The 41,767-nt window shown below is 59.2% G+C and carries 36 protein-coding genes, 4 tRNA genes and 1 pseudogene; 28 read left to right on the forward strand and 13 right to left on the reverse strand.

Annotated features, from left to right (window positions below; all coding sequences use genetic code 11):
- The 4 genes and pseudogenes from AB5Y85_RS11875 to AB5Y85_RS11890 all read left to right on the forward strand — a co-directional run.
- Nucleotides 1-301: pseudogene (locus AB5Y85_RS11875) on the forward strand (tRNA (guanosine(18)-2'-O)-methyltransferase TrmH); the annotation flags it as partial.
- Nucleotides 301-960: a CatB-related O-acetyltransferase gene (locus tag AB5Y85_RS11880; RefSeq protein WP_167573993.1), complete on the forward strand. Its 660-nt coding sequence runs from the start codon at nt 301-303 to the stop codon at nt 958-960. The pseudogene AB5Y85_RS11875 and the gene AB5Y85_RS11880, both read left to right, overlap by 1 nt.
- Entirely contained in the window at nt 960-2,000 is a 1,041-nt protein-coding gene (locus AB5Y85_RS11885) for an alpha/beta fold hydrolase (RefSeq protein ID WP_257687316.1), read from the forward strand. The genes AB5Y85_RS11880 and AB5Y85_RS11885 overlap by 1 nt, the downstream gene beginning before the upstream one ends.
- Nucleotides 2,001-2,089: 89 nt before the next feature.
- Nucleotides 2,090-2,905, forward strand: coding sequence for a Cof-type HAD-IIB family hydrolase (locus AB5Y85_RS11890; protein WP_005339262.1), 816 nt, complete (start codon nt 2,090-2,092; stop codon nt 2,903-2,905).
- A 34-nt stretch (nt 2,906-2,939) separates the two neighbouring features.
- Here the strand turns inward: AB5Y85_RS11890 and AB5Y85_RS11895 are convergent, their stop codons facing one another.
- The 5 genes from AB5Y85_RS11895 to AB5Y85_RS11915 form a co-directional block, all read right to left on the reverse strand.
- Nucleotides 2,940-3,455 (reverse strand): ricin-type beta-trefoil lectin domain protein, encoded by a 516-nt coding sequence (locus AB5Y85_RS11895; protein WP_005339265.1) that lies wholly within the window; start codon nt 3,453-3,455, stop codon nt 2,940-2,942.
- Nucleotides 3,456-3,634: 179 nt separating this feature from the next.
- Nucleotides 3,635-3,711 (reverse strand) — tRNA-Pro (locus AB5Y85_RS11900).
- A 76-nt stretch (nt 3,712-3,787) separates the two neighbouring features.
- A tRNA-Leu gene (locus AB5Y85_RS11905) sits at nt 3,788-3,873 on the reverse strand.
- 20 nt (nt 3,874-3,893) lie between these two features.
- Nucleotides 3,894-3,969 (reverse strand) — tRNA-His (locus AB5Y85_RS11910).
- A 51-nt stretch (nt 3,970-4,020) separates the two neighbouring features.
- A tRNA-Arg gene (locus tag AB5Y85_RS11915) sits at nt 4,021-4,097 on the reverse strand.
- A gap of 232 nt (nt 4,098-4,329) precedes the next feature.
- Between AB5Y85_RS11915 and AB5Y85_RS11920 the strand changes: the two genes are divergently transcribed.
- The 10 genes from AB5Y85_RS11920 (at nt 4,330) to AB5Y85_RS11965 (ending at nt 20,827) form a co-directional block, all read left to right on the forward strand.
- Complete coding sequence (locus tag AB5Y85_RS11920) at nt 4,330-4,926, forward strand: TetR/AcrR family transcriptional regulator (RefSeq protein WP_005339267.1); 597 nt, start codon at nt 4,330-4,332, stop codon at nt 4,924-4,926.
- Complete coding sequence (locus tag AB5Y85_RS11925; protein ID WP_005355753.1) at nt 4,923-6,056, forward strand: efflux RND transporter periplasmic adaptor subunit; 1,134 nt, start codon at nt 4,923-4,925, stop codon at nt 6,054-6,056. Before AB5Y85_RS11920 ends, AB5Y85_RS11925 begins: the two co-directional genes overlap by 4 nt.
- Before the next feature lie 15 nt (nt 6,057-6,071).
- On the forward strand, nt 6,072-9,152 hold the full coding sequence (locus AB5Y85_RS11930) for a multidrug efflux RND transporter permease subunit (protein ID WP_005355755.1): 3,081 nt from the start codon (nt 6,072-6,074) through the stop codon (nt 9,150-9,152).
- Nucleotides 9,153-9,270: 118 nt separating this feature from the next.
- Complete coding sequence (locus AB5Y85_RS11935) at nt 9,271-11,238, forward strand: ATP-binding protein (RefSeq protein WP_076494201.1); 1,968 nt, start codon at nt 9,271-9,273, stop codon at nt 11,236-11,238.
- A 76-nt stretch (nt 11,239-11,314) separates the two neighbouring features.
- Complete coding sequence (gene gorA / locus AB5Y85_RS11940) at nt 11,315-12,664, forward strand: glutathione-disulfide reductase (protein ID WP_107683411.1); 1,350 nt, start codon at nt 11,315-11,317, stop codon at nt 12,662-12,664.
- Nucleotides 12,665-13,022: 358 nt separating this feature from the next.
- Nucleotides 13,023-14,717 (forward strand): potassium-transporting ATPase subunit KdpA, encoded by a 1,695-nt coding sequence (kdpA, locus tag AB5Y85_RS11945; RefSeq protein ID WP_058056561.1) that lies wholly within the window; start codon nt 13,023-13,025, stop codon nt 14,715-14,717.
- Nucleotides 14,718-14,784: 67 nt separating this feature from the next.
- Entirely contained in the window at nt 14,785-16,842 is a 2,058-nt protein-coding gene (kdpB, locus tag AB5Y85_RS11950; RefSeq protein WP_047439857.1) for a potassium-transporting ATPase subunit KdpB, read from the forward strand.
- A gap of 59 nt (nt 16,843-16,901) precedes the next feature.
- Nucleotides 16,902-17,429, forward strand: coding sequence for a potassium-transporting ATPase subunit C (locus AB5Y85_RS11955; protein ID WP_257687317.1), 528 nt, complete (start codon nt 16,902-16,904; stop codon nt 17,427-17,429).
- Between the two features lie 126 nt (nt 17,430-17,555).
- Nucleotides 17,556-20,144 carry a sensor histidine kinase KdpD gene (locus AB5Y85_RS11960; protein ID WP_257687318.1) on the forward strand — a complete coding sequence of 863 codons (2,589 nt, stop codon included), beginning with the start codon at nt 17,556-17,558 and terminating at the stop codon, nt 20,142-20,144.
- A complete protein-coding gene (locus AB5Y85_RS11965) occupies nt 20,144-20,827 on the forward strand; it encodes a response regulator (protein ID WP_005357169.1) in 684 nt (227 codons plus the stop codon). Before AB5Y85_RS11960 ends, AB5Y85_RS11965 begins: the two co-directional genes overlap by 1 nt.
- Before the next feature lie 4 nt (nt 20,828-20,831).
- On the opposite strand, the gene AB5Y85_RS11970 is transcribed toward AB5Y85_RS11965, so the two are convergent.
- Complete coding sequence (locus AB5Y85_RS11970) at nt 20,832-21,959, reverse strand: multidrug effflux MFS transporter (protein WP_257687319.1); 1,128 nt, start codon at nt 21,957-21,959, stop codon at nt 20,832-20,834.
- 92 nt (nt 21,960-22,051) lie between these two features.
- On the opposite strand from AB5Y85_RS11970, the gene AB5Y85_RS11975 reads away from it, so the two are divergent.
- Nucleotides 22,052-22,876, forward strand: a complete 825-nt coding sequence (locus AB5Y85_RS11975) for a helix-turn-helix domain-containing protein (RefSeq protein ID WP_236399356.1) — start codon at nt 22,052-22,054, stop codon at nt 22,874-22,876.
- Here the strand turns inward: AB5Y85_RS11975 and AB5Y85_RS11980 are convergent.
- Nucleotides 22,806-23,039, reverse strand: coding sequence for a hypothetical protein (locus AB5Y85_RS11980; protein ID WP_005342304.1), 234 nt, complete (start codon nt 23,037-23,039; stop codon nt 22,806-22,808). The genes AB5Y85_RS11975 and AB5Y85_RS11980 overlap by 71 nt on opposite strands.
- Before the next feature lie 293 nt (nt 23,040-23,332).
- Here AB5Y85_RS11980 and AB5Y85_RS11985 point away from each other — a divergent pair, with 293 nt between their 5' ends.
- Entirely contained in the window at nt 23,333-24,583 is a 1,251-nt protein-coding gene (locus tag AB5Y85_RS11985; RefSeq protein WP_257687320.1) for a valine--pyruvate transaminase, read from the forward strand.
- Between the two features lie 75 nt (nt 24,584-24,658).
- Here AB5Y85_RS11985 and AB5Y85_RS11990 read toward each other — a convergent pair whose 3' ends face one another.
- Nucleotides 24,659-25,099, reverse strand: coding sequence for an Hsp20 family protein (locus AB5Y85_RS11990; protein WP_005339297.1), 441 nt, complete (start codon nt 25,097-25,099; stop codon nt 24,659-24,661).
- Between the two features lie 92 nt (nt 25,100-25,191).
- On the reverse strand, nt 25,192-25,605 hold the full coding sequence (locus tag AB5Y85_RS11995; protein WP_005339298.1) for an Hsp20 family protein: 414 nt from the start codon (nt 25,603-25,605) through the stop codon (nt 25,192-25,194).
- 280 nt (nt 25,606-25,885) lie between these two features.
- On the opposite strand from AB5Y85_RS11995, the gene AB5Y85_RS12000 reads away from it, so the two are divergent.
- From AB5Y85_RS12000 to AB5Y85_RS12015, 4 genes are all read left to right on the forward strand, one after another.
- Complete coding sequence (locus AB5Y85_RS12000; RefSeq protein ID WP_257687321.1) at nt 25,886-26,656, forward strand: MBL fold metallo-hydrolase; 771 nt, start codon at nt 25,886-25,888, stop codon at nt 26,654-26,656.
- Between the two features lie 91 nt (nt 26,657-26,747).
- Entirely contained in the window at nt 26,748-27,707 is a 960-nt protein-coding gene (locus AB5Y85_RS12005; protein WP_257687322.1) for a helix-turn-helix domain-containing protein, read from the forward strand.
- A gap of 65 nt (nt 27,708-27,772) precedes the next feature.
- Nucleotides 27,773-28,477, forward strand: a complete 705-nt coding sequence (locus tag AB5Y85_RS12010; RefSeq protein WP_127007981.1) for a YafY family protein — start codon at nt 27,773-27,775, stop codon at nt 28,475-28,477.
- A gap of 66 nt (nt 28,478-28,543) precedes the next feature.
- A complete protein-coding gene (locus AB5Y85_RS12015; protein ID WP_257687323.1) occupies nt 28,544-28,921 on the forward strand; it encodes a VOC family protein in 378 nt (125 codons plus the stop codon).
- A gap of 119 nt (nt 28,922-29,040) precedes the next feature.
- Here AB5Y85_RS12015 and gyrB read toward each other — a convergent pair whose 3' ends face one another.
- The 4 genes from gyrB to dnaA all read right to left on the reverse strand — a co-directional run bounded on the left by gyrB (nt 29,041) and on the right by dnaA (nt 35,112).
- The gene (gene gyrB, locus AB5Y85_RS12020) at nt 29,041-31,452 is read right to left on the reverse strand and encodes a DNA topoisomerase (ATP-hydrolyzing) subunit B (RefSeq protein ID WP_005357188.1); all 2,412 of its coding nucleotides are present in this window, start codon (nt 31,450-31,452) and stop codon (nt 29,041-29,043) included.
- Nucleotides 31,449-32,552, reverse strand: a complete 1,104-nt coding sequence (gene recF / locus AB5Y85_RS12025) for a DNA replication/repair protein RecF (protein ID WP_257687324.1) — start codon at nt 32,550-32,552, stop codon at nt 31,449-31,451. Before recF ends, gyrB begins: the two co-directional genes overlap by 4 nt.
- A gap of 2 nt (nt 32,553-32,554) precedes the next feature.
- Nucleotides 32,555-33,658 (reverse strand): DNA polymerase III subunit beta, encoded by a 1,104-nt coding sequence (gene dnaN, locus AB5Y85_RS12030; RefSeq protein ID WP_005339306.1) that lies wholly within the window; start codon nt 33,656-33,658, stop codon nt 32,555-32,557.
- A gap of 83 nt (nt 33,659-33,741) precedes the next feature.
- The gene (gene dnaA, locus AB5Y85_RS12035) at nt 33,742-35,112 is read right to left on the reverse strand and encodes a chromosomal replication initiator protein DnaA (RefSeq protein WP_005339307.1); all 1,371 of its coding nucleotides are present in this window, start codon (nt 35,110-35,112) and stop codon (nt 33,742-33,744) included.
- A gap of 311 nt (nt 35,113-35,423) precedes the next feature.
- Here dnaA and AB5Y85_RS12040 point away from each other — a divergent pair, with 311 nt between their 5' ends.
- From AB5Y85_RS12040 to mnmE, 8 genes are all read left to right on the forward strand, one after another.
- Nucleotides 35,424-36,182, forward strand: coding sequence for an amino acid ABC transporter substrate-binding protein (locus tag AB5Y85_RS12040; RefSeq protein ID WP_005339308.1), 759 nt, complete (start codon nt 35,424-35,426; stop codon nt 36,180-36,182).
- A complete protein-coding gene (locus AB5Y85_RS12045; protein WP_013724235.1) occupies nt 36,183-36,851 on the forward strand; it encodes an amino acid ABC transporter permease in 669 nt (222 codons plus the stop codon).
- Nucleotides 36,852-36,863: 12 nt separating this feature from the next.
- Complete coding sequence (locus AB5Y85_RS12050) at nt 36,864-37,598, forward strand: amino acid ABC transporter ATP-binding protein (RefSeq protein WP_005339311.1); 735 nt, start codon at nt 36,864-36,866, stop codon at nt 37,596-37,598.
- Nucleotides 37,599-37,868: 270 nt separating this feature from the next.
- Nucleotides 37,869-38,003 (forward strand): 50S ribosomal protein L34, encoded by a 135-nt coding sequence (rpmH, locus tag AB5Y85_RS12055; RefSeq protein WP_005307156.1) that lies wholly within the window; start codon nt 37,869-37,871, stop codon nt 38,001-38,003.
- A complete protein-coding gene (gene rnpA / locus AB5Y85_RS12060) occupies nt 38,003-38,362 on the forward strand; it encodes a ribonuclease P protein component (protein WP_005339313.1) in 360 nt (119 codons plus the stop codon). The genes rpmH and rnpA overlap by 1 nt, the downstream gene beginning before the upstream one ends.
- Nucleotides 38,329-38,577 (forward strand): membrane protein insertion efficiency factor YidD, encoded by a 249-nt coding sequence (yidD, locus tag AB5Y85_RS12065; RefSeq protein ID WP_010672280.1) that lies wholly within the window; start codon nt 38,329-38,331, stop codon nt 38,575-38,577. The genes rnpA and yidD overlap by 34 nt, the downstream gene beginning before the upstream one ends.
- Before the next feature lie 5 nt (nt 38,578-38,582).
- A complete protein-coding gene (yidC, locus tag AB5Y85_RS12070) occupies nt 38,583-40,229 on the forward strand; it encodes a membrane protein insertase YidC (protein WP_005355794.1) in 1,647 nt (548 codons plus the stop codon).
- A 98-nt stretch (nt 40,230-40,327) separates the two neighbouring features.
- Nucleotides 40,328-41,689, forward strand: coding sequence for a tRNA uridine-5-carboxymethylaminomethyl(34) synthesis GTPase MnmE (gene mnmE, locus AB5Y85_RS12075; protein ID WP_042063286.1), 1,362 nt, complete (start codon nt 40,328-40,330; stop codon nt 41,687-41,689).
- Nucleotides 41,690-41,767: the final 78 nt, after the last annotated feature.

A 41,767-nucleotide genomic window follows, 5' to 3' on the forward strand; every position in this document is an offset into this window, starting at 1 on the left:
GGTGCAGTCCCTCAACGTCTCGGTGGCTGCCGCCGCCATCCTCTACGAGGCGCAGCGCCAGCGCGAGCTGGCCGGTTGCTATCAGCGCGGCTGCCCGCTCACGCTGGAGGAGCAGAACAGCATTCTGTTCGAGGGGGGTTATCCTATCTATGCCCAGCTCTGCAAAGAGAAAGAGATGCCCTACCCCCAGCTCGGCCCGGCCGGTGAAATTCTGGCGGACGAAGAGTGGTGGCAGCGGATGCAACTGACCCGCAAAGGGTGGGCACAGCAGAGCGAACAGGACGATCCGCAGGAGGAGTGATGGAGAACCCTTTTGGCAGCTGGCTGGAATCGCAAATCATCCGGGATCACCTGACCAACCCGAACATAGAGGCCGGCGACTACAGCTACTACTCCGGCTACTACCACGGCAAGCCGTTCGAGGATCACTGCGTCCGCTACCTGCTCGGCGATGGCTCGACCCGCGACACCTGGGAGAGCGGCCTCTGGGGCGAGGTGGATCGGCTGATCATCGGCAAATTCTGCTCCATCGGCTCGGGCGCCACCTTCATGCTGGCAGGCAATCAGGGCCACCGGCTGGATTGGGTCTCCACCTTCCCGTTCAACCCCGACACCTTTGGCGAAGGGGCCCGCAGCGGCTTTCTGCGCAAGGGGGACACCCGGATTGGTAACGATGTCTGGATCGGCTCGGAAGCGATGATCATGCCCGGCATCACCATAGGTGACGGCGCCGTCATCGCCACCCGCGCCGTGGTGACCAAAGATGTGGCCCCTTACACCATAGTCGGCGGCAACCCGGCCCAACCGATCCGCCGCCGTTTCAGCGATGAGCAGATCCTCATGCTGCAAGAGATGCAGTGGTGGGACTGGCCCCTGCCCCGCTTGCAAGCCAGCATGACGCTGCTCTGCTCGGGGGATATCGCCGCCCTTTATCACCATTGGCAACAGGAGTGTGCCTGATGAAATCCCTCTCTCTTTCCCTGTTGGCCCTGACCCTGTTTTCTGCCGGAGCCCTTGCCGTGACCAATACCTATCAGCTCACCAGAGAAGCCGATGTACCCAGCCTCTACCAGCAAACCCTGCCCGACTTCTGGCGCCAACATGCGGTTGAAGGGGAGTTCAAGGGCAAGGACGGGGTGACCATCCGCTATGCTGCGCTACGGCAAGCCAAGGTTGATCGCGCCATCCTCATCGTCAATGGCCGGGTCGAGAGCTACCTCAAGTATCAGGAGCTGGCGTGGGATCTCTGGCGTCAGGGCTACAGCCTCTATCTCATCGACCATCGTGGTCAGGGGATGTCCGACCGGATGCTGGATGACCCGCAGAAGGGATATGTCGACCAGTTCGACGATTATGTGGTCGATCTCAAGCAGTTTCACGACCAGATAATCATGGCGGACCAGCCAGCCAAGCTGTTCCTGCTGGCCCACTCCATGGGCGGCGCCATCTCGGCCCGCTATCTGGAACGCTGGCCCGATGATATCAAGGCAGCCGTACTCTCCTCCCCCATGCTGGGCATCAATCTCGGCGGTCTGCCCAAGTGGCTGGCCAAGGGATTGGCGAGCACCATAGGCACGGTCGGCGGCTGGCTTGGCGAGCCTCCCTACGGCCCAGGTCAGGGCGCCTATCAGGATCACGGCTTTGCCGATAACGAGCTGACTCACAGCCAGTCCCGCTATCAAGCGTTCCGCCAAATCTACGAGCAGCACCCGCAGATCAAGCTGGGTGGCGCGACTGCCCACTGGATTTATCAGGGGATCACCGGTGCCGATGCCGCCATCGCCGATGCGAGCGCCATCAAAACCCCGCTGCTGGTGCTGCAGGCTGGCAACGACAGCGTGGTGGACAATGCCGCGCAGGATCGCTTCTGCACCATTGCCAAGTGCGAAGGGGGCAAACCGCTGCGCATCGAGGGGGCCTGGCACGAGCTCTTCAACGAATCCGATGACAAGCGCCAGCCTGCCCTGACCGCGACAGTCGACTTTTTCGCCCGCTTCTGAGCTGGCTATTTTTTGTAACCCTAAATAAATGGGGTGACAGTGCGGGCTAAGGTAAACTGCCCCTGTTTTCAATCGATGCCGAGGTAATGATGTTCAAGGTAGTTGTATCCGATCTCGATGGCACTCTGCTCAACAAGCAGCACCAGATCTCTCCCCGTACCCGGGATACCCTGCACCGCCTGGTAGAACAAGGTGTGAAATTCGTGGTCGCCACCGGCCGTCATCACGTTGACGTTCGCAGCTTCCGCGATGCGCTGGGGATGGACATCTACCTCATTACTTCCAATGGCGCCGTGGTCCATGACAAACAGGATCAGCTGATTTTCAACCAGCCGCTGCCGACCGAGATCGCCGCCGAACTGATTGCGCTGGAGCGCGACCCCTCTATCCACCTCAATGTCTATCAGGGTGATGACTGGGTGGTGGAAGAAGAGCTCCCTTGGCTGCTGCAGTTCCACGACGAGTCAGGGTTCACCTACCGTCTGGTCGATGACCTGAAACAGGAACCGAAAGAGCAGATCAACAAGGTCTTCTACATCGGCGACCACGAGAAGCTGCTGAAGATCGAGGCGCACCTCAACCAGCGCTATGGCGATCAGCTCAACGTCACCTTCTCATTGCCGGACTGCCTCGAAGTGATGCACGCCGGGGTGCATAAGGGCAATGCTGTGCGAGCCGTGCTGGAGCAGAACGGGTTCGACATGTCGGAGGCGATCGCCTTCGGCGATGGCATGAACGACTTCGAGATGTTGACCATGGTGGGACGCGGCATCGTGATGGGCAACGCCCATGATCGCCTGAAAATGGCGCTGCCGGAGTATGAGCAGACCCTCACCTCTGACGAAGATGGCGTTGCCGTCTATCTGGAGAAACTGTTCGAGCTGGAGAGCGTCAGCGCCGCCTGATCCTCTTCATCCCGACATCCGATTCAGCAAAGCCTCACCATGTGAGGCTTTGTTTTTTCAGGGTCTCCAGCCAGGGATTGGGCCGCTGCCAGCTGAAGCTCTGGTTCGCCCCGCCGTAGCATTCAGCCAGCCGCAGCGGCGTGCCGGGGGTATGGCGTCTCCCGGCCACATCGAGGCAGCGGGAGACCTTGCTGTTGAACAGCCTGTCTTTCTGCCACTCCCACTGCGCCTGACCGTCACAGGGTGCCAGCATCACTTCGCTGTCGTTTTTGGCTTGCAAACAGAGATCCTGCAGGCGCAACTCACCCAGATCCCACTCGAACAGTTGATCGTCTTTTCCGCTGCAAGGTTGTGCCAACACCTTCTGTTGGGACACAGCAACGCAAAAATCACCGCTGGTCAGCAAGGGGGAGAGAGAACGCTCCTCCTGCGGTTGTGATGCAATGGAGCCCATCATCACATCGGTGGATGGCGGCTTGATGGTACAGCCACCCAGCAGCAAGGCAGCCAGCAGGGCGGGAGAGCAAGCAAAGGAAATTTTGTTATTCATGGAAAAATGCCTGAAATGGGCCGATGACATCCGGTTGTCAGTGACTCGAGGCTGAAGCATAACCGAAAGGCGGGGCGCGCTGCCCAAATAGAGTGTAAACAGACGTAACAGGGAGAGAGTACTGGCACGGCGGAGGCCAGAAAGCAAAAAACCCCGCCGAAGCGAGGTTTTTCTAAATGTGGTCGGTGATAAAGGATTCGAACCTTTGACCCTCTGGTCCCAAACCAGATGCGCTACCGGACTGCGCTAATCACCGAGGCTATTTCTTTCAAAATAGTTTACTTCAAAAAAACAAAGACGACCTGATGGTCATCCTCGTCATACAGCAAGTATGGTGCGAAGAGAGGGACTCGAACCCTCACACCCGGGGGGCACTAACACCTGAAGCTAGCGCGTCTACCAATTCCGCCACCTTCGCGTACCTGACAAGCTGTAAAATGGGGTGGCTGATGGGGCTCGAACCCACGACAACCGGAATCACAATCCGGGACTCTACCAACTGAGCTACAGCCACCACAGCTGTTTTCGTTCCACAACAACGCCCGTTTAACCGACGCACTTTTGATGGTGCGCCCGACAGGATTCGAACCTGTGACCTCTGCCTCCGGAGGGCAGCGCTCTATCCAGCTGAGCTACGGGCGCTACGCTGTCGAACGGGGCGCATTATTAATGATGGTTGCTGGTTTGTCTACACTTTTCTGTCACCGAAGCACTGTTCGTTGTTTTTTCAAGCACATTGAGCACTTTTCTTCCACTATTCCCCTGCTGCCAGCCGAAAAGGGGCAGATCACAGTCGCAAATCGCCTTGCTGCCTTGACTTGATTTGATGCCCATCTAGAATGAATGAACGTTCATTCAATCGAAAGTCACACTGATGATTCTGGATAAAAAAGAGAGCATCTTCAACGCGGCCCATGAGGTGCTGGGTGAACGGGGTTTTCATGGTCTGTCGATTGCAGAAGTCGCCAAGAAGGCCAATGTTGCCACCGGCACTATCTATCGTTACTTCGGCGACAAGGATGATCTGATCCGGCAACTGCACCAGCACACTATCTTGCAGTGTGTGCCCATGGTCATGGCCGATGTAGCAATCGATAAAGTTTCATTTCAACAATTTCGCCAATTATGGCTCAATATTCATGCCATTTTTGTTAACGAACCCAACGCTATCCGGTGCAAATTGCAGTACGAGAGCTCTCCGCTAGGGGCAGAATTGGAGACCAATCCTGTCATTCTGGCTGCCTGGGAGCCTCTGGACCGATTTTTTGAACAGGGCGTTGAACAAGGATTGTTTATTGATTTACCGATACGGGCACTCCAGGTGTTGAGTCTGGACAGTGTCATGCATCTGGCCCTGCAGTGCAGGGTTCACAACATCACGCTGACCGAATCGCAGTTGGAAACCGCGATCCGGGCCAGCTGGAATGCCATTTTATCCCCCAATCTTTCCACCTCAGGAGCCTGTTCATGAAAAAGTGGATGGCCATTATGTTGCTGATAGCGATCGCCTTGTTTGGCAGCGTCATCGGCTTCAATTTGTTTAAACAGAAGATGATTGCCCAATACATGGCCAACCGGCCGGAACCCGAGTTCCCCGTCACCGCCATGGTGACCAAGGCGCAGGATTGGGTACCTACCATCGAAGCGATCGGCTTCATCGAGCCGAATCAGGGGGTGACCCTCTCCACCGAACTGGCAGGTACCATTGACGCCATCACCTTCGAGTCGGGCAAACCGGTCAAGGCAGACCAGCTGCTGCTGAGCCTGGACTCCACCGTGGAGCGGGCCAATCTGCGCGCCTCCCAGGCCAAACTGCCGGCGGCAAAAGCCAAGTTCGATCGTTTCCAGAACCTCTACAAGACCAGCTCCATCTCCAAAGAGCAGCTGGATGAGGCGGAAGCGGCCTATCGCTCGCTGGAAGCGGATATCGAGAGTCTGAAGGCGACCATTGCCCGTCGTGAAGTCCGTGCGCCCTTTAGCGGAGTGGTCGGCCTGCGCAATGTGTTCCTCGGTCAGTATCTGCAGCCGGGCACAGATATCGTGCGCCTGGAAGATACCAGCGTGATGCGCCTGCGCTTCACCGTGCCCCAGACCGATATCTCCAAAATCAAGCTGGGCCAGACCATCAAGATCAATGTGGATGCCTATCCGCAAACCCAGTTTGACGGTCATATCACCGCCATCGAGCCTGCGGTCAACTTCCAGAGCGGCCTGATCCAGGTACAGGCAGACATTCCGAACAACGACGGCCAGCTCCGTTCCGGTATGTTCGCCCGCGCCAGCATCATTCTGCCGACGGTGAAAGATCAGATCGTGATCCCGCAAACCGCTATCTCCTTCACCCTTTACGGTCAGAACGTCTACGTGCTCAAAGAGGGCGAAGAGACCGACAAAGAGGGTAACAAGGTGAAAGTGCTGCGAGCCAAGCAGGTTGTGGTCAAGGCGGGTGAGCGCCGTGGCAACGATGTGCATGTGCTCTCCGGCATTCAGGCCGGTGACCAGATCGTACTGTCGGGTCAGGTTCGCCTGAGCAACGACACCAAGGTGCATGTGGTCGAGAACGATGCCCTGGCCGTTCCGGCACAAACCCCGATGCTGTAAGCGCGGAGATCTGCGATGCGATTTACTGACATATTTATAAAACGGCCTGTGCTGGCGATCTCGCTCAGCTTCCTGATCGCCTTGCTGGGCTTTCAGGCCATCTTCAAGATGCAGGTACGGGAATACCCCGAGGTGACCAACACGGTGATCACCGTCAGCACTGGCTACTATGGCGCCAGTTCTGATCTGATCCAGGGGTTCATCACCCAGCCGCTGGAACAGGCGGTCGCGCAAGCCGACAACATCGACTTCATGACCTCCTCCAGCCAGCTGGGCAGCTCCACCATCACTGCGTACATGAAGCTCAACACCGACCCCAACGCCGCGCTGTCCGACATCCTGGCGAAGGTGAACTCGGTGCGCTCCCAGTTGCCGAAAGAGGCGGAAGACCCGTCGGTCACCTCCTCCACCGGTTCAACCACGGCGGTGCTCTACCTCGGCTTTACCAGCCCGGAGCTCAACTCCAGCCAGATCACCGACTATCTGGAGCGGGTTATCAAGCCGCAGCTCTTTACTGTCGGCGGGGTCTCCAAGGTTGACCTCTACGGCGGTGTCGAGTTTGCCCTGCGGGTATGGCTGGATCCGGCCAAGATGGCGGCCTTCAACCTGACTGCCAGTGACGTGATGACGGTGCTCAACAGCAACAACTATCAGTCCGCGACAGGTCAGGCGACCGGTTACTTCACCCTGTTCAACGGCAACGCCGAGACCCAGGTCAAAGATGTCGACGAACTGAAGCGTCTGGTGGTTGCTACCCGTGACGGCAAGGTGATCCGCCTTTCCGACATTGCCAAGGTGACCCTCGAGAAGAGCCACGACATCTATCGCGCCAGCGCCAACGGCCGCGAAGCAGTGGTCATGGCGGTCAACGCTGCGCCGACAGCCAACCCCATCAACATCGCACACGATGTGCTGGCGTTGCTGCCGAGCCTTGAGCGCAATATGCCGAGCACCATGCGTCTCAACGTGATGTATGACTCCACCGTGGCGATCAACGAGTCCATCCACGAGGTTATCAAGACCATCCTGGAGGCAGCCGCCATCGTTCTGGTGGTCATCACCCTGTTCCTCGGTTCGTTCCGCGCGGTCATCATCCCGATCATCACCATTCCGCTCAGTCTTATCGGCGTAGTGATGATGATGGATATGTTCGGCTTCTCGATAAACCTGATGACCCTGCTGGCGATGGTGCTGGCGATCGGTCTGGTGGTGGATGACGCCATCGTGGTGCTGGAGAACGTCGACCGTCATATCAAGGAGGGGGAAGAACCGTTCCGGGCAGCCATTATCGGTACCCGTGAAATTGCGGTACCGGTTATCGCCATGACGGTTACTCTGGCGGCGGTATACGCGCCTATTGCCCTGATGGGTGGTATCACAGGCTCCCTGTTCAAGGAGTTTGCCCTGACCCTGGCTGGCGCCGTGTTCGTCTCGGGCATCATCGCCCTGACTCTGTCACCGATGATGTGTTCCAAGATGCTCAAGGCCAACGAGCAGCCGGGCAAATTCGAGAGCACGGTCCACCACCTGCTGGAGCGGATGACCGATCGCTACGACAGCATGCTGCACGCCGTGATGAAAAAGCGCCCCGTCATCGTGGTGTTCGCCGTCATCGTGTTCGCCAGCCTGCCGCTGCTGTTCAAGTTCATCCCGAGCGAACTGGCACCGTCAGAGGACAAGGGGGTAATGGCCGTGCTGGGTACCGCACCGTCCAACGCCAACCTGGACTACATCGAAAACACCATGGCGGATGTGAACAAGATCCTGGACGACCAGCCCGAGATCGCCTTCTCCCAGGTCTTCTCAGGGGTGTTCAACGCCAACCAGGCGTTCGGTATCGCCTCCATGGTGCCCTGGAGTCAGCGTGAAGCGAGCCAGAAAGAGGTGCTGGATCGGGTCGCCAATCTGGTGAAAGACATCCCGGGTATGGCCATCACCACCTTCCAGTTCCCGGAACTGCCGGGCGCATCGAGTGGTCTGCCGATCCAGTTCGTCATCACCACCCCCAACAGCTTCGAAAGCCTGTTCCTGGTGGCCGGTGAAATTCTGGCAGCGGCGCAGAGTAACGGTCAGTTCGTCTATTCGGATCTCGATCTGAACTACGACTCCGCCACCATGAAGATCCGCATCGACAAGGACAAGGCGGGTGCCTACGGCATCACCATGCAGGATATCGGAATCACCATGGGCACCATGATGGCGGACGGTTACGTCAACCGTATCGACCTGGATGGCCGCTCCTACGAGGTGATCCCGCAGGTCGAGCGCAAATACCGTCTCAATCCGGAGTCCATCAAGGGCTATTACGTGCGGGCCGCAGACGGCAAGTCGATCCCGCTCGGCAGCCTGATCAGCATTGAAGTGGTTGGCGAGCCCCGCGCCCTGCCCCACTTCAACCAGCTGAACTCTGCCACCATAGGCGCCGTTCCGGCTCCGGGCGTGGCCATGGGTGATGCGATCAACTGGTTCCAGACCACCGCCGACGAGAAGCTGCCGCAAGGCTATCGTTACGACTTCATGGGTGAAGCCCGTCAGTTCGTCACCGAAGGCAATGCGCTCTATGCCACCTTCGCGCTGGCACTGGCCATCATCTTCCTGGTGCTGGCAATCCAGTTCGAGTCGGTGCGTGACCCGCTGGTCATCATGGTCTCTGTACCGCTCGCCATCAGCGGGGCCTTGATTGCCCTGGCATGGGGTATGGCGACCATGAACATCTACTCCCAGGTGGGCCTCATCACCCTGGTGGGTCTGATTACCAAGCACGGTATCCTGATCTGTGAAGTAGCTAAGGAAGAGCAGCTGCTGCGCGGCATGAACCGGATGGAAGCCGTTATGCAGGCCGCCAAGGTGCGTCTGCGTCCGATCCTGATGACCACTGCCGCCATGATTGCCGGTCTGATCCCGCTGCTCTACGCCGCAGGCGCCGGTGCGGCACAGCGTTTCAGCATCGGTATCGTCATCGTGGCAGGTCTTGCCATCGGTACCCTGTTCACTCTGTTCGTGCTGCCGGTGATCTACACCTATCTGGCTTCCGAGCACAAACCCTTGCCGGTATTCGATGAAACCATTCCGCCCAAAGCAAACGGCGGACATTAATCATCAATCACATGCAAAGGCCCCGATACGGGGCCTTTTTTATGCTTCGCAGGAAAGACGACATAAGTGCATGAAGCAGTTAAACTAAAAAACACCACATCCAGACCGCAAGGACGCCATGTCAGGACTCTTCACCAAGACCGCCAGGGCCGTAGGCCGCAACGGACTCTCATATCGCCTGCTCTCCTACATTCTGGTCTGCAGTACCGTATTGGCGATGATCATTACGGCGCTGCAACTCGCCTGGGATTACCGCAAGGATGTCGCCGTTATCGAAGACAGCATCGGCCAGATCGAGGCCTCGTTCCTGCAACCCATCGCCGCCAGCTTGTGGAACCTGGATGAAGAGCAGGTCAAAGTGCAAATTGAAGGGATCATGAACCTGCCCAACATGCAGTTCGTGATGGTCAAGGAGATGCTCGGCAACTCCGAAGTCCCGCTGCTGACCCAGGGGGTCGAGCGGGAAAGCTATGATATCTCCCGCGAATTCAACCTCACCTATCAGGGTGAAATCGTCGGCAAACTGTTCGTTGCCGCCTCTCTCGAGCAGATCTACCAGCGCCTCATCGAAAAATCGGTGCTGATCATGGTCAGCCAGACCATCAAGACCCTGGTGGTCTCATTTTGCATCCTGATCATCATTTACTATCTGGTGGTCAGGCACATCAACCGCATCGCCAACTACGCCCAGAAGTTCAACCTCGATCGGCTCGACATGGCGCTGGAGCTGGAAGGCCGCCCGCAGCCACGCAAGAAACCTGATGAGCTGGATACCCTGGTCTCCACCCTCAACCAGATGCGTACCCGACTGCGTGACGAGCTGGTTGCCCGCCATCAGGCGGTCGAACAACTGCAAAAGGAACGGGACTTCTCCGCCACCCTGATCAACTCCGCCAACATGGTCATCTGCTGCATGGAACCGGATTTGACCATCGCCAGCATCAACCCGGCAGCCATACTGCTGACCGGCTACCACCAGCAGGAGCTGTTGCAGCACAACTGGCTGGATCTCTTTGTCAGCCCGGCGCAACGGGAAGAGCTGAACGATATTCTGGCGGCGGAAGGTTCACTGGCCGACAAAGAGGTCATCATGCATGACCAGCAGGCCCATGAGCTGGTACTGCAATGGACCTTCGTCCCCTTCTACGATGGTCCCAACCTCAAGTACCAGATCGGCTTCGGCTACGACATCACCCAGCTGAAAAAGGTCGAGCGGGAGATTATCCAGCTCAACGAACAGCTGGAAGGTAAGGTGGTGGAACGTACCCGCAGCCTGAGTGAAGCCAACAACCAGCTCGGCAAGGCGTACGATGACCTGAAACAGGCCCAGCAGACCCTGGTGGAGTCGGAGAAGATGGCCTCCCTCGGCTCGCTGGTAGCCGGGGTGGCACACGAGATCAACACTCCGATCGGCATCAGCGTGACCGCCTCCTCCTACCTGCAGGAGCGGGTCGCCGACTTCAAGTCCCATATCGACTCCAAGCAGCTGTCGCGCTCCTATCTCAACGAGTTCACCGTCAACCTCGACGAATCGATGCAGCTGCTGCAGAGCAACCTGCGCCGCGCCTCCGAGCTGATTGCCAGCTTCAAACAGGTGGCTGTCGACCAGTCATCGGAAGCACGCTACAACTTCAGCCTCGCCGACAACCTCCATCAGGTGGTGGTCTCGCTTGGCCACAAACTGAAGAAGAGCCAGTGCGAAGTGGATATTCAGTGCGATCCCAAGCTGTCTATCTTCTCCTTCCCGGGCAGTTTTACCCAGATCTACTCGAACCTGATCCTCAACTCCATCAACCATGGGTTCGACAACTGGGACAAACCGAAGAAGATCACCATCAAGGTGGAACAGCAGGGAGAAGAGCTGTTTATCGACTATTCGGACAACGGCCGCGGCATCCCGCCCGAAATCTTGCCGCGCATCTTCGATCCCTTCGTCACCTCCAAGCGGGGTCAGGGCGGCAGCGGTCTGGGCACACACATCATCTACAACCTGGTGGTGCAACTGCTGAAAGGCCGTATCAGCTGTGCCAGCGAACCGGGCCAGGGCGCCCAGTTCCATATTCGCCTGCCGATCCAACATAACTGAGCGCTGGCTCTTGTGAGCCAGCCGCTTTATCCCCATCATGCTGTGATTGCATTCTTAATGAGCGGAGAACCTCGCAATGGCACAGCATTTTGACTATATCGCCATCGGCGGCGGCAGCGGCGGTATTGCTTCTGCCAACCGGGCTGCCATGTACGGTAAGAAAGTTGCCCTGATTGAAGCCAAAGAGTTGGGTGGAACCTGCGTCAACGTAGGCTGCGTACCGAAGAAGGCCATGTGGTATGCAGGCCAGATCGCCGATGCCCTGAAATATGGCGCCGACTACGGCTTTGACACCACCCTAAACCACTTCAACTGGGCCAAGCTGGTCGAGTCCCGCCAGGCCTACATCGGCCGCATCCACCAGTCCTATCAGAACGTGCTGGGCAAGAACCAGATCACCGTCATCAAGGGCTTCGCCCGCTTCGTCAGCAGCAACACCATCGAGGTTAATGGCGAGCACTACACGGCTGATCACATCCTGATCGCCACCGGTGGCCGCCCGGAAATTCCGGCGATCCCGGGAGCCGAGCTGGGTATCGACTCCGACGGTTTCTTTGACCTGCAAAGCCAGCCCAAGCGGGTTGCCGTAGTTGGCGCGGGCTACATCGCAGTCGAGATCGCCGGGGTGATGCAGGCACTCGGCTCAGAGACCCATCTGGTGGTGCGCAAGCACGCGCCGCTGCGCAACTTCGACCCCATGATCCACGAGACACTGGTGGAAATCATGGCGCAGGAAGGGCCCAAGCTGCACACCCACGCCATTCCCAAAGCCGTGCTCAAGAACGCTGACAACAGCCTGACCCTGCAACTGGAAGATGGTCGCCACCTCACCGTCGACTGCCTGATCTGGGCCATCGGCCGGGTACCGGCTACCGACAACCTCAATCTGGCCGCCGCAGGCATCGCGCTGGACGAGAAGGGCTTTATCCCGACCGACAAGTTCCAGAGCACCGCCGTCGCCAACATCTATGCAGTGGGTGACAACACGGGTCGCATCCAGCTCACCCCGGTGGCCGTCGCTGCGGGCCGTCGCCTCTCCGAGCGGCTGTTCAACAACAAGCCCAACGAGCACCTCAACTACGATCTGGTGCCGACCGTGGTGTTCAGCCACCCGCCCATCGGCACCATAGGCCTGACCGAACCGGAAGCCATCGCCGAATACGGCGAGGACCAGGTGAAGGTCTACCGCAGCCAGTTCACCGCCATGTACTCGGCACTGACCCAGCATCGCCAGCCCACCCGGATGAAGCTGGTTTGTGTCGGCCCGGAAGAGAAGGTGGTCGGTCTGCATGGTATCGGCTTTGCGATGGACGAGATCCTGCAAGGCTTCGGCGTCGCCATGAAGATGGGTGCCACCAAGGCGGACTTCGACAACTGCGTGGCTATCCATCCGACCAGTGCTGAAGAGTTCGTGACAATGCGATAGGTACGTTTGAAGTTGACCTTTCACGAGGAGCTGGCTTCGACAACCATCTAACCCCTTCTCCCAAACCCGGCTCAGGCCGGGTTTTTTGATCCCTCCTCGCTATTTCTCTCGCAAATCCGTCGTTCTTTACGCCGATTTTACGCCTGCCACATGGCGCTTTATGGCGCCTTTACGCCTGTTTTACATACCCTTTCCAGCGTCAATGACACCAACAGAGTCGATATGGTCTTACATCGGCTCTCGCAGCTAATTATCTCAATGGAGTCGATATGAATTGGCTATATCTGCTGCTCGTCCTCGCCTTGATGGCCTATCTGATGCGCGCACTCACGCGCAGTCACGAGTGAGGAACTAGAACATGTGGCAAGAAATAATCTATCCGGTGGCCTTCGTGCTGCTGGTTCTGCTACCGGCACCGCTGCTGGGCAACTACATCTATCGGGTATTTGAAGGCAAAATCCGCTGGCTGGCACCGGTCGAGCGCGCCACACTGGCTTGCTGTGGCACCGATGGACGGGAGCAGGACTGGAAGTCCTACGCCCTCAGCTTGCTGGCCTTCAACGGCGCCGGTTTCGGTCTGCTGTTCCTGATCCTGATGGCGCAGGGGTTGCTGCCCCTCAACCCGCAGCAACTGCCGGGTCTGAGTTGGCAACTGGCATTCAACACCGCGGTCAGCTTTATGACCAACACCAACTGGCAAGCCTATTCCGGTGAGGCCAGCCTCTCCTACTTCAGCCAGATGGTGGGCCTGACCACCCAGAACTTTGTCTCCGCAGGGACGGGCGCCGCCGTCGCCATTGCCCTGTTCCGCGGCATCGCCCGCCAGCAGACCATCAACCTTGGCAACTTCTGGCAGGATCTGGTGCGTTTCTGCCTCTATGTGCTGCTGCCCATCGCACTGATCATGGCGCTGGTGCTGGTATGGCAAGGGGTGCCGCAAAGCCTCTCCGCCTATCTGCCGTTCCACGGTGTGGAGGGTCAGGAGCAGCTGCTGCCCCTCGGCCCGGCGGCCTCGCAGATCGCCATCAAGCAGCTTGGCTCCAACGGCGGCGGCTTCTTCGGCATCAACTCGGCACATCCGTTCGAGAACCCGACAGCCCTCTCCAACTGGCTTGAGATGGTCGCCCTGCTCACCATCGCCGCCGCCATGGTCTTTACTCTGGGCCGCTATGTGAAAGACATGGCCCACAGCCGCGCCATTCTCGGTGCCATGACCCTCATGCTGGTGCTGGGGCTCTTCGTCTCCCTCTCCCAGGAGCTGAAACCGGATCACGCCCTCGCCCAGCTCACCACTGACGCCAGCAACATGACTGGCAACTGGGAAGGCAAGGAGAGCCGCTTCGGCCCTGTGCTCTCCAGCATCTGGGAAGTGGCGACCACCGCCGCCTCCAACGGTGCCGTCAATGCCATGCACGACAGCTTTACTCCGCTCGGTGGCATGGTGGGCATGATCAACATGCTGCTGGGCGAGGTCATCTTCGGCGGGGTCGGCTCCGGTATCTACGGCATGATGCTGTTCGTGCTGCTGACCGTGTTCCTGTGCGGCCTGATGGTAGGACGTACCCCGACCTATCTGGGCAAACGCCTCGGCATCACCGAAATGAAGTGGGTCGTCGCCAGCATGCTGGTCATGCCGGTGGGGGTTTTGGTGATCGGTGGTGTCACCCTGCTGATGCCGGATGCCAGCACCATCATCGGCCATGATGGCCCGCACGGTCTGTCACGCCTCATCTATGCCTACGCCTCGGCTGCCGGCAACAACGGCTCCGCCTTCGCCGGTTTTGCCGCCGGTGACAACTGGCAGTGCATCGCTATCGGTCTGGCCATGCTGCTCGGTCGCTTCGGCTACATCATTCCGGTACTGGCCATCGCCGGTCAGCTGGCCCGTGCGCCCCGTCAGGAGACGAGCGAAGGGGACTTCCCCATCAGCGGCCCTCTGTTCGTTACCCTGCTGATCATCACCGTCCTGCTGATAGGTGGCCTCTCCTTCCTGCCGGTGCTGGCACTGGGCCCGGTGGCCGAACATCTAAGTCTGATCGGAGGGGCACTCTGATGAACCTGACCCTGTCGATCACCATCCGGATGCCAATCGCCAACTATCTGATGCTGGGAGCTTTCCAATGAGCAAGTCCACTGCAATGAGCACCGACACCATGTTGGTGAAGGGCAAAAAACAGAAATCACAGATCATCCAGGCAATGGTTGAGGCCCTCTATCGCTTCAATCCCAAGGCGCTGTTTGGCAGCCCCATCCTGTTCACCCTCTGGCTGGCCGCAGTCATGGCGACCGTGGAGTCCCTGCTGGGGCAGCCTTTCTCCGGCGTCGCCCCCTCGCTGGCCTGGCAGCTGACCGCCTGGCTCTGGCTGACCCTCTGGTTTGCCAACTTCGCGGAAACCCTGGCCGAGGGACGCGGCAAGGCTCGCGCCGACAGCCTGAAGGCGGGCATGAGCCAGCTCAAGGCCCGCCGGGTAGCTAATGCAAAAGATGGTCAGGGCGAATGGGTACCCGCCACCAGCCTGATGAAGGGGGACCTGGTGCTGGTACGCAGCGGCGAGATGATCCCGGCCGATGGCGAAGTGGTCGCCGGCATCGCCTCAGTCAACGAGGCGGCCATCACTGGTGAATCCGCCCCCGTCATTCGCGAGTCGGGGACCGACCGCAGCGGCGTGACCGGCAACACGACGGTCGTCTCCGACGAGATCTGGGTGCGCGTCAGCAACAATCCGGGCGAGAGCACACTGGATCGGATGATTGCACTGGTGGAAGGGGCCAAACGCCAGAAGACCCCCAACGAGATGGCGCTGGACGCCCTGCTGGTGGGGCTGACCCTAATCTTCCTGCTGGTGGTGGCTACCCTGCCCTGGTTCCTCGACTACAACGGCACCCAGGTCCCGCGTCTCTACCTGATCGCTCTCTTTATCACTCTGATCCCGACCACCATCGGCGGCCTGCTCTCCGCCATCGGTATTGCCGGTATGGATCGATTGGTGAAGCTGAACGTCATCGCCAAGTCTGGCCGTGCCGTCGAAGCGGCCGGTGATGTGCGCACCCTGCTGCTGGACAAGACCGGCACCATAACCTTCGGCAACCGGATGGCCGACGAGTTGATCCCGGCACCGGGCGTCGACCCCGCCCTGCTGGCACAAGCTGCCATGCTGGCCTCGCTGGGTGACAATACCCCGGAGGGCAAATCCATCCTGACTCTGGCCAGCAAGAGCATGGCCAAGCCGAGCCAGCTGGAGAGCGACAAGGTGATCCCCTTCAGCGCCGAGACCCGCCTAAGCGGACTGGATCGCAACGGTCATCAATATCGCAAGGGGGCGGTAGATGCCGTGCTGAACTACCTCAGCCTCGACCGCAAGGCGGTACCTGAGCTGGTGCTCAAGTCAGTAGACAGCATCGCCCGTCAGGGTGGCACTCCGCTGCTGGTCTGCACTCAGGAGAAACTGCTGGGGGTGGTCTACCTCAAGGACATCATCAAGCCCGGTATCAAGGCTCGCTTCCAGATCCTGCGCCACATGGGGATCCGCACCGTGATGATCACCGGCGACAACCCGAAAACCGCCGCCGCCATCGCCGCCGAAGCCGGGGTGGATGACTTCATCGCCGAAGCGACACCGGAGAAGAAGCTCGCCTATATCCGGCAGGAGCAGGCCGATGGTCGTCTGGTTGCCATGTGCGGCGACGGTGCCAACGATGCACCGGCACTGGCACAGGCTGATGTGGGTCTGGCCATGAACGAGGGTACCCAGGCAGCCAAGGAGGCGGGCAACTTGGTGGATCTCGACTCCAACCCCACCAAGCTGCTGGATGTGGTGCTGGTCGGCAAACAGCTGCTGGTGACCCGTGGTGCCCTGACCACCTTCTCCATCGCCAACGACGTGGCCAAGTACTTTGCCATCCTGCCAGCCCTGTTCATCGCCGCCTACCCGCAACTGGGGGCACTGAACCTGATGCAGCTGGGCAGCCCGCAGAGCGCCATCCTGTCGGCCATCATCTTCAACGCCCTGATCATCGTAGCGCTGGTGCCGCTGGCACTGCGTGGTGTCGACCTGAAAGGCTCGGCCGCCAGTCTGCTGCGCCGCAACCTGCTGATCTACGGTGTCGGCGGCCTGCTGGTGCCGTTTATCGGTATCAAGCTGATCGATCTGGTCATTACCGGCCTGGGTCTGGTGTAACGACATAACCGGGATGCGGTCAGCCCGCATCCACACAACGAATTCGGAGCATATCCATCATGATCGCAATCAGAACCCTGCTGACCCTGACCCTGCTGCTGGGCGTAGGTTATCCGCTGGCCGTCACCGGACTGGCCCAGCTGTTCTTCCCCTGGCAAGCCAACGGCAGCCAGCTGACCGACAGCAAGCAGCAACTCATCGGTAGCGTCCTGCTGGCACAGAAATTCGAGCGGGCTGACTACTTCCACCCCCGCCCCTCCGCCTGTGATTTCAACACCATTGGCGGTAGTGCCAGCAATCTGGGCATGAGTTCACCGCTGCGGGCAGAGTTCGCCGAACAGGCCGCCAAGGCACAGCCGGGAACCCGCTCCCCCGCCATGCTGACCCGCTCCGCTTCCGGCCTCGATCCCCACCTGCCGCTGGATGCGGTGCTGGCTCAGGTTGACCGCGTCGCCAAAGAACGTGGACTGGATCCCGCCCAACTGACGGAGCAGGTCAAGTCGGCCACACAAGCTGGTATCCTTGGCCCGCAGGTGGTCAACATTCTCCAGCTGAATCTGCAACTGGATCATAAAAAGGGCGCCTGATGGCGCCCATTCCGGTTTGGTGATGACCTCGATTTTCGAAACGGGCGGTTGGCTCGATAGGGATAACAATGGCTGATGTAGCAAGCGCTGACGCCCTGCTGACGAGTCTGATGCAGGAGCATGGGGATGCGTGATGAGGTAAGGGCCGACGCCCTGCTGGCGAGCCTGGAACAGGAGCACAAGGGCAAGCTGAAGGTGTTTCTCGGCGCCGCTCCCGGCGTCGGCAAGACCTACGCCATGCTGCAGGCGGTGCGGGAACAGGCCAAAGAGGGGGTCGACATCCTGATCGGCGTGGTGGAAACCCACGGCCGTCAGGAGACCCTGGCTCTGCTCGACAAGCTCGCCATCATGCCGCGCAAGATCCACATGCACCGCCAGCAGCGACTGGAGGAGATGGATCTCGACGGCCTGCTCGCCCGCAAACCGGCCATCGCCGTGGTGGACGAGCTGGCCCACAGCAACGCCCCCGGCAGCCGCCACGAGAAGCGCTGGCAGGATGTGGAGGAGCTGCTCAACGCCGGGATCGACGTCTACACCACCCTCAACGTGCAGCATCTGGAGAGCCTCAACGATCTGGTGTGGCAGCTGACCGGGGTCAGGGTGAAAGAGACCCTGCCCGATCAGGTGCTGCTGGAAGCCGACAGTCTGGTGCTGATCGACCTGCCCCCCAAGGAGCTGCTCGGCCGCCTCAAGGAGGGCAAGGTCTATGTGCCCCATCAGGCCAAGGCGGCGCTGCAATCCTTCTTCTCCCTCAACAACCTCACCGCATTGCGGGAGCTGGCGATGCAGACCGCCGCCAGCCATGTGGAGGGCGATCTGCAACTGCAGTGGCAGGCAGCAGGCAAGAGCACCTTGCCGCTGCGGGGCAAGCTGATGGTTTGCCTCGGTGACCTGCACGGCTCGGCGCTGGTGCGCTACGGCCACCGCTTTGCCCAGCGCCGTCAGCTTCCGTGGCTGGTGGTGCATGTCGACAGCAATGGCCGCCGTTCTGCCGATGTGGAGCAGGCGCTGGCGCTCGCCTCCCACCTCGGTGCCAAGGTGCTGACCCTCTCCAGTCCGGCGGTCGCCAACACCCTGCTGGAGACCGCCGAACAGCAGCAGGTCTCCCAGCTGCTGCTCGGCAAACCTCACAAGGCGCCGTGGCGCCGCTCGCTGGTGCAGCACCTGCTCAAGCAGGCGCAAGGGCTCGAAATCACGCTGGTCGATACCGAGAAGCAGAAGCCCGAAGTGGGGATGCGCGTCCCGACCCCGAAGGATATTCACCACAGCCTGCTGGCGGTGACCATCATGGGGATCACCTCGGCCGCCGCCTGGGGGCTCTCCTACTGGCTGCCGCCCGCAGCGTTGCCACTCATCTTTGTACTGGGGGTTCTGGCGACTGCCCTCACCACCAGTCTGGTACCCGCCACGCTGGCGGCGGTGCTGGGCTTTATCGCCCACAATCTGCTGTTCACCGCCCCCTACTTCTCCCTGAGCGTCGCCAACCACAGCGACCTGCTCACTCTGTTTGTACTGCTTATCGTCGGCATGACGGCGGGACGGCTCGCCTCCCGCCAGCGGCAACAGCTGATCGGTCTGCGCGAGACCCAGCAGTTGGGCAATGCTCTGCTCTCCCTCAGTCAGGGGCTGGCCACCGCCAGCAGCCCGGAGGAGGTTTTGAGACAAGGTGCCCAGGCCATTTCACTGGCGCTCGGCCAGCCGACCGTGGTGATCGACAAGGAGTTCAATGATCGGCTCGGCAACGAGAAGCACAGGCCCGGCCAGACCGACAAGGCGGCCATCGACTGGTGTCTGGCCCAGAAGCAGAGCGCCGGGGCCCACACTGCGACCCTCAATGCCGCCGAGGCCCAGTATCACCACCTCAGCGATGATCTGGTGATCGGCATAACGCTGGCCAATCCGCTCTCCTCCTCTGCCGAACACCAGTTGCAGGCGCTGCTCACCGACATTCGCGCCGCGCTGGCGCGGATCGACCTCAACGAGCGGCTGGCCGACAGCCAGCTGCAGGCGGAGACCGACCGGATGCGCGCAGCCCTGCTCTCCTCGGTCTCCCACGATTTGAAGACGCCATTGGCGACCATCATGGGGGCAGGCAGCACTCTGCTGGAATATGGTGACCGGATCCCCGCCGAAGACCGCGACGAACTGCTCAACTCGGTGCAGGAGGAGGCGCGCCGCCTCCACAGCTATGTGCAGAATCTGCTGGATATGACCCGTATCGGCTCCCCCGACTTCCAGCTGAAACGGGACTGGGTCGATCTGGCGGATCTGGTGGAAAGCGCCCGCAAGCGGCTCGACTCCTCCTGGCGCCAGCACAAGCTGCTGGTCCATTTCGATCAGCATGTGCCCCAGCTCTATGTCCATGGCGCCCTGATCGAACAGGTGCTGGTCAACATCCTCGACAACGCCTCTCGCTACTCGCCGGCAGGCACCCCCATCGAGTTCAAGGTAATGGTGGCCGAGCCAGACCTCATCATCGACATCATCGATATCGGGGTCGGTATCGCCGAGTCGGATCGGGAGAAGATCTTCAATCTCTTCTACACCCAACCGGTGGGCGATTGCGGCAGCCGTGGCACCGGGCTTGGCCTCGCCATTTCCCGCGCTATGATAGAGGCCCACGGCGGCAAGATTTGGGCCTTCTCCGGCCCCAATGGCAACGGCACCTGCATGCGCATCTCCCTGCCGCTCGCGCTCAATTCACCGGAGGTCTGATGGCGCACATTCTGGTCATAGATGATGAAGCGGCGATCCGTCGCTTTCTGCGGATCAGCCTGATTGCCGAGGGGCATCAGGTGAGTGAGGCGGTGGGGGTCAATGAAGGGCTGGAGCAGTATCGCCACCTCAACCCCGATCTGGTGATCCTCGATCTCGGTCTGCCGGATGGCGATGGCATTCAGGTGTTGCAGGCCATTCGCGAACACCACCCCAATCCTGTGCTGGTGTTGTCGGCCCGTGATTCGGAGCAGGAGAAGGTGCGACTGCTGGATGCCGGTGCCAACGACTACATGAGCAAGCCGTTCGGCATCGGTGAGATGATGGCACGTATTCGCGTGCTGTTGCGCCAACGTGCTGGCGTCAGCAGCGGCGAGCGACGCCACTTCCCCCAATGCGGCCTGACGCTGGATGTCAGCAGCCACAAGGTAACCATGAAAGACGAGGAGATCCCTCTCTCCCGCAAAGAGTTCGCCCTGCTGCAAGCGCTGGTGTGCCACCCCGGCAAGCTGGTGATGCAGACCCAGCTGCTCAACGACATCTGGGGGCCGAGCCACAAGGAGGACACCCACTACCTGCGCATCGTCATCGCCAGTCTGCGCAAAAAGCTGGGGGATAACCCCCAGCAACCGACGCTTATCGAGACCGAATCCGGTATCGGCTACCGCTTTATCGGCAACTGACGTTTCACGTGGAACGACGCCCGCTGCAAATCAGCGCCAGCAGACCGCAGCCACTCAGCAACAGGCCGAGCTCCTGCAATCCGGCCGCCACCGCCAACCCCAGACTAAGCAGCAGGTAGTAGCCAAGCCCGAACAGGGCACCAGCACTGCCCGCTACCTCGCGATAGGCCAGCAGCGCCTGACTCAGCACATTAGGAATCGCCAGCCCAAAAGCGATGACTACACCCATCATGGGCAACAGGAACCAGAGGCTGGCCTGAGTCGCCCATACCAGCAGCCCGGTAACCAGCGCCAGAGCGCAAGCCAACCTGACCAGAGATGACGGCAGCCACCCCCTCCCCAGCAGATGCTTGTTGAGCAGGCTGCCGAGCAGAGTCGCCAACGCCAGCAAGATCCCCGAGTAACCAAACTCGCCAGTGCTCAACCCCAACCCAGCAAACAGGAACGGGGCCAGACTGTAGTAACCAAACAGCATGGTGTTGAACAGGGCAACTAGCATGGCACTGCGCCAGAGCCCACCATCATTTATCATCCGGCACGCCAGCGGCCAGAGCGCGACTCGCTGGGTACTAACCGGACGGGTTTCCGGCAACTGCCAGCAGGTCACCAGCAACAAACCTACCGCCAGTATCAGCAGACAGCTGAACACCCCGAGATAGCCGAACCCGCTCGCCAGCTGGCCGCCACTGAGCAACCCCAACACTGGGCTGAGTGAGAGCGCTATACCCATCACCGAGAAGACCCGCGCCAGATCGCTGCCCTGATAGCTATCGCGCAGCATGGTCTGGGTCACCACGGATCCCACCGCAGCGCCAAAGGCCGAGATAACCCGGGCCAGCAGCAGGGTTTCAAACTGATTGGCCAGCAGCGCCAGCAGGGTGCCTACACCATAGGTGAGCAGACCCGCCAGCATGGCAGGACGCCGCCCAATCAGATCGCAGAGCCGTCCCCAGCAGACCACGCCCACCGCAAACGCCAGAAAATAGACCGACAGGGTCTGGGATGCCTGCCCCTCGCTCACCTGAAACTGGCTGGCGATGTGGGTCAGGACCGGGCTGTAGATGGTCTCCACAATTTGGGGAAACATCATCAACCCCACCACCAGCCAGAGCGGTGGCAACTTGTTGTTCATGACAAACCTCCTTCACAAGAGGTCGCCATTCTAGAGAGATTCAGATTGTCTGATTACAATAAGCAGGACTATAAACATCAAAAATCGGACATATGGCCTTTATTCTTCCCGATCACCCTTTTGACCCCGACCAGCTGACGGGCAGCGTGATCGGCATTGCCTCCGCCCTCGGTTGGCACGACTCGGGTCTGCATCAACATCAACGCCATCAGCTGCTGTTCGCCCAATCCGGCTGCATGACCATGGAGCTGGAAGGTCGGGTTTGCCTGCTGCCACCCACCCGCGCCGCCTGGCTGCCTGCAGGCACCTCACACCGGATCTTGATGCGCGGTGTGGTGGCCTACCGCTCCCTCTACTTCCAGCCGCACCCCGAGTTGCCCGGCACGGTCGAAGTGCTGGCGGTCAATCCGCTGCTGCACGAACTGATCGAGCGGATGGCGCTCTGGCCGTGGGACAAACCGCAAGAGCAGCAGCAACGGACGGTTGCACTGTTTATGGAGGAGTTGGGGCAGGCGCCGCGGGAGTCGTGGCAGTTGCCGCTGCCGACCGATCCCAGACTGGGCGACTGGCTACAGCAGTTGAAACGGGGGGATGCCCTGCCAGATCGGCTCAACCGGCTGGCCGAGCGGGTGGGTGCCAGTGACAAGACCATTGGCCGCATCTTCATGCGGGAGACCGGCATGAGCTATCAGGCGTGGCGTCAGCAGTGGCGGCTGTTGCGCGCCATGGAGCTGCTGGCAGAAAGCGAGCCCATCAGCCGGATTGCCGCTGCGCTGGAGTTCTCCAGCGACAGCGCCTTCATCAGCTTCTTCAAACAACATACAGGACAGACCCCCCTGCGCTACCTCAGCTCTCGGGGTGAGTCGCCACAGCCTGACTCGCCTCCACCACCAGGGTATCCAGCGCCAGCGGTTTGAGATTGTGCAACGCATCCTGCACCACGGCATGGGATGCCTGTTGCAACTCGCTCTGCACATCCTGCTCCAGCTGGGCACTCTCCAGCTCGGGCCGCGGGTTTTCGTTGGCCATCACGTTCAGGCTCAGGGCACTCACAATCAGGGTAGCGATCAGGCTTTTCATCTGGTTTGCTCCGGTATGGTTGAGATGACCAGATAGCTATTCCAATAGTTGTGCCAATCCTCACACAATTCATAACATGATGATTTTGTTTAAATTAACTATATCTCGATACCAAATTGAGTCGCAAAATGCATCCCGCTAGGTCATTTTTAAACCAACAGTTGGTGCTTTTAACCACGCTTGATTTTTGCACCATGTTCCACGTGGAACGTCCCATCTTTTTGATCGACACCCGCTTTTAAACTGAGCTATGGTGCAACATCCCCGTAACTCAAATCTGGATCTGTCACTGAATGGAATTTTCCTTGTTCGGCGAGAAGTTCACTCGCCACGCCGGTATTACCCAACTCATGGATGACCTCAATCAGGGGCTGACCAATCCGGACGCCATCATGCTGGGTGGCGGCAATCCGGCCCCCATCCCCGCCATGCTGGAATGCTTTCAAGCCGAGGCCAAGAGCCTGCTCGACAACGGCGAGCTGGTCAAAGCGATGGCCAACTACGACGGCCCGCAAGGCAAAGACAGGTTCACCAAAGCGCTGGCTGCCCTGCTCAGCAAGGAGCTGGGATGGGATATCTCGGCCCGCAATATCGCCCTGACCAACGGCAGTCAGAATGCCTTCTTCTACCTGTTCAACCTGCTGGCCGGCGAATTTGCCGATGGCCGCAAGAAGAAGGTGCTGTTCCCACTCGCCCCCGAGTACATCGGCTATGCCGACTCGGCGCTGGCCGACGACTACTTCGTGGCCTACAAGCCCACCATCGAGAAGCTGCCCGATGGCCAGTTCAAGTACCATGTGGATTTCGAGAGCCTGCAGGTGGGTGACGATATCGGGGTGATCTGTGTCTCCCGCCCCACCAATCCCACCGGCAATGTGCTGACCGACGAAGAGATCGAACATCTCGATCAGATCGCCCGCGATAAGGGGATTCCGCTGCTGATCGACAACGCCTACGGCGTCCCCTTCCCGGGCATCATCTTCAGCGAAGCCAAGCCGTTCTGGAACACCAATACCATCCTCTGCATGAGCCTCTCCAAGCTGGGCCTGCCAGGCACCCGTTGCGGCATCGTCATCGCCGACGAGAAGATCATTCAGGCCATCACCAACCTGAGCGGCATCATCAATCTGGCGCCGGGCAGTCTGGGGCCTGCCATCACCATCCCGATGATTGAGAGCGGCGAGATCATCACCCTCAGCGAACAGGTGGTGAAACCCTTCTATCAGCAAAAGGCAGAGCTGGCGGTGCAGCTGCTGCGCGAAGCGATCCCCGACCCGCGCTTCCACATTCATAAACCGGAAGGCGCCCTCTTCCTCTGGCTCTGGTTTGAAGGCTTGCCGATCCACTGTCAGGAGCTCTATGAGCGACTGAAGGCGAAGAACCTGCTGATCGTGCCGGGTCACTACTTCTTCCCGGGCATCGATGACCCCGAGTGGCGCCACAGCCAAGAGTGCATCCGCCTCAACTACTCCCAGAGCGAGGAGCTGGTGCGCCGTGGCATCGCCATTCTGGCAGACGAAATCAATGCCCTCTACGCCGGCTAAGTCAGTCCGGCCACCAGCCAAAAACAGAAAGGCCTGCAGATGCAGGCCTTTGTTGTTTATCGCGATCCGATTTGCTTAACCGGGCAGCGCCAGCTGCTCGGGTTTACCGATGGGGATGGCGCGGGGCTTGAGCGCCTCCGGCAATTCGCGCGCCAGATCGATGGTCAGCAGACCATGCTCCAGCTTGGCGCCCTGCACTTCCACGTGCTGGCTCAGCTTGAAGGCGAGCTCGAAGTCGCGCTCGGCAATCCCCTGATGGAGGAACTGACGCTCACCAGCCGCAGCCCCTTTGCGCCCCTTCACCTTGAGGGTGCCGTTTTCGGTCTCCAGCTCCAGCTCTTCGCGCTCGAAGCCAGCCACGGCGACCGTGATGCGATAGCCATCCTGATCGCGCTTTTCAATGTTGTACGGGGGGTAAGCGGCGGTCTTCTGCTCGAACAGACCTTCCAGCTCACGGGCCATCCGCTCGAAGCCGACGGCGTTGGAATAGAGATGAGAAAAATCGAGGTTACGCATAATCCTATCCTTCTAATAAGCAACAGGTTCAACTCTCCACAGGCCCGTCATCGGCACCCGGGAAATTTTAAAATTTCAGTGAGTTCAGGCTATCAGCCGTTGATCTCGATCTTGCGCGGCTTCATCGCCTCGGGCACTTCACGCACCAGCTCGATGTGCAGCAAGCCGTTTTTCAGGTCGGCCCCTTTCACCCGCACATAGTCGGCCAGCTGGAAGCGGCGCTCGAAACCACGTTCGGCGATCCCCTGATAGAGATAGTTGCGCCCAGTGTCGGCCTGCTTGTTGCCCTTCACCGTCAGCAGATTTTCCTGGAAGCTCAGCTCCAGCTCTTCCTGGGTAAAGCCCGCCACCGCCATGCTGATGCGGTAGTCGTTGTCACCCAGCTGCTCGATGTTGTAGGGGGGATAACCGGCATTGCCATTGCTGGCCGCAGATTCGATGAGATTGGCCAGACGATCGAAACCGATGGCAGAACGATAGAGCGGAGAAAAGTCGATAGAACGCATAGTATTACCCTCTTGTGAGCGATAACGGATTGTTTGCCCTCCTAATGGACTGGCGCCTGGTCGAAACCTCTGTCGAGCGTTCCGGCCTTGTTACCTATATAGGGGCTCACTTTTTCCTTTCAAGGGGATTTTTTCAAATTTTTTAAATGGCCGCGCCGACCTGTAGAACATCAACCCGTTGGCCCGATAGTGATGATAATCGACCCGTGGGCCACTGATGGCAACTCGCTTAGCGCCCCATAATTGGTTGCATATCCACCAGCCAACATGGAGCCATCCCATGAAGATTACCCAGGTTCGCAACGCTACCTTGCTGCTCGACTATGCCGGCACCCGCTTTCTGATCGACCCCATGCTCTCGGCCAAGGGGGCCTTCCCCGGCTTTGAGGGCACCGCCAACAGCCAGCTGCGCAATCCGCTGGTCGAGCTGCCGCGGCCGATCAATGAGCTGGTCGATGTGGACGCCGTTATCGTCACCCACGACCATCCCGACCACTGGGACGATGCCGCCAGAGCCCTGATCCCCAAACATCTGCCGCTCTTGGTACAACATCAGAAAGATGCTGATGCCATTCGTGCCAGTGGCTTTGAGGATGTGCGGCTGCTGAGCGACCAGCCCGAGTTTGCCGGCATTCGCCTGCAGCAGACCGGTGGCCAGCACGGCAGCGACCCGTTGATGGCGGTACTGGGCGAGCGCATGGGAGAAGTATGCGGCGTGGTCTTCTCCCATCCCGATGAACAGAGCCTCTATCTGGCCGGTGATACCATATGGCATCCCTCGGTCGAGCAAGCCCTGCAACAGCATCAGCCTGAGGTCATCATCCTCAATTGCGGCGATGCACAGGTGCCCGGACTCGGTTCCATCATCATGGGCAAGGAGGATGTCGCCGCCGTTTATCAGGCCGCACCGCAGGCCACGCTGATCGCTAGCCATATGGAGGCGGTCAACCACGCCGTGCTGTCGCGCCAGGAGCTGCGCGACTATCTGGCGGAACGGGGCATGATGGATCGGGTACGTGTGCCGGAAGATGGCGAGGCGATATCGCAGTGATCCGCAGGAGGGTCATGCCAGACATGGCCCTTCGGCTTTCACTGCCGAACGCTTATGATGAGAGGTCTGCGCGCAGAGAGGAGTCAACATAATGCCCACCCCGATCGTTGCCGTGGTGACCTTCGATCACTTCAGCCCTTTTCACTGCGCCGTCCCCTGCCTCATCTTCGGCGATATCCTGCCGGGCCAGCCGCTGTTCGAGCTCAAGATCTGCTGCGGTGATGGCAACCCTCATTCACACTCGGCGCAAGGCTTCACCATTCAGGCTCCTCATGGGCTGGAGGTGCTGGCCGAGGCGGAGATCATCGTCATCCCCTTCTGGCACGACCCGGCAGCACGGCCACCCGCAGCGCTGCTCGATGCCCTGATTGCCGCCAGAGCCAGAGGTGCCCGACTGGTCGGGCTCTGTCTCGGCACCTATGTGCTCGCCTACGCTGGGCTGCTCAATGGTCGCAAGGCATCGACCCACTGGGAGTACGAACAGGATTTCTGCCACCGCTTTCCCTGCGTGCAGCTCGATACCAACGCCCTCTATGTGGATGACGAGGGGCTGGTCACCTCGGCAGGTACTGCCGCCGGGCTGGACTGCTGCCTCTATCTGGTGCGCCAGTACCACGGCTCGGCCATCGCCAACAAGGTGGCGCGGCGGCTGGTTATCCCGCCTCACCGGGAAGGGGGGCAGGCCCAGTTTATCGAGCAGCCGGTGCCCGCCTCCACCCGCGATGTCCGGATGAACCAGTTGCTCGACCACCTGCGTGCCCATCTGGCCGACCCTCACACCCTGGACTCTCTGGCAGATCTCACCCTGATGAGTCGACGCACCTTTACCCGCCGTTTTCATCAGGCTACCGGCCTCTCGGTGGGTGAATGGCTGCTGGCGGAGCGGCTCAGGCGCAGTCAGGAACTGCTGGAGGTAAGCGGCCATTCCATCGATCGCATCGCCGAGCTGGTCGGCTTCAAGAGTGCCACCTCCCTGCGCAATCACTTCCGCGCGCGCTTTGCCATCTCCCCCAGCGAGTGGCGACGATCTTTTCGCGGTAACAATGTCTGATGACATCCTCTATACCCGCTCACTCCGCTATGGCAGGCTAATCAGAAATCCCGAGGAGTCATCCCATGTCCCGTTCCGAACGCCTGCTGGCCCTGCTCCAGCTGCTGCGCGGCCACCGTTACGCCATCACAGGCGCGGAGCTGGCCAGCCAGCTTGGCATCAGCCTGCGCACCCTCTATCGGGATATCGCCACCCTGCAGGCGCAAGGTGCCCATATCGAGGGTGAACCAGGGATCGGCTATGTGCTGCGTCCCGGCTTCATGCTGCCGCCACTGATGTTCAGTGAAGAGGAGCTGGATGCACTGGTGCTTGGTTCGCGTTGGGTAGTCGCCCACGGTGACGGAGCCTTGAGTGCATCGGCCAGCAGTGCGCTGGCCAAGATAGAAGCCGTGCTGCCCGCCGACTATCGCCAGCAGCTCCAGAGCAATGCCCTGCTGATCGGCACCTCCCGCAGCGACAGCCTCACCGATGAAGCCCCCCTGCGCAGTGCCATCCGCCAGCAACGTAAGGTGACCCTGATCTATCGGGATCTCAAGGATGAGGCCTCTGAGCGCACCGTCTGGCCCTTTGCTCTAGGCTACTTCGAACAGGTACGGGTACTGGTGGCCTGGTGCGAACTGCGTCAGGGCTTTCGCCACTTTCGGGTCGATCGCATCACCCGGATGCAGCCACAAGATTGCCGCTATCCAAAAAGCAGAGAGAGCCTGCTGAAGGAGTGGCGCGCCACCCAGCAGATCCCACAGCCTAAATTCATTGCTGACAGAAACTGACAGCAGGTAGCGCCATGCTGACGGGGTCGGCGCCGATGCGCCATCTCATCAGCAAGGAGCATCACCATGTTAGTCCCCCAGTTCACCATCCTCTACGTTGCCAACCCGACCCGCAGCGCGCTCTTCTACCGAGAGCTGTTCGGTCGCCAGCCGGTGGAGGAGTCACCTACCTTTGCCATGTTCGTATTCGAGTCAGGCGCCAGACTGGCGCTCTGGTCCAGTACCACCGTCGAGCCAGCCGTTACCCAAAGTGCTGGCGCCATGGAACTGGCCTTCTCGCTGCCTGATGAAACCAGTGTCGATTCTGGCTTGTCAGAGTGGCAAGCTCGTGGCCTGACCATCCTCCAGCAACCAACCCGGATGGAGTTTGGCTATACCGGCATGGCTGTTGATCCCGATGGCCATCGCCTGCGACTCTACTGCCTGGCACCAGAACTGAGCTGAGTTATAACCATCAACACCAAGCAGTTTCATGTTTCACGTGGAACGTGCCATTTCCCCGCCCCTGAAAATAAAAAAAAGCCGCTCACAAGGAGCGGCTTTTTGCTGTCTGACTGCGCCGATTAGACGTCGAGGTTGGCCACGCGCAGGGCGTTGGTCTCGATAAAGTCACGACGGGGCTCAACGGCATCACCCATCAAGGTGGAGAAGAGCTGGTCAGCGCCGACGGCGTCGTCGATGGTGACGCGCAGCATGCGGCGGGCTTCCGGATCCATGGTGGTTTCCCACAGCTGGTCCGGGTTCATCTCACCCAGCCCTTTATAGCGCTGGATGTAGATGCCGCGCTTGCCTTCGCCCATCAGCCACTCGACGGCTTCCACGAAGTTGGCAACCGGTTTGACCTTCTCGCCACGCTTGATGAAACCACCTTCCTCGATCAGGTTGGCGATCTCCTTGCCCAGCGAAACCAACTGACGGTACTCACCGGACTGCAGGAAGTCGTAGCTGAGCGGATATTCGCGGTCAACACCGTGCTGACGTACCACGGCGTGCGGCACGTACAGGCTGCGCTCTTCATCACGACGAACCTGGATCTGGTACTGGATACCGTGGTTGCTCTCGTTGAGCACGGCTTCCATCCCCTGACACCAGGCCAGCAGATCGCTCTCGCTGTTCAGCAGCGCTTCGTTCAACTCCGGCTGATAGATCAGCTGGGTCAGCACAGCTTCCGGCGCACGACGAGACATGCGGGTGATCAGGTGAGTCACCGAGCGGTGCTGGTTGACCAGGCGCTCCAGTGCCTCGCCACCGATGGCCGGGGCAGACTCGTTAACGTGCAGGGTAGCACCATCCAGCGCCATGGCGGTCTGGTACTGCAGCAGCGCATCTTCGTCTTTCAGATACTGCTCCTGCTTGCCCTTCTTCACTTTATAGAGCGGCGGCTGAGCGATGTAGACGTAGCCACGTTCGATGATTTCCGGCATCTGACGATAGAAGAAGGTCAGCAGCAGGGTTCGGATGTGCGCACCATCGACGTCCGCATCGGTCATGATGATGATGTTGTGATAACGCAGCTTGTCCGGGTTGTACTCGTCGCGACCGATACCGCAACCCAGTGCGGTGATCAGGGTACCCACCTCTTGCGAGGAGATCATCTTGTCGAAACGGGCCTTCTCTACGTTCAGGATCTTGCCCTTGAGCGGCAGGATGGCCTGGTTCTTACGGTTGCGACCCTGCTTGGCGGAACCGCCAGCAGAGTCCCCTTCCACTATGTAGAGTTCGGAAAGAGCCGGGTCTTTTTCCTGACAGTCAGCCAGCTTGCCGGGCAGACCGGCGATATCCAGCGCGCCTTTGCGGCGGGTCAGTTCGCGGGCTTTGCGGGCCGCTTCGCGGGCACGGGCCGCATCGATGATCTTGTTGACCACGATCTTGGCATCGCCCGGGTTTTCCAGCAGGAAGTCAGCCAGCTTCTCACCCATCGCCTGTTCAACGGCGGTCTTCACTTCGGAAGAGACCAGCTTGTCTTTGGTCTGGGATGAGAACTTGGGATCCGGCACCTTGACGGAGATAACGGCAATCAGACCTTCACGCACGTCATCACCGCTGGCGGCAGATTTGGCCTTCTTGCTGTAGTCCTCTTTGTCCATATAGGAGTTCAGAGTACGGGTCAGCGCGGTACGGAAGCCAACGAGGTGAGTACCACCATCCCGCTGCGGGATGTTGTTGGTGAAGCAGTAGACCCCTTCCTGATAGGCGTCGTTCCACTGCATCGCCACTTCAACGCCGATACCATCCTGCTCGGTGGTGAAATGGAACACCTTCGGGTGGATCGGGGTCTTGTTCTGGTTCAGGTATTCAACGAACGCCTTGATGCCACCCTCGTAGCAGAAATGCGCCTCGCGGCCATCACGCTCGTCTTGCAGACGGATGGAGACACCGGAGTTGAGGAAGGAGAGCTCGCGCAGGCGCTTGGCCAGGATCTCGTAGTGGAACAGGGTATCGCTGAAAATGGCCGGGCTCGGCCAGAAGCGAACTTCGGTACCGGTGCCGGTGCTGTCGCCAATCTGCTTGAGCGGCGCCTGTGGCTCACCCAGATGATAGGTCTGCTCGTAGACGTGACCGTTACGACGAATGGTCAGCAACAGCTTGTCAGAGAGGGCGTTAACTACCGAGACACCCACACCGTGCAGGCCGCCGGATACCTTGTAGGAGTTGTCATCGAACTTACCGCCAGCGTGCAGCACGGTCATGATGACCTCTGCGGCGGAGCGGCCCTCCTCCTCGTGCATGTCTACCGGGATACCCCGGCCATTGTCACGCACAGAGACAGAACCGTCGGAATGGATCTTGACCAGAATATCGGAGCAGTAGCCAGCGAGCGCCTCGTCAATGGAGTTATCGACGACCTCGAACACCATGTGGTGCAGACCCGAGCCATCATCCGTATCGCCGATATACATCCCCGGGCGCTTGCGGACCGCATCCAGGCCCTTCAGCACCTTGATATTCGAGGAGTCGTAAGTATTTTCACTCATAGCTTACTCTCTGCCTTCTCTAACGTTTCGGAGATTTTACCTTGTTCCACGTGGAACAACTTGCAGTCATTCGCATCCATCATGTCTGCGAGCTGACCGGTGTCGATGGCGGTGATAAACACCTGGGACGCGCACTGCTTCAGCCTTGCGGCCAGCAAGCGGCGCTTGTCGACATCCAGTTCAGAGGCAAAATCGTCAATTAAAAAAATACAGCCACGGCTGCTATGTTGATTCAAATAGAGCCCTTGGGCCAGTCGCATGGCGCAGACCAGCAACTTCAGCTGACCCCGGGACAAAATATCCTGAGCGGGTACCCCGTTCGCCTTGAGGCGCACATCGGCTTTCTGTGGACCGACACCGGTATAGCCCAGCGCCCGATCCCGCTCAAACCCCGCCTCCAGCAGATCGCCGAGGGGAGTATCTTTCTCCCAGCCCCGGTAAAAGCCGAGACTGATATCGAATTCCGGCAGAAAATCCGCCGTCATCTCCTTGATCAGAGGCGTAATGGCCTGACAATAACTGGCGCGAAACTCGGCCAGATCACCCCCCAGCCGCACCAACTCCTGATCCCAAAACGCCAGCTGGCGGTACTGGGTGCTCTGACGCAGCAGCGCATTGCGCTGTTTCAGCAGCCGCCGCACTCGCCCCCAGAGGGCAAAGAAGGTCGGCTCCTGATGGAAAACGCCCCAATCGAGCCAGGCCCGGCGAGCCTGAGGCCCGCCCGTCAGCAGGTTGAAGCCATCGGGATGGATCAACTGCACCGGCAACAGCTCCGCCAAATCGGCCAGCCGCTGGGCCTGCGCCCCGGCAATCTTGAGCTGGGTCTCGCCACTCTTGTCTTTGGCAAGACCGATCGGTACCTGACGCCCCTCCAGCTCGCACTGGGCAAACAGGGTAAATGCCCTCTCCCCCTGGCGGATAACCCGCCCGGTCAAATGAGTGCGAAAGGAGCGCCCCAGACCAAGGTAGTGAATGGCTTCCAGCACGCTGGTCTTGCCGCTGCCATTGCACCCGACCAGAATGTTGAGGCCGGGCGACAGCTTGAGACTGGCTTGCTGGATATTGCGAAAGTCGCTGAGCTGGAGTTTGACCAGGGACACGACTAGATCCGCATCGGCATCACCACGTACTGAGCATCCTGATGTTCAAAATCCTCAATAATGGCACTGCTGATGGAATCGCTCAGGCTAATCCGAATTTGGTCACATTTTAACGTATTCAGCACGTCGAGCACATAAGAGACGTTAAAGCCGATCTCCATCTCGCCAGCGGCATATTGTACGTCAAGCAGCTCTTCGGCTTCTTCCTGTTCCGGGTTGTTGGCGGTGATGCGCAGCAGGTTTTCCTGCAGATTGAGACGCACCCCACGGAATTTCTCGTTGGAGAGGATGGCGGCACGGGCAAACGCCTGACGCAGATCCTCACGACCGGCGATCAGGGCCTTGTCGCTGTTGCGCGGAATGACGCGGCGCCAATCCGGGAAGCGGCCATCCACCAGCTTGGAGGTGAAGATGAAGCCGTCGAGGGCTGCACGCAGATTGCTGCGACCGATCTGCAGCCGCACCGGCTTGTCTTCCGCCTCCAGCAGACGCACCAGCTCCAGTACCCCTTTGCGCGGCAGGATAACCTGATGATCGGGCAGCGATTCCCCTACTACCTCGCGGCGGCAGGTGGCCAGACGGTGACCATCGGTCGCCACGGTGCGCAGACCGTGACCTTCGCTCTCGAACAGCATGCCATTCAGGTAGTAACGCACGTCCTGGCTGGCCATGGAGAACTGGGTCGCATCGATCAGCTTCTTCAGCTCCAGCTGGCTGATATCGAACTCGAGCACGGATTCCCAATCCTCGATGTTCGGATACTCGGTCGCTGGCAGGGTCGAGAGGTTGAAGCGGGAACGACCGGAGCGGATGATCAGGCGCTCCCCTTCGGTATTGAGACGGATCTCGGCGCCTTCCGGCAGACCACGGCAGATATCCAGCAGCTTGCGCGCCGGTACTGTGGTGCGGCCATCTTCGCTGGCCCCGTTCAGATAGACCTGACCGATCATCTCTACTTCGAGATCGGTACCGGTCAGTGACAGCAGACCGTTGCTGACATCAAGCAGCACGTTGCCGAGGATCGGCAGGGTCGGTCGGCCGCCGAGGGCGCCGGACACCAGTTGCAGAGGACGTAACAGGGCCTCACGGCTAATTTCGAGCTGCATCTGTGCTCTCCGTTGTGATTAGGAGGAAAAGATTCGGATCAGGTTGGAATATTCGCGCTGCATCTGTCCACTCGATTCCGTTATCAGGAAGAAAGGGTACGGATCAGGTTGGAATAGTCCTCCTTGATGTCGTGACTCTCCTCCTTCAGCTGCTCGATCTTGCGGCAGGCATGAAGAACGGTAGTGTGGTCACGGCCACCAAAGGCATCACCTATCTCCGGCAAACTGTGGTTGGTCAGCTCCTTGGCCAGTGCCATCGCCAGTTGGCGCGGACGGGCAACAGAGCGGGAACGACGCTTGGAGAGCAGATCCGCCAGCTTGATCTTGTAGTACTCCGCCACCGTCTTCTGGATATTGTCGATGGTGACCAGCTTCTCCTGCAGTGCCAACAGGTCGCGCAGCGCTTCGCGCACGAAATCGATGTTGATGGCACGGCCGGTGAAGTTGGCGTTGGCGATCACCCGGTTGAGGGCGCCTTCCAGTTCACGGACGTTGGATCGCAGACGTTTGGCAATGAAGAAGGCCACTTCGTCCGGCAGATGGATCTGGTTCTCGTCTGCCTTGCGCATCAGGATCGCGACGCGGGTCTCCAGCTCCGGCGGTTCGATCGCCACGGTCAGGCCCCAGCCGAAGCGGGACTTGAGGCGATCCTCGACACCGTTGATCTCCTTCGGATAGCGATCCGAGGTCAGGATGATCTGCTGGTTACCTTCCAGCAAGGCATTGAAGGTATGGAAGAACTCCTCCTGGGAGCGCTCCTTGTTGGCGAAGAACTGGATATCATCGATGAGCAGGGCATCGACGCTGCGGTAGTAACGCTTGAACTCTTCAATGGCGTTATTTTGCAGCGCTTTCACCATGTCCTGAACAAACCGCTCGGAGTGCATATAGATGACTTTGGCATCTTTTTTACTCTCCTTGATGGCATTGCCAACGGCGTGCAGCAGGTGGGTTTTACCCAGGCCGGTGCCGCCATAGAGGAACAGCGGGTTGTAAGCACCACCCGGATTGTCCGCTACCTGACGGGCAGCCGCACGCGCCAACTGGTTGGACTTACCCTCGACGAAATTCTCGAAGGTATAGTTCACGTTGGTGTTGCTCTTGTGGTTCGGCTCGGGCTTGGCTTCAGCCTTGCTTTCCCAGCTCTTCTGCAAGTTATTCACAGGCGCGGCACCCTGTACCGGCGCTCTGGCGACAGCAACAGGATGGGGACGATTGCCTATATCAAAACGCAGGGCGGGGCCGTCGACCCCGCAGAGTTCGTTGATGATGCCGTTAACCCGGATGAGATACTTGTCTCGTACCCAGTCCAGAACAAAGCGATTCGGTGCATACAGGGTCAGAGTATTGTCACTCAACTCCGCTTGAAGCGGCCGGATCCACATGCTGAATTCTGCCGAGGGCAACTCATCTTGCAGCCGGTTAAGGCACTGCTGCCATAGCGAAGCAGTCACTCTAAACTCCTGTCGATTGATTAACTAAAGACCGGCTATTCTACGTTTTTAGCCGCCGGATCTCCAGCCATCGCCCGGTGGATCCAGCAAATAAGATCCTTGACTTTCAAGGATCCAGCGCCTTTGGATCGGATTTCATCCCCAAAGTTACCCACAGCTTGATCCACCGTCCGGATTGGTCGATCCCGTGCTTCTCTCCTGTTATTTCATATAACCAAATGTCATTTATTTTTTAAATTTTATTCCAATAACATCAGGGTAAAGCCAGTTATTACAACTACAAATACAAGACATTGAGAGAGAGAAACACCATGAAAACATCCATCAAACTGATTTCCGGCGCAGCCATCCTGCTCGCCACCCTGTCCGGTCAGGCCATCGCCCAAGAGACCATCAAGGTCGGCATGTCTGGCAAATATTTCCCGTTCACCTTCGTCAAGCAGGACAAGCTGCAAGGCTTTGAAGTGGATATGTGGAACCAGATCGGCGAGCGCACCGGCTACAAGGTCGAATTCGTGACCGCCAGCTTCTCCGGCCTGTTCGGCATGCTGGAAACCGGCCGCATCGACACCATCTCCAACCAGATCACCATCACCGACGAGCGCAAGGCGAAGTACGACTTCTCCCAGCCTTACGTCTATGACGGCGCCCAGATCGTGGTACGCAAGGGCAACAGCACCATTCACGGTATCAAGGATCTGGAAGGCAAGAAGGTGGCCGTGAACCTGGGTTCCAACTTCGAAGAGCTGCTGCGCAAGAATGACCCGAACAAGAAGATCGATATCCGCACCTATGACTCCGCCTTCGAGCAGGATGTTGCCCTGGGTCGCATCGATGCCTTCGTGATGGACCGCGTCTCCACCGCCCAGCTGATCAAAGAGTCCAAGCTGCCGCTGCAACAGGCTGGCGCACCGTTCGAGACTATCGAGAACGCCCTGCCCTTCCTGAAGACCCCGGAGAAACAGGCGCTGCTGAAAAAGGTCGACGAGGCCCTGACCGCCATGCGCAAGGATGGCTCCCTGCGTCAGATCTCCGAGAAATGGTTCGCTTCCGACATCACCGACAAATAAATGATGGAATTTGACCTCGAATACACGCTGGGGCTGTTTCCCATCCTGCTCAAATATCTGGGCACCACGATGGAGATGGCCCTGTGGGGATTCGTGCTGGCACTCGTACTCTCGCTGGCCCTGGCGATAGTACGAGTGTTTCGCGTCCCTGCGATTCACTGGCTGGCGATGCTCTATATCTCGTTCTTTCGGGGTACACCGCTTCTCGTTCAGCTGTTCCTGCTCTACTACGGACTGCCGCAACTATTCCCGATCTTCGTGGGGATGGATGCCTTTACCGCCGCCATCGTCGGTCTGACCCTGCACTTCGCCGCCTATATGGCCGAGTCGATCCGCGCAGCCATCCTCGGCATTCACAAAAGCCAGATGGAAGCGGCGCTCAGTATCGGCATGAGCCGTTATCAGGCTATGCAGCGGATCATCCTGCCGCAGGCGGCCCGCATCGCCACCCCGTCGCTGATGAACTACTTCATCGACATGATCAAAAGCACCTCGCTGGCCTTCACGCTGGGAGTGGCCGAGATCATGGGCAAGGCGCAGATGGAAGCCTCCTCCTCCTTCAAGTTCTTCGAGAGCTTTATGGCGGTGGCGCTGATCTACTGGGTGGTGGTGATCTTCTTTACCCGCTTGCAGCATCTGCTGGAAATTCGTCTCAACCGTGCCTATTAAAGGAGGGCTATCATGATCAAGCTAACCGGCCTCTCCAAGGCATATCACGGCAATCAGGTGCTCAACGGCATCGATCTGGAGGTCAAAAAGGGGGAAATTGTCGTCATCATCGGCCCCTCCGGCACCGGAAAATCGACCCTGTTGCGCTGCCTGAACCTGCTGGAGACCCCGGATGCGGGCACCCTGGCCATCGACGATCTCGAGCTGAATCTGGCCAAGGCCAGCGAACAGCAGGCGATCGAGCTGCGCAAACGGGCCTCCTTCGTGTTCCAGAATTACGCCCTGTTTGCCAACAAGACGGCGCTCGACAACATCGCCGAAGGGCTGATCACCGTCTGGAAGCAGCCAAAAGCCGAGGCCCGTGCCACAGCGCTCGGCATCCTCAAGGACATTGGTCTCGCCGACAAGCAGGATGCCTATCCGGCCTCCCTCTCCGGCGGCCAGCAGCAGCGGGTCGGCATTGGTCGCGCCATGGCGGCCCACTCCAAGGTGATCCTGTTTGACGAGCCCACTTCGGCCCTCGATCCCGAGTGGGTCGACGAGGTTTTGGGACTGATGAAAGAGTTGGCCCGCCAGCACCAGACCATGGTGGTGGTGACCCATGAGATTGAATTTGCTCGTGATGTTGCCGATCGAGTGATCTTCATGGAAGGGGGGCGGATCGTCGAGCAGGGCCCGCCGGATCAGATATTGGTCGATCCCAAGGATCCCCGTACCCGGGAGTTCTTGCGGAAAGTCCTTAAATAGCTCTCTCTTTGGCGGCCTGGCCGCCTTTTTTATTGAGGGATCCCTTGTTTAACCCCGGGTTGCCAGTATAATCCGGAGCCCTTGATCCTCTGGATCCTCACGCTCGGCAGTGGCCTTTTCAAGACCATGGCAGGATGAGAGGGAACGGCGGATTGACTAAAAGCCGAACTCTGTTTAGAATTCGGCCTCTTTTGCTAGTCGTCACACGCTATAGCTGGCGCGTCGGCTAAGTGTGACAATCAAAACTGTACAGAAATACGGAATCGAATCATGAAACGTACTTTTCAACCGTCCAACCTGAAGCGCAAGCGCTCTCACGGTTTCCGCGCCCGCATGGCAACTGCCAACGGTCGTAAAGTTCTGGCCGCTCGTCGTGCCAAGGGTCGTGCCCGCCTGGTAGTCTAATGCCTACCCAGCACACCTTCTCTCGGGAGTTACGTCTGTTAACTCCCGAACACTTCAAACGCGTTTTCGCCGAGCCTGTCCGGGCTGCTTCCCCGCAAATTACGCTTCTCGCCTGCCCCAATTCACTCGAACACTCTCGTCTTGGTCTCGCTGTGCCTAAAAAAGCACTCAAGCGTGCCGTCTGGCGTAACCGTGTCAAACGGGTGGTCCGGGAAAGTTTCCGCCTCAAACAACATCAGCTGCCCGCTATCGACATCGTGGTGATCGCCAAGGCCGGTGTGAAAGAGATGGATAACGAGGAACTGTTCAAGTTACTGGAAAAGCTATGGCGCACTCTGTCACGCCGTTGCAATGGGTAGCTATCAAACTGATACGCCTGTATCAGCTAATCATTAGCCCTCTGCTCGGGCCGCGCTGCCGTTTTACTCCAACTTGTTCCCAATTTGCGATAGAAGCCATCCGACTTCACGGTTTCATAAAAGGCGTTTGGTTAGCTAGCAAACGTCTATTAAAATGCCATCCCTTATCCGAGGGTGGTTATGACCCGGTTCCGCAACCAAAGCGAAGAAACTGAAGACTATGGAATCACAACGCAATCTACTCCTGATCGGTTTGCTGTTCGTGAGCTTTCTGCTCTGGCAACAGTGGGAGTCCGACAAGGCTCCGAAGCCGGCCCCGACTACCGTGGCCCAAACCGAACATTTCGTACCTGAAGCCGGTCAGACCGGTGATATTCCTCAGGTTTCCGAGCAAGCCAACGCGACTGCCGCACGCAAGCTGATCACCGTCTCCTCTGACGTGCTCAAGCTGACCCTGGATACCCAGGGTGGTGACGTCGTGTCTGCTGAACTGCTGTCTCACAAACTGGAAGAGGGCAAGGACCAACCGTTCGTGCTGCTGACCAGCAAGCCTGAGCACCTCTATATCGCCCAGAGCGGTCTGGTGGGTCGCAACGGTCCGGACAGTCAGGCCGAAGGTCGTCCTACCTATGAAGCCGCCCAGACCAGCTATCAGCTGGCCGATGGTCAGGATCAAGTCGTCGTTCCGATGACCTGGACCGACAGCAAGGGCGTGGTCTTCACCAAGGAGTTCATCCTCAAGCGTGGCGACTATGCCGTTGGCGTTGATTACAAGATCGACAACAAATCTGCCGAGCCGGTTCAGGTGCAGTTCTATGGTCAGCTGAAGCAGACCGTAGCAACGCCGAAGGATCAGGAAGGTCATGCCATGGTAGCCAGCGCTTACCGTGGTGGTGCCTTCTCCACTGAAGATACCCGCTACAAGAAGTACACCTTCGACGAGATGAAGGATGCCGACCTGAACAAGACCACCAAGGGTGGTTGGGTCGCCATGCTGCAACACTACTTCGTCTCTGCCTGGGCACCAAATGCCGACGATACCAACAGCTTCTACAGCCGTGTGATCCCGGGCAAAGGCCAAGCCATCATCGGTTACAAGGCGCCGCTGGTTGACGTGGCTGCCGGCCAACAGGCTGAAGTGACCAGCAAGCTGTGGGTCGGTCCCAAGCTGCAAGACCAGATGGCCAAGGTGGCTAACCACCTCGACCTGACCGTCGACTACGGCTGGCTGTGGTTCATCGCCCAACCGCTGCACTGGCTGCTGACCGTGTTCCACGGTTTCGTCCAGAACTGGGGTCTGGCCATCATCATGCTGACCCTGCTGGTGCGCGGCATCATGTTCCCGCTGACCAAGGCCCAGTACACCTCCATGGCCAAGATGCGCATGCTGCAACCCAAGATTGCGGCCCTGCGCGAGCGCTTCGGCGACGATCGCCAGAAGATGTCTCAGGGCATGATGGAGCTGTACAAGAAGGAGAAGGTCAACCCGCTGGGTGGCTGCCTGCCGATCCTGGTTCAGATGCCGATCTTCATCGCCCTTTACTGGGCACTGATGGAGTCCGTCGAACTGCGTCACGCGCCGTTTGCCCTGTGGATCACTGACCTGTCAGTGAAGGACCCCTTCTTCGTGCTGCCAATCCTCATGGGTGCCTCCATGTGGTATCTGCAGAAGATGAGCCCGACCACCGTAACCGACCCGATGCAGCAGAAAGTGATGCAGTTCATGCCGATCATCTTCACTTTCATGTTCCTCTGGTTCCCGGCTGGCCTGACTCTCTACTGGCTGGTGAGCAACGTCATCTCCATCATCCAGCAGACCATCATCTATCGTCAGCTGGAGAAGAAAGGACTGCATTCACGCAGCTAATCTTCCCGTGATGACAAAAGAGGCGGCCTTCGGGTCGCCTTTTTTATTACAATGTCCCCACTACGTTTTCCTATCAGCGAACAAACGAGCCAAGCAAGATGACAACAGATACGATCGTGGCCCAGGCCACCGCGCCAGGCCGTGGTGGCGTCGGCATAGTCCGGGTCTCCGGCCCCGCCGCCGAACAGGTCGCCGGGATAGTGCTCGGCAAGCTCCCGCGGGTGCGCTACGCCGAATATCTGCCGTTCAGGGATGAGCAAGGCCAGGTACTGGATCAGGGCATCGCCCTGCTGTTCAAAGCCCCCAACAGCTTCACCGGCGAGGATGTGCTGGAGCTGCAGGGCCACGGCGGCCCCGTCATCATGGACATGCTGATCCGCCGCATTCTGAAAATCGATGGCATCCGCCCTGCCCGCCCCGGCGAGTTCAGCGAGCGTGCCTTCATCAACGACAAGCTGGATCTGGCCCAGGCCGAAGCTATCGCTGACCTTATCGAAGCCTCCAGCGAACAGGCCGCCCGCAGCGCCATGCACTCCCTGCAGGGGCAGTTCTCCAGCAAAATCCAGCAACTGGTGGAGAGCCTGATCCGGCTGCGCATCTATGTGGAAGCGGCCATCGACTTCCCGGACGAGGAGATCGACTTCCTCTCCGACGGCAAGGTGGCGGGCGACCTCTACGCCATCATGTCCGAGCTGGACGACGTGCGCGGGGAAGCCAAACAGGGCGCGCTGCTGCGGGAAGGGATGAAGGTGGTGATCGCCGGTCGCCCCAACGCCGGCAAATCGAGCCTGCTAAATGCCCTGGCGGGCCGCGAGTCGGCCATCGTCACCGAGATTGCCGGTACCACCCGCGATGTGCTGCGCGAACACATCCATCTCGATGGCATGCCGCTGCACATCATCGACACCGCCGGTCTGCGCGACACTCAGGACAAGGTGGAGCAGATCGGTATCGAACGTGCCTGGGCCGAGATCGAACAGGCCGACCGGGTGCTGTTTATGGTGGATGGCACCACCACGGATGCGGTTGACCCGCGAGAGATCTGGCCGGAATTTGTTGATCGGTTGCCAAAAAACATCGGCCTCACCGTCATTCGCAACAAGGCCGATCTGACCGGCGAGGATCTGGCACCGAGTCAGGAGCAGGGCCACGCCGTCTACCGCATCTCCGCCAAAACCGAGCTGGGGCTGCCCGCCCTGCGCGAGCACCTGAAAGCCTGCATGGGCTTCCAGGGCAACACCGAAGGGGGCTTTATGGCCCGCCGCCGCCATCTGGATGCGCTGGAGCGTGCTGCCGAGCGGCTGCTGGTGGCCAAAGAGCAGCTGGAAGTGTTCGTGGCCGGCGAGCTGGTAGCTGAAGAGCTGCGCCTGGCGCAGGAGTCCCTCTCCGAGATCACCGGCGAATTCAGCTCCGACGATCTGCTGGGCCGTATCTTCTCCAGCTTCTGCATAGGCAAGTAACTCTCCGCTCAGCAGACAATAAAAAGCCCGGGTTCATCCCGGGCTTTTTATTGTGCGTTTTTTGTCCACCAACCTAGA

The organism is Aeromonas sp. R3-1, from assembly GCF_040908345.1.
GTDB lineage: Bacteria > Pseudomonadota > Gammaproteobacteria > Enterobacterales > Aeromonadaceae > Aeromonas > Aeromonas veronii.

Excerpts from the sequence above, each read along its gene's own strand:
- AB5Y85_RS11880 (WP_167573993.1), top strand. The coding sequence starts at position 301 with ATGGAGAACCCTTTTGGCAGCTGGCTGGAATCGCAAATCATCCGGGAT.
- AB5Y85_RS11885 (WP_257687316.1), top strand. The coding sequence starts at position 960 with ATGAAATCCCTCTCTCTTTCCCTGTTGGCCCTGACCCTGTTTTCTGCC.
- AB5Y85_RS11890 (WP_005339262.1), top strand. The coding sequence starts at position 2,090 with ATGTTCAAGGTAGTTGTATCCGATCTCGATGGCACTCTGCTCAACAAG.
- AB5Y85_RS11895 (WP_005339265.1), bottom strand. The coding sequence starts at position 3,455 with ATGAATAACAAAATTTCCTTTGCTTGCTCTCCCGCCCTGCTGGCTGCC.
- AB5Y85_RS11920 (WP_005339267.1), top strand. The coding sequence starts at position 4,330 with ATGATTCTGGATAAAAAAGAGAGCATCTTCAACGCGGCCCATGAGGTG.
- AB5Y85_RS11925 (WP_005355753.1), top strand. The coding sequence starts at position 4,923 with ATGAAAAAGTGGATGGCCATTATGTTGCTGATAGCGATCGCCTTGTTT.
- AB5Y85_RS11930 (WP_005355755.1), top strand. The coding sequence starts at position 6,072 with ATGCGATTTACTGACATATTTATAAAACGGCCTGTGCTGGCGATCTCG.
- AB5Y85_RS11935 (WP_076494201.1), top strand. The coding sequence starts at position 9,271 with ATGTCAGGACTCTTCACCAAGACCGCCAGGGCCGTAGGCCGCAACGGA.
- gorA (WP_107683411.1), top strand. The coding sequence starts at position 11,315 with ATGGCACAGCATTTTGACTATATCGCCATCGGCGGCGGCAGCGGCGGT.
- kdpA (WP_058056561.1), top strand. The coding sequence starts at position 13,023 with ATGTGGCAAGAAATAATCTATCCGGTGGCCTTCGTGCTGCTGGTTCTG.
- kdpB (WP_047439857.1), top strand. The coding sequence starts at position 14,785 with ATGAGCAAGTCCACTGCAATGAGCACCGACACCATGTTGGTGAAGGGC.
- AB5Y85_RS11955 (WP_257687317.1), top strand. The coding sequence starts at position 16,902 with ATGATCGCAATCAGAACCCTGCTGACCCTGACCCTGCTGCTGGGCGTA.
- AB5Y85_RS11960 (WP_257687318.1), top strand. The coding sequence starts at position 17,556 with ATGCGTGATGAGGTAAGGGCCGACGCCCTGCTGGCGAGCCTGGAACAG.
- AB5Y85_RS11965 (WP_005357169.1), top strand. The coding sequence starts at position 20,144 with ATGGCGCACATTCTGGTCATAGATGATGAAGCGGCGATCCGTCGCTTT.
- AB5Y85_RS11970 (WP_257687319.1), bottom strand. The coding sequence starts at position 21,959 with ATGAACAACAAGTTGCCACCGCTCTGGCTGGTGGTGGGGTTGATGATG.
- AB5Y85_RS11975 (WP_236399356.1), top strand. The coding sequence starts at position 22,052 with ATGGCCTTTATTCTTCCCGATCACCCTTTTGACCCCGACCAGCTGACG.
- AB5Y85_RS11980 (WP_005342304.1), bottom strand. The coding sequence starts at position 23,039 with ATGAAAAGCCTGATCGCTACCCTGATTGTGAGTGCCCTGAGCCTGAAC.
- AB5Y85_RS11985 (WP_257687320.1), top strand. The coding sequence starts at position 23,333 with ATGGAATTTTCCTTGTTCGGCGAGAAGTTCACTCGCCACGCCGGTATT.
- AB5Y85_RS11990 (WP_005339297.1), bottom strand. The coding sequence starts at position 25,099 with ATGCGTAACCTCGATTTTTCTCATCTCTATTCCAACGCCGTCGGCTTC.
- AB5Y85_RS11995 (WP_005339298.1), bottom strand. The coding sequence starts at position 25,605 with ATGCGTTCTATCGACTTTTCTCCGCTCTATCGTTCTGCCATCGGTTTC.
- AB5Y85_RS12000 (WP_257687321.1), top strand. The coding sequence starts at position 25,886 with ATGAAGATTACCCAGGTTCGCAACGCTACCTTGCTGCTCGACTATGCC.
- AB5Y85_RS12005 (WP_257687322.1), top strand. The coding sequence starts at position 26,748 with ATGCCCACCCCGATCGTTGCCGTGGTGACCTTCGATCACTTCAGCCCT.
- AB5Y85_RS12010 (WP_127007981.1), top strand. The coding sequence starts at position 27,773 with ATGTCCCGTTCCGAACGCCTGCTGGCCCTGCTCCAGCTGCTGCGCGGC.
- AB5Y85_RS12015 (WP_257687323.1), top strand. The coding sequence starts at position 28,544 with ATGTTAGTCCCCCAGTTCACCATCCTCTACGTTGCCAACCCGACCCGC.
- gyrB (WP_005357188.1), bottom strand. The coding sequence starts at position 31,452 with ATGAGTGAAAATACTTACGACTCCTCGAATATCAAGGTGCTGAAGGGC.
- dnaN (WP_005339306.1), bottom strand. The coding sequence starts at position 33,658 with ATGCAGCTCGAAATTAGCCGTGAGGCCCTGTTACGTCCTCTGCAACTG.
- AB5Y85_RS12040 (WP_005339308.1), top strand. The coding sequence starts at position 35,424 with ATGAAAACATCCATCAAACTGATTTCCGGCGCAGCCATCCTGCTCGCC.
- AB5Y85_RS12045 (WP_013724235.1), top strand. The coding sequence starts at position 36,183 with ATGATGGAATTTGACCTCGAATACACGCTGGGGCTGTTTCCCATCCTG.
- AB5Y85_RS12050 (WP_005339311.1), top strand. The coding sequence starts at position 36,864 with ATGATCAAGCTAACCGGCCTCTCCAAGGCATATCACGGCAATCAGGTG.
- rpmH (WP_005307156.1), top strand. The coding sequence starts at position 37,869 with ATGAAACGTACTTTTCAACCGTCCAACCTGAAGCGCAAGCGCTCTCAC.
- rnpA (WP_005339313.1), top strand. The coding sequence starts at position 38,003 with ATGCCTACCCAGCACACCTTCTCTCGGGAGTTACGTCTGTTAACTCCC.
- yidD (WP_010672280.1), top strand. The coding sequence starts at position 38,329 with ATGGCGCACTCTGTCACGCCGTTGCAATGGGTAGCTATCAAACTGATA.
- yidC (WP_005355794.1), top strand. The coding sequence starts at position 38,583 with ATGGAATCACAACGCAATCTACTCCTGATCGGTTTGCTGTTCGTGAGC.
- mnmE (WP_042063286.1), top strand. The coding sequence starts at position 40,328 with ATGACAACAGATACGATCGTGGCCCAGGCCACCGCGCCAGGCCGTGGT.